This window comes from Roseococcus thiosulfatophilus, assembly GCF_017311575.1.
GTDB lineage: Bacteria > Pseudomonadota > Alphaproteobacteria > Acetobacterales > Acetobacteraceae > Roseococcus > Roseococcus thiosulfatophilus.
This window is the reverse complement of record NZ_JAFFQY010000005.1, coordinates 56,220-112,561: the sequence shown is the minus strand read 5'-3', so window position 1 is coordinate 112,561 and position 56,342 is coordinate 56,220. Positions and strand designations below refer to the sequence as shown.

Genomic DNA, 56,342 nt, shown 5'->3' with positions numbered 1-56,342 from the left:
GGCAGCACCAGCGTCAGCACCGCCAGCGGAATCAGCACCGCCAGGAAGGCGTTGCAGGCGGAGGTGCGGAAGCTCTGCTCGAACCAGCGGCGCCCGCCCAGCAGCAGGCTCAACCCCAGCACGCCGTTCAGCGCGATCATCAGCGCGGCGAAGATGGAATCCCGCGCGACCGTGGGTTCCGCGCCGCCCAGCATCATGGAGACGATCAGCCCCGCCTCGATCACGGTGATGGAGACGGCCAGCACCAGCGCGCCCAGCAGATTGCCCAGGCGCTGCGCCACCGTCTCGGCATGGCGGACGGCGGCGAAGATGACGCCGATCAGCGTCACGGCCACCAGCGGCATGGGCACCAGCCCCGTCACCAGCAGCTCCGCTAGGCCGATGGCCGGGAAGGCCAGGGACCACCACGGGAAGCGCCTCATCGCCGCCGCCCGATCAGGAAGCCCAGCACCACCAGGCCGATCGCGGCCACAACCAGTCCGGCCTCCAGGCCGACGGTCGCGCGGGCAAGGCCCATCAGCGGCGGCCCGGCCGCCTGGCCGATGAAGAAGTGGAAGGCGTGCAGCGCCGTGGCCGAGCCCCGCGCCTGGGGGGCGATCTCGGTCACGCGGGTCTGCAAGGAGTTGTGCAGCATGAAGAAGCCGGTGCCGAGCAGCAGCCCGCCGCCGATGAAGGCCCAGTCCACCCGCGCGCCCGCGAAACACAGCGTGCCCAGCGCGGCCAATGCGCCGCCCAGCATCATCATCCGCGAGGGGCCGAGGCGCCGCACCAGCCAGGGCGCCAGCGCCGTGTAGAGGAAGCCGCCGCAGCCGAAGGCGGCGAGCGTGAACCCGGCCTCCCGCGTGCCGCCCATGCCGTTTTCCAGCAGATGGTTGGCGAAATAGGGGAAGGCACCGAAGACCAGCATGCCCTCGATGCCCACGGCCCAGAACAAAGCGCGGGCGGCGGGGTTGGCCAGCAGCGAACGGTAGCGGGCCAGGGCCTCGTGCAGGCTGAGGCGCCCGCGCGGTTCCGGCACACGGTCGCGCCAGAGGGGGATGACGGCACCGGCCGCCAGCAACGCCGTCAGCAGCATCAGCCCGCGCCAGCCCAGGACGGGTTCCAGCAGCCCCGCCAGCACGCCGCCGGCCATCTGCCCCGCGATGGCGCAGGCGAGGAAGCGGCTGATCGCCACCTGGCGCTCCGCCATGGGCACGCGGTCGCCGAAGAGCGCCAGCGTCACGGGGAAGATGCCGCCGCCGGCGCCCCCGGTCAGCACCCGCATCACCATCAGGAAGAGCAGGGTGGGCGCGAGCGCCGAAGCCGCCAGGAACACCGCCTGGAAGGCGAGCGCGAAGATGATGACGCGTTGCTTGCCCAGCGCATCGGCCACCGGGCCCAGCACGGGCTGCACCAAAGCGAAGGGCAGGGCGAAGGCGGTGGCCAGCAGCGCGACGCGCGCCGGGTCCTCGGCGAAGTCGAAGGCCAGCACGGCCACCAGCGGGTCCGTGATGCGGGTGGCCACCGCCGAGGCGAAGCCCGCCAGCGCGAAGGTCAGGACGAGGCGGTTGTGCTGGGCGCGGGACATCAGGCGGGCGGCGGCTCGCCCTGGATGGGGGTGGCGCCCATGGATCCCAGCATCTCGGTGATGGCGGCGGCGGCGGCCTCGACCTCGGCGGGCGAGACGCCCTTGGCCACCAGCGCAACGCCGCCGCCCGTGAAGCCCTGCGGGCCATGGCTGCGATAGAAGGGATAGCTGCCCACATCCAGCGCGGGGAAGCGCGCCTGCACGGCGGCCAGGGCTTCCGCGATGTTGCCCTCATAGACGCCCAGCGCATGCACCGTGGCCGAGATCACCGGCACGCCCCCGCCCAGCGAGGGCGCCAGCGCCTCGAACATGGACTGCATGATGCGCGGCACGCCCGCCATCACATGCACATTGCCCATGGTGAAGCCGGGTGCGGTGGTCATGGCGCAGCGAATGGGGGTGGCGCCCTGCGGCAGGGTCGCCATGCGAAGGCGCGCGGCGTTGAACTCCACCGGCGGGTCGCGGTGCGCATAGTCCTCGGCCATCAGGGCCCGGGTTTCCTCATGGACCACCCAGGGCACGCCGAAGGCCGCCGCCACGCATTCGCTGGTGATGTCGTCATGGGTGGGGCCGATGCCGCCGGTGGTGAAGACATGGTCGAACTTGGCGCGGACCTCGTTCACCGTGGCCACGATGGTCTCGGGCACGTCGGGAATGACGCGGACCTCGCGCAGCAGGATGCCCATTTCGCCCAGGCGCGTCGCCAGGAATTGCAGGTTGGCGTCTCGGGTGCGGCCGGAGAGCACCTCATTGCCGATGATGAGCAGGCAGGCGGTGGGGTTGGGCATGGGTCTCTCCTACAGGAAGTCCCGCAGCAGGGCGACGAGGGGAATGTCGGCGGGCGGCATGGGGTAGTCCGCCAGCTTCTGCGGGCGCACCCAGGCCAGCGCCTGGCCCTCGTGCGGGGTCACGCGCCCCTCCCATTTGCGGCAGACATAGAGCGGCATCAGCAAATGGAATTTTTCGTAGGCGTGGCTGGCGAAGAAGAGCGGCGAGAGGCAGGCCTCGCGCGTCTCGATGCCCAGCTCCTCGCGCAATTCGCGGATCAGGGCGGCCTCGGGCGTCTCCCCCTCGACCAGCTTGCCGCCGGGGAACTCCCAGAGGCCGGCCATGGATTTCCCCTCGGGCCGCTGGGCCAGCAGCACGCGGCCCTCCACATCCACCAGCGCGCAGGCGACCACCAGCAGGATAGGCTTGGCCGCGGGCTGCGCGACATCCTTGGCCGCTGCCGCGGCGCGGCGGCGGAAGAAGACCACCGGCATGTTGCGGTTGCGCGAGAGGAAGGGTTCCGCCCCCTGCCCCGCCGGCTCGAAGCCGATGGCGCGCAGCACGGCGTGGGAGGCTTCGTTGTCCGTCAGCGCGCTGGCCTCGACTTCCGTGAGGCCCAGCACCCGCTCGCCCCACGCGCACAGCGCCGAGGCGGCCTCCCGCGCGATGCCCTGGCGCCAGAACTTGCGACCGACCCAATAGCCCAGCTCCGCCGGGCCATTTTGGCGCAAGGTCAGCCCCACGCAGCCCACCAGCGCGCCGCCTTGCGTGATGGCGAGGTGACACCCGCTGCCCGCCTCGATCTGCGTGCGGGTGGCGGCGATCCATTCCAGGGCGAGGCCATCGCGGTAGGGGAAGGGCACGCGGGAGAGGTTGCCTGCCACCGAATAGTCATTGACCAGCCGCGTCACATCGGGCGCGTCCGCAGGCTCCAGCGGGCGCAGCACCAGCCTGTCCGTCCGGATGGGAAGTTCAGCGGCGAAGGAGGCCATGGGGTCCGGGAAGTTGGTGGCGGGGCGGGAACCCTGGCGTCAGGTCCCGGCCCACAGGTCCGGACTCCGTCAGTTCAAGGCCTTGCGGAGGATAGACCACCCCGCGCCGGGGAGTAAGCCGCATGGCGCGCCGGCGCCGTGACGGGCAGCGGGCTGACGGCGCCCGCCAAGTACTTCACCCGCATGGCCAGGAAGGGCCGCTCGATCACGTAATAGGACAGGGCGCTGACGGCGATGATGGCCGGCAGCAGCACCAGCAGGAACTCCAGGTACCAGACGCCGCCCAGGAGGGGCATGGTCCAACCATTCTCCATCATGCGGTGATGGAGCATGGCGAAGGGGAAGTGCCAGACATAGATCGAGTAGCTGATGGTGCCGAGCCAGGCGAAGGCGGCGCTGGCCTGGGCGCCGAGGCGCTGCATGGCCTCGCTGGCCGGCAGGGGCCAGCGGAAATGCAGGTAGGCCAGCAGGACGAAGCCATAGGCCGCGCCTTCCAGCAGGGGGCTGAAGGCCCAGGCGATGCTGGGGCTGTGGGGGGTGCCCTCGCCGAAATAGCCGCCCGACCACCAGACGAAGGCCATCAGCCAGCCCTGCAAGGTCAGCAGCGCGACGGCCATCCAGGCGGGGTTGGCCAGCAGCCGGGGCCGCTGCCGGTGCAGCACCGCGAGCAGCATGCCCAGCACGAACTGGTCGAGCCGGCCGAGCAGCGTCCAGTAGGACGCGTCCTGAACCGTGCCGTCCAGGAAGAAGACCAGCAGGCGGACCGAGAGGAACAGCGCCAGGACCCCCGCCAGATACCCCAGCCCCGCCCGCCGCACGAAGATCATCAGCAGGGGGAAGAGCAGGTAGAACTGGAACTCGACCATGATGGTCCAGAGATGCGGGAAGTGCGGCAGCTTCACATCGCTCAGATTGCCGAGGAAGGTGGCGAGCGCCACGAAGGACAGCGCGTCCACCTGGCGCCCGAAGGCGAAGGCCGCGATGCAGACCGCCACGATATAGAGCGGATAGATCCGCAGCAGGCGGTTCATCAGGAAGGCGCGGTACTGCACCTCCCGCCCCAGGCAGATGCTGGTCAGGATGAAACCGGTGAGCACCATGAAGAGCGCGACGCCGCCATAGCCCTCGCGCACCACCAGCAGCAGCGGGTTGTCCTGCTGCGCCAGCATCGGGTGGAAGAAGTGGTAGAGCAGCACGATGAACGCCGCATAGAACCGCAGGTGGTCCAGCCGCGGCATGTAGGCGATGTTGGCGGACTGCATGCGCGATCCTCGCGGGCTTTCCGGGATGGGCCGGGTTGCGCGCGGACGCGACGCGCCACGCTCCCGCTCCCAACGCGCGGGGCCGCCGCGAGGCTGAATGAATTTTCAGAAAAGGTTGCGGCGGGAAAATGGCGGGGGGCCAGGCCGCCCCGCCGCAAGCCGGCTCAGCTTCGGTAGGAGCCGTTGATGTCGATGTAGCCGTGCGTCAAATCGCAGGTCCAGACCGTGGCCTGGCCGCGGCCGAGGCCGATATCCACCGTGATCTCGACCTCGCGGCCCTTCATGTGGGCGACGACCGGCGTCTCGTCATAGCCGGGGATCACGCCGCCCTCGCGCGCCATCCAGGTGCCGCCGACAGCCACGCTGAGCTTGTCACGATCGGCGGGTTCGCCGGCCTTGCCCACGGCCATGACGATGCGGCCCCAATTGGCGTCCTCGCCCGCGATGGCGGTCTTGACCAGGGGCGAATTGGCGATGGCCATGCCGATGCGGTGCGCGGACTTCGCGCTGACCGCGCCGGTCACGTTGATGGTGATGAGTTTCTGGGCGCCCTCGCCATCGCGGGCCACCATCAGCGCCAGCTCATGCAGCACCTCCTCCAGCGCGCGGCGGAAGTCGCGCAGCAGGGTGGGCGGGCTGTCCGCCGTTACGCGCGGGTGCTTGGCCTGACCCGTCGCGAAGAGCAGCACGGTGTCGGAGGTGGAGGTGTCGCTGTCCACCGTCACGCAGTTGAAGCTCTTGGCGTTGCCGCGCGTCAGCAGCTTTTGCAGCACGGGCGCGGGGATTTTCGCGTCGGTCGCGATGAAGGACAGCATCGTCGCCATGTCGGGCGCGATCATCCCGCTGCCCTTGGCGATGCCGTTGATGGTGACCGTGGCATCCCCGATGCGCGCCGTGCGGGTGGCGGCCTTGGGGAAGGTGTCGGTGGTCATGATGGCGCGGGCGGCGGCGGCCCAGCCCTCTTCCTTCAGCCCCTCCACCACGCGCGGCAGGGCGGCCAGCAGCACGTCCGTCGGCAGGCGTTCGCCGATGACGCCGGTGGAGGCGATGAAGACCTCGCGCGGCTTGCAGCCCACCAGGGCGGCGGTCTCGGCGGCCGTGCGCTCACAGGTCTCGCGGCCGGCGCGGCCGGTGAAGACGTTGCTGTTGCCGGCATTCACCACCAGCGCCCGCGCCTTGCCGCCCTTCAGCGCGGCACGGCACCAATCCACCGGGGCGCCCGGGCATTTGTTCATGGTGAAGACGCCCGCCACGGTGGTGCCCGGCGCGAAGCGGAACACCGTCATGTCCTCGCGCGCCTTGTAGCGGATGCCGGCCGCGACGGAGCCGCATTCGGCGCCGGCAAGGGCCGGCATCTCCGGCAGGGGGAGGGCCAGAGGGGAAACAGCGAGGGCCATGGGTCTTACCGGCGGGCGGGGGGTGGCGGGGGAACGGCCTGGATGGGGCCGGGCGCGGGGGTCGCGGCGGGGGGTTCCACGCGCTCGATCGTGGTGGCGGCGCGCACGCGTTCGATCACGGCGTTCACCTCCTCCTCGATCATGCGCTGGCGCAGCGTGTCGCGCGCCTCCTCGAAGGCGGGGCCGCGGGTGGTGCGGCGTTCCTCGACGCGGATCACATGCCAGCCGAACTGGGTGCGGACAGGTTGGGGGCTGAGCTGGCCCGGCTGCAGCGCGAAGGCGGCATTGGCGAATTCGGGCACCATGTCGCCGCGGCTGAAGAAGCCCAGGTCACCGCCATTGCGGCCGGCGGGGTCGGTGGAGCGGCTGCGCGCCACCTCCTCGAAATTCGCCCCGCCCTGGATCTGGGTGATGATGGCGCGGGCATCGGCCTCATTGGCCACCAGGATGTGGCGGGCGCGGACCTCTTCCTGCTCGGGCGCGGCCGCCTGGTCGCGGGCGTGGCGGGCGCGGAGCGCCTCGTCGGTCAGGCGGGGCAGGACCTCGCGGCGCAGCAGGGTGTCGCGCAGCGCGTTCTCCTCGAAGGCGCGCATGCGGGCCTGGAATTCGGGGTCGTCCTGGAGGTTCGCGCGGCGGGCGGCGATGACCATGGCGCGGTCGGAAATGGCGCGGTCCAGCAGTTGGTTGAACACCTCGGGCGGCAGCATGGTCCGCAGCACCTGGGGCGGCACGGTGCGGAGTTCGGGCGGCATGGCCTCGGCGGCGGCGGCGATCACCTCCTCCAGCCGGATTTCCTGCCCGTCCACGCGGGCGAGGACCGGGTTGGGGTCGGCGGCGGGGGCGGGCGCGGCGGCCGGAGGGGTGGCGGCGGGCGGCGCGGCGGCGGGCGGGCGGGCCGGCGCCTGGGCATGGACGCCCGGCGCCAGGAACGTGCCGGCCAGCAGCAGGGCGGCGAGGGGGAAACGGGCCATCGGCGAAGCCTTCACAACAAGGCTCCGACAATGGCCGATGGCCCGTGCGCCCACAACCCGCCCGGTGGGGCGTGTTACACCGGGATGGATGAGGCGCCGGCAGCGTTTGGGCGACTGACTCACCGCTCCGGCGTCCCGCCTCCGCGGATCAGGCGCCGGCCGTGTTTGGGCGACTGATTCACCGCTCCGGCGTCCCGCCTCCGCGGATCAGGCGCCGGCCGACCATTGACAGCCCCGCCCGCGCGCGAAACCGTGTCGGCATGAGCACGAAAACCACGCCCGCCGGCGGCTACCGCTTCATCCCCGCCGTCTTCCAGTATTCGGGCGGCGTGGCCGCCGAGCCCGGCTTCCGGCTGGAGCGCGCCCGCTTCTCCCGCCCCGTGCCCCTGGCCGAGGGCTTCGACCGCATCGCCGCCCATCTGGACGCTCTGGGCCGCCCCCGCACGGCCTTCGCGGCCTGCGAACTCCGCAGCCCCGCCCCCTTCACCGAGGAGGGCTTCACCGCCTTCAACCGCGTCTATTTCGGCGTGCTGGAATCCTGGGGCGTGGTGGTGGACGGGCAGAACCCCGTGGCCCGCAGCAATGTCTGCCCCGAGATCGCCCCCCCGCCCGAGCCGAGCTTCCACGCCTTCTCCTACACGGTGGTGGACCCGGGCGCGGCGCCCAGCTTCGTCGTGGCGGGGTCCGGCGAGGCGCGCGAGGGCCGCGCCACCTATGAGGAGAGCATCGTCGCCCCGGGCGACACCTCGCCCGCCGGCATGGCGGCCAAGGCCGGCTACGTGCTGGGCGAGATGGAGCGCCGCATGTCGGCCCTCGGCTTCGGCTGGGCCGACACCACCGATGTGCAGGTCTATACGGTGTTCGACTTCAGCGCCCTCTTCCTGCCGGAGATGGTGGCGCGCGGCGCCGCCCGGCACGGCGTCACCTGGCAACCCTGCCGCCCGCCCGTGCGGGGGCTCGATTTCGAGATGGATTGCCGGGGCCTCGCGCGGGAAATCGTGTTGCCGGCGTAATATGGCCGCGGTTGACCCTGGGGGGGCCGGGACCTATCTCTGACGCTCCCCAGGGGTGCAAGCATTCCGTGCCGCATTCCGCGCGGCCTGTGCCCGGGGACCCGCGTTCGGAGAATTGTCCCCACCCATGTTCGCCCGCCTCGTCCGCTCCATCTTCGGCTCCGCGAATGACCGCGCGCTGAAGCGCCACCAGTCGCGCATCGCCGCGATCCAAGCGTGGGAGCCCAAGCTCGCCGCCCTCTCGGACGAGGAGCTGCGGGGCAAGACGGCCGATTTCCGCGCCCGGCTGGCGCAGGGCGCGACGCTGGACGACCTCCTGGAAGAGGCCTTCGCCACCGTGCGCGAGGCCTCGAAGCGCTGCCTGGGCCTGCGCCATTTCGACGTGCAGATGATCGGCGGCATGGTCCTGCACGAGGGCAAGATCGCCGAGATGAAGACCGGCGAGGGCAAGACGCTGGTCGCCACCCTGCCCGTCTATCTGAACGCGCTGCCCGCCAAGGGCGTGCATGTCGTCACCGTGAACGACTACCTGGCCACGCGCGACAGCGACTGGATGGGCCAGCTCTATGGCTTCCTCGGCCTGACCACGGGCGTCATCGTCAACGGCCTCAGCGACGACCAGCGCCGCGCCGCCTATGCCTGCGACATCACCTACGGCACGAACAACGAGTTCGGCTTCGACTATCTCCGCGACAACATGAAGTATCGCCTGGACGAGATGGTCCAGCGGCCCTTCGCCTATGCCATCGTGGACGAGGTGGACAGCATCCTGGTGGATGAGGCGCGCACGCCCCTCATCATCTCCGGCCCCACCGACGACACCAGCGACCTCTATCGCCGCGTGGACAAGGTGATGGCGGAGTTCGTGAAGGACCCCGAGCGCTTCGAGAAGGACGAGAAGCAGCGCACCGTCAACATGACGGAAAAGGGCGGCGAGGACATCGAGCGCCTGCTGGCCGAGGCCGGTGAGCTGAACGAGGGCAACCTCTATGACGCGGTGAATGTCAGCCTGGTCCACCACGTCAACCAGTCGCTGCGCGCCCATGTGCTGTTCAAGCGTGACGTCGAGTATGTCGTCCGCAACGACAAGATCATCATCATTGACGAGTTCACCGGCCGCATGATGGACGGCCGCCGCTACAGCGACGGGCTGCACCAGGCGCTGGAAGCCAAGGAGAATGTGACGGTCCAGCCCGAGAACCAGACGCTGGCCTCCATCACCTTCCAGAACTACTTTCGTCTCTATCCCAAGCTGTCCGGCATGACCGGCACGGCCGCCACCGAGGCGGACGAATTCGCCGAGATCTACAAGCTCGAAGTCGTCGAGGTCCCGACCAATGTGCCCGTGGCGCGCAAGGACGAGGATGACGAGGTCTATCGCACCGCCATGGAGAAGTACGAGGCGGTGATCCGCCTCGTCGGCGAGTGCCGGGAGCGGAACCAGCCCTGCCTGGTCGGCACCACCAGCATCGAGAAGAGCGAGCTGATCTCGGAGCTGCTGAAGAAGGCCGGCATACCGCACAATGTGCTGAACGCGCGCTACCATGAGCAGGAGGCGGGCATCGTCGCCCAGGCCGGCCGCCCCGGCGCCGTGACCATCGCGACGAACATGGCCGGCCGCGGCACCGACATCAAGCTCGGCGGCAATGCGGACATGCTGGCCAAGGCGGAAGTCGGCAACAGCGACAGCCCCGAATACGAGGCGGCGCTGGCCCGCCACATGGCGGAGGTGGAGGCCGCGCAGCCGCTGGTGAAGGCGGCCGGCGGCCTCTTCGTCATCGGCACCGAGCGGCATGAATCGCGGCGCATCGACAACCAGCTGCGCGGCCGGTCCGGCCGCCAGGGCGACCCGGGCGGCAGCCGCTTCTTCCTCTCGCTGGAAGACGACCTGATGCGCATCTTCGGCAGCGACCGCATGGGCGGGATGCTGACGAAGCTCGGCCTCAAGGAAGGCGAGGCCATCGTCCACCCCTGGATCAACAAGGCGCTGGAGAAGGCGCAGAAGAAGGTCGAGGCGCGCAACTTCGACACGCGCAAGAACCTGCTCAAATACGACGACGTGATGAACGACCAGCGGCGCGAGGTCTATGCCCAGCGCCGCGCCTACATGGAGGCGACGGACCTCAGCGAGACCGTCGAGGACATGCGGCGCGAGACCATCCACGACATGGTCCACCGCGCCATCCCCGAGAACGCCTATGCCGAGCAGTGGGACCTGGAGGGGCTGGAAAAGCGCGTGAAGGACGTGCTCGGCCTCGACCTGCCCGTGCGGGAATGGGGCCAGGAGGAGGGCATTGACGAGGTCCAGGTGCGCGAGCGCATCGAGGCCGCCGCCGACCAGGCCGCCGCCGCCAAGGCCGCCAACCTCGGCCCCGACTTCATGCGGATGGTCGAGAAGTCGCTGCTGCTGCAGCTCTTCGACCAGGTGTGGAAGGAGCACCTGCTCAGCCTCGACCATTTGCGCCAGGGCATCGGCCTGCGCGCCTATGGCCAGCGCGACCCGCTGAACGAGTACAAGCGCGAGGCCTTCGCGCTGTTCAACAACATGCTGGAGGAACTGCGCGAGCGCGTGACCTCCCTGCTGCTGCGCCTGGAATTCGCCCCCGACGCGCCCCCGCCCGAGCCCCAGCCCGTGCGCGTGACGGACATGCGCCACCCCGCGCCGGGCAACGGCATGGGCGGCGACTACGAGATGGCCGAGGCCGCGCCCGCCGCCCCCTATGGCGCCGCGACCGCCCCCGCCCCGCGCGCCCAGGCGGTGGACGCGAACGACCCCACCACCTGGGGCGCCACGCCGCGCAACGCGCCCTGCCCTTGCGGTTCGGGGAAGAAGTACAAGCATTGTCACGGAAGGGCCTGACGCCCAGGCCCGTCAAGGAGCGCCGATGACCACCGCGGACCCCGAGATCATCCCCCGAGACCTCCGTTTCGGCGTGGGCGACCACCCGGACCCGCGCTGGCTCGGCGGTGACCAGGCGGGCAGCGCGCTGGTGGATGCCTTCGCGGTGATGCTGCCCGAGGGTGAGCGCTATTTCATCCGCGCCCTCAAGCCCTTCCTGCCCCAGGTGACGGACCCCGAGCTGCGCCAGGACATCCTGGATTTCTGCGCGCAGGAGGCGTTCCACACGCGCGAGCATCTGGGCTACAACGCCGCGCTGCGCAGCCTGGGCTACAATGTGGACCGGCAGGAAAATTCCGTGCGCTGGTTCTTCGCGCGCTTCGACAGCCCCCTGGCCCGCCTCTACCTCACCTGCGCCATCGAGCACGTCACCTACGCCCTCTCCCGCATCGTGATCGAGCGGCCGGAGATCATGGACAAGGCCCACCCCGCCTATCGCCGCCTCTGGCGCTGGCACGCGCTGGAGGAGGTGGAGCATTCCTCCGTCGGCCTGCGGGTGCTGCGCGCCGTCACCCCCGGCGTGCCGGGCTGGAAGCGCTATATCCTGCGCTGCGCGGCGCTGGGCCTGATGCTGCCGGGCATGGTGGGCCTCGCCATGATCTCGGCGCGGCGGAACCTGCGCGCCACGGGCGGGCCCTCGGGCTGGGCGCTGTGGCGCGCCGCCCTGTTCAGCCCGGGCTGGCTGCGGCGGATGGTGCCGACCATGCTGGCCTATCTCCGCCCCGGCTATCTCGGCCGCAACGACTGCGACGCGGCGCTGGTGGCCAAGGCGCGCCACGCCCTGGATGCCGAGATGGCGGCCGCCTGAAGCCATGCCCGCGCTCGACCGCATGCTGCGCGCGACCGAGCGCGGGGCCTTCCCGGGCCTCAGGCGCCGCACCTGGAAATGGGGCTACACCTTTCTCTCGCTGGTCTGGCGCCAGCCCTGGCGCTTCCTGAACTACGGCCATGTCCCCGAAGGCCCGCCCTTCCCCCTGGCCGCGGCGGATGAGGCGGACCGCCCCTTCATCGGCCTCTACCACCAGGCGCTGGACGGGCTGGCGGTGGAAGGCGCGCGGGTGCTGGAGGTGGGCTGCGGCCATGGTGGGGGGGCCGCCTGGGTGGCGCGGCACTTCGCCCCCGCCGCGATGGTGGCGGTGGACCGTTCGCCCGGCACGCTGTCCCGCGCGCGCAAGCTGAACGCGCCGGCGCCCAACCTCGACTACCGCATCGGCGATGCCGAGGCGCTGCCCTTCCCCGATGCCAGCTTCGACATCCTGCTGAACATCGAAAGCTCGCACTGCTACGGCAGCATGAACCGCTTCGTGGCCGAGGCCGCCCGCGTGCTGCGCCCGGGCGGGCATCTCTGCTGGGCGGACATGCGCAGCCCCGCCATGCTGCCCGCGCTGGATGCCAGCTTCGCCGCCCAGCCCCTCGAACTCCTGGCCGAGACGCGGCTGAACGCGGGGGTTCTCGCCGCGCTGGACGCGGTGGAGGAGGCCAAGGCGCGCGAGGTGTCGCGCTATGGCCTGCTGCGGCCGGTGCTGCGGGAATTCACGGGCATGCAGGGCTCGGTGCTGCGGAAGGCGCTGGGCGAGGGGGAGGTGCTGTATCTCGCGCGGCGCTACCGGAAGCTCGCCTCGGCCTGAGCCCCTTGCCGCGCGCGGGCCCGCGCCCCACCCTCCGCCCAACCGGAGGAACCCCATGCGCCGCGCCGCCCTTGCCCTCATCGTTGCCAGCGCTTCCCTGCCCGCCCTGGCCGCCAGCCCGGCCCCCTGCCCGACCGGCCTGCCCGAGGGCGTGACCTGCCACCGCGCCCAGGACGCGAACGGCGCCCATGTGCTGATCGCGCGGCCGGCGCAGGCGCATGGCGGGCTGGTGGTCCACACCTATGGCGGGCCGCGCCTCGCGCCGATCCGGCCCGAGACCACGGACGAGGACATCCGCCGCTTCAGCGAATTCCTGGCCGAGGGCTGGTCCTGGGTCTCCACCTCGCGCCGCCGGCCCGGCTTCGGCGTGGCCATGGGTGCCGAGGACACCGAAAGCGCCCGCCGCCTGTATGTGGCGGCCTTCGGGCAGCCCCGCGTCACCATCGCGCATGGTCAATCCTGGGGCGCCAACATCACCGTCGCGCTGATCGAGCGGCACAACGCCCCCGGCCCCGACGGACGCCGCCCCTATGACGCGGCGCTGCTGACCTCGGGCGTGCTGGCGGGTGGCACGCGGGCCTATGACATGCGCGTGGATCTGCGCGCCGCCTTCCAGGCGATCTGCGGCACCCACCCGCGGCCGGAGGAGGCGCAATACACCCTCACCCTCGGCCTGCCCCCGGGCGCCAGCATGACGCGCGCCGAGGTCCTGTCCCAGCTGACGGACTGCACCGGCATCGGCGCCCCCAATCGCACCGAGGCCCAGGCCCGCGCGGCCGCGGACCTCGTGGCCGCCACCGGCATTCCGGAAGCCGCCATGCCCGGCCATTTCGCCTGGGCCACCTTCACCTTCCGTGACATCGCGCAGAACCTGACGGGCGGGCGCAACGCCTTCGGCAATGCCGGCGTGCGCTATCGCGGCACCTCGGATGATGCGGGGCTGAACGCGCGCATCCCGCGCATCACGCCCGACCCCGAGGCGGCGGCGCTGCTGGCGGCGGATGCGGACCTGACGGGGCGCTTCGACATCCCGGTGCTGACGCTGCACGGCATCCGCGACGCGGTGGCCTATGTGGAACACCAGTCGGCCTTCGCCGCCACGGTGGAGGCGGCGGGGAATTCCGCGCGCCTCGTCCAGGTCTTCGTGAACGAGGCCGCGCATTCCAAGATGTCAAGCCCGCTCTACCCCGCCGCCCTCGCCGCGCTGGCGGAATGGGCCGGCGGCGGCGCGCGGCCCGACGCGGCGGCGGTGCAGGCGCGCTGCGAGGCGCTGAGCGCGCGCTTCACCGGCCCCTGCCGCATTGACCCGGAATTCCGCCCGGCGCCCTGGGACAGCCGCGTGAACCCCCGATAAACCCGCATGGACGAAGCCCGCGAAGCCTGCTTCCCTGTGGCGAATCGCCCGCCGGCCGGGCGGAGCGACAAAAGGGGCTCTGGGATGACGGGATCGAGGAAGGGCGCGTTCGCGCTCGCGGCATGTGTCACGGCCTTCGGCTGGGCGGCGGCGCCCGCGCTGGCACAAGGCCAGGGCGACTATGACGGGCGCTGGCGCTTCGAAATGACCTGCGGGCCCAATCTGCTGTCCGGCCAGCCGGGCTATGTCCAGCGCTTCGAGGCCAGCCTGGCCAATGGCGCCTTCACCCATGCGCGGCGCATCCGCGGTTCCTCCGGCACGCAGACGGATCGCTGGACCGGCCAGGTCTCCGGCAACCGCATGGAGGTGACGGTGGCCAGCGAGCTCGGCAATGCGCGCTGGAGCACCCGCCTGGCTGGCGATGCCACCTCCTACCGCCAGTTCGACCTGGCGGGCGGCCTCTTCCTGGCCGATGACCGCCGGGCGCGCGAATGCACCATGGCGGCGACGCAGATCCGTGCCGCGGCGGGCAGCCTGGCCGCCACCGCGCCGGCCCGCGCCCAGGCCGAGGCGCGCGCGGCGCTGGACGCCGCCCAGGCCCAGGCCGAAGCCGCCCGCGCCGAGGCCGATGCCCTTCGCACCGACCTGGACATGGCGCGCTTCGAGGGCGCGGCCGTCCGCGACGAGTTGACGCGCCAGGCGGCCGCCCTGGCCCAGGCCACCCAGGCCGCGACCCAGGCCACCGCCCGCGCCACCCAGGCCGAGCAGGCGCTGGCCGCCGCCCGCGCCGAGACGACGCAGGCCCGCCAGGCCGCCACCGAGGCCACCACCCGTGCCGAGGCTGCCCAGCGCGAACTGGCAACCCTCCGCACCCAGGCGACGGAGCGGCAGCAGGCCGCCACCCAGGCCACCCAGCGCGCCACCCAGGCGGAACAGGCCCTCGCCACCGCCCAGCGTGACCTCACCGCCGCCCGCGCCCAGGCGACGGAGCAGCAGCAGGCCGCCGCCCAGGCCACACAGCGCGCCACCCAGGCGGAACAGGCGCTGGCCGCCGCCCAGCGTGACCTCACCGCCGCCCGCGCCCAGGCGACGGAGCAGCAGCAGGCCGCCGCCCAGGCCACCCAGCGCGCCACCCAGGCGGAACAGGCCCTCGCCACCGCCCAGCGTGACCTCACCGCCGCCCGCGCCCAGGCGACGGAACAGCAGCAGGCCGCCGCCCAGGCCACCCAGCGCGCCACCCAGGCGGAACAGGCCGCGGCCTCAGCCCGCAGCGAACTGGAACAGGCCCGCCGCAGCGCGGCGCCCGCCCAACCGGCCCAGCCCACGCAGCCCCGCCAGTAAGGCGGGCAACGCGAAAAGGGGCGGGGTGCTTGCGCGCCCCGCCCCTTTTTCATGCCCGTGACGGCTTGGCCGGCTACGGCTTGCCCGGATTGGGGCTCAGCAATTCCTTCTTGCCGGGCTTGTCCTTCCACTCATCCGCATCCTCCGGCGCCTCGCCCTTGCGGGTGATGTTGGGCCAGGATTGGGCGAAGTTGCGGTTGATCTCGACCCAGGCCGTCGCCTTGTCGTCGCTGTCGGGCAGGATGGCCTCGGCCGGGCATTCCGGTTCGCAGACGCCGCAATCAATGCATTCGTCCGGATGGATCACCAGCATGTTCTCGCCGACATAGAAGCAGTCCACCGGACAGACTTCCACGCAGTCCATGTACTTGCACTTGATGCAATTCTCGGTGACGACATAGGTCACGAAGGCACTCCCGGCGGGTCGGATGACGCGCAGAATTGGACCCTGGCGCGCGGTCTGGCAAGGCGTCGCGCGTCATTGTTCCGTTTGCGGGACATCCTCGTAGAGGGTGCGGGCTTCCGCCGGCGGGCCGCGCCTTTCGCCCAGCGCCAGGACGCGCCAGACCCGCACCTCCTCCCGCCAGAGATAGGTCAGCACATCGCCCTGCCGGATGCGGGCATGGGCCTTGGTGACCGGCTGGCGGTTGAGGCGGAAGCCGCCCCCCTCGATCAGCCGGGCGCATTCCCCCTTGGTCTTCGCCAGCCGCGCATGCCAGAGCCAGGTGTCGAGCCGCAGGAAGGGCGCGCCACCTTCGGCCATGGACTACTTCAGCTTGAGCTTCAGCAGGGCGGCGAAGGGGCTGTCCTCGGCCTTGGCGGCGGGGCGGTCCTCGAAGAAGGTCCGCGTCTCGGGGCCGCCCGGGCCGCGGTCCCTGTCACGCGGCGGGCCGTCGCGGCGGCCGCGGTCGGGGCGCGGGCCGTCCTTGCGGAAGCCCTCCCCACGCGGCCCATCCTGGCGGGGCCGGTCGGGGCGGCGGTCGCCGCGCGGGCCGTCCTGCCTTTGCCCCTCTGGGCGCTGGCCCTCGGGGCGCTGCCCTTCCGGACGGGGCGAATCGGCGGCCGCGCCCGATTCGGGGCGCGGGCCGCGCGGACCCTTGGGGAATTCGCGGCGCTGACGGGCGGGGCGCGGGGCCTCGCCCTCGGCGACGGGGGCGCCTTCCTGGGCCGGGGCGCCCTCGCGGTGCGGGCCGCGGCCGCGCTGGTCCGGGCGGCCACGGTTGCCCTCGCGCCGGGGCGGGCGTTCGGGACGGGCCCAGGCGACCATGGTGGGCGCGGGCGGGCCTTCCACCCCTTCCTCCAGCGGCGTGCTCTCGATCAGGCGGAAACCCAGGCCCGCGAGCACGGGGCCCAGCATCTCGCCGCGGATGCCGAAGCGGCCCAGCGTCTCGGGCGGCAGGGGGGCGGGGGCGCGGCGCGTCAGGTAGCCGAGTTCGGCGGCCACGCGCTCGGCCACGTCCAGGCGCACCAGCACGGGGCCGGCCGGCACCCAGCCCATGATCTCGGCGAAGCCCGGCGGCCATTGCAGCGCCATCACCCCATCGGCCGGGATGGAAACGAGGCCCGGCGCGGGCAGCGGCGGCGTCGGGATGTCGTGGCTGAGCGCCCAGAGTTGGGCGCGCAGCCCCATGGGGCGCGGCTTCAGCGCCTCGGGCACATAGAGGGCGAAGCGCCCGGCGCGGATGCCGATGGCCTTGAGCTTGGTCCGCACCTCCTGGCCGATATTGTTGCGCGTGTCGCCGGGCTTGAGGCCCAGCGTCTCGCGCAGCTGGAAGGCGGGGCCGCGCAGGGTGTTGTCCTCGGCGGCCTTCGTCTCCACCGTCGTCAGCGCGGCAAGGTCCTTGGCCAGCACGCCCTCGATGAAGGCGGCGAGCTTGACCCGCACGCGCTCGCGCTGCGCGCCGTCCAGGTATTCGGAGGCGTTCACCTCGATCAGCGGTTTGCCCGGCTCGCTGCCCATCTTGAGGCGCGCGATCTCGGCGCCGTCCCAGGTGACGCGGTGCTCGGGCGTCAGGGCGAAGGCGTCGGGCTTGGCCACTTCCAGCGCGGCCAGGCGGCGCGGCATCTCCTGCGCCAGGGCGCGGCGGGCGGCGCGGAGAACGAGCTTCTTCTCCTCCTCCCCGCCCTCGCCGGGCTCGGGGATGAAGTCGAAGCCCTGGATGCGGCCGACCTTATGGCCTTCCACCACCACCTCGCCCTGGCGGTTGACGGCGCTGAGCACGTCCTCGGCCGTGTCGTCCAGGCGGCGGATGAGGTGCGCGGCGCGGCGGTCCACGAAGCGGGCGGTCAGGCGCTCGTGCAGGGCGTCGCTGACCAGGTCCTCGGCGGCGCGGGCGGCCTCCTGCTGGGCGGGGGCGTCGCGCACCCAATCGGCGCGTGCGGCGACATAGGCCCAGACGCGAATGTGCGAGAGCCGCGCCATCAGCGTGTCGAGATCGCCCTCGATGTTGCGGCAGGCGGCGATCTGGGAGGCGATCCAGTCCGACGGCAGCGCGCCATCCTCCACCAGATGGGTGAAGATGCGCGCGCAGAGCCGCGTGTGGCTGTCATCCGCCAGCTTGCGGAAATCCGGCACCTGGCAGGTCTCCCACAGCAGCGCGATGCGCGTGCGCGAGGAGGCGAGGCGACGGATCTCCGCCTCGCGCGCCAGGTGGTTCAGGGTGATGTGGTCGGTGGCGTCATGGCCCTTGGTCAGGCCGGGCTGCGGCGGGGGGGCGCCGAGGCTGTCCAGCAGCCCGTCCAGGCTGGTGAAGTCGAGGTTGCTGTTGCGCCAGGCCAGCGCCTGCAGCGGCTCGAAGCTGTGGTTCTCGATCTTCTCGATCATCTCCTCCGGCAAAGGCGGGCATTCGCCCGTCACGCCGAAGCTGCCGTCGCGCATGCCGCGGCCGGCGCGGCCGGCGATCTGCGCGGCCTCCTGCGCCGTCAGCATCCGGGGCGCGTGGCCGTCGAATTTCTGGAGGTTGGCGAAGGCCACATGGTCCACGTCCATGTTCAGCCCCATGCCGATGGCGTCCGTCGCCACCAGGAAGTCCACCTCGCGGTCCTGGTACATCTTGACCTGGGCGTTGCGGGTGCGCGGGGACAGGCGCCCCATCACCACCGCGCAGCCGCCGCGCCGGCGGCGGATGGCCTCCGCGATGGCATAGACCTCGGCCGCGCTGAAGGCGACGACGGCGCTGCGCGGCGGCAGCTTGGTGAGTTTCGCGGGGCCGGTGTGGGTCAGCTGCGACAGGCGCGGCCGCGTCTCGATCTCCACCTGGGGGACGAGGCGCTGGAGCAGGGGGCGGATGGTTTCCGCGCCCATGAACATCGTCTCGACCAGCCCGCGCGCGTGCAGCAGCCGGTCGGTGAAGATGTGCCCGCGGTCGGGGTCGGCGCAGAGCTGGATCTCGTCCACCGCCAGGAATTCCGCGCGGCGGTCGAGCGGCATGGCCTCCACCGTGCAGGCGAACCACTTGGCCTCGGGCGGGATGATCTTTTCCTCGCCGGTGATGAGGGCCACGTGCTTCTCGCCCTTGGCGGCCACCATGCGGTCATAGTTCTCGCGCGCCAGCAGCCGCAGCGGGAAGCCGATGATGCCGGAGGCATGCGCCAGCAGACGCTCCATGGCGAGATGCGTCTTGCCCGTGTTGGTGGGGCCGAGGATCGCTTTCACGCGGGGATCAAACATGTGGGCCATGGTTCCGGACGCTATCCCGGTCGTTATGGCGCATGCGGCGGTGATTGCAACGCCGCCCTTGCGCGGCGAGAGTGCGCCGCGTGAATCCTCCCCGGCGCTTCGCCCTCCTTTTCGGCGCCCAGTTCCTGGGCTTCGGCGCCATGCTGCCCTTCCTGCCGGCCATCCTGGCCGAGGGCGGGCTGACCCCGGAACAGGTCGGCACCGTGCTGGCGGCAGGGGCCATGGTGCGGCTGGTGGCCGGGCCGCTCTCGGGCCGGCTGGCGGACCAGGTGGCGGACATGCGGCGCCTGCTGGCCTTCACCTGCCTGCTGGCGGCCCTGGCGGCGGTGGGCTTCGGGCTGCTGGCGGGCTTCGCCCTGCTGCTGGCGGTGCAGTTGCTGCACAGCGCGGCGGCCGCGCCCATCATTCCCCTCTCGGACAGCCAGGCGGCCGGGGCGGTGCGGGCGGGGGGCTTCGACTATGCGCGGGTGCGGGCCTGGGGCTCCATCACCTTCATCATCGGCGCCGTCGCGGCGGGCCAGGCGACGGAATGGGCCGGGCCGCGCGCGGTGGCCTGGATCCTGGCCGGGGCGATGGTGCTGACGGCGCTCTCCGCCCTCGCCCTGCCGCCGCCGGGGCCGCGCCGCGCGGCGCCCCGCGGCGGGCTTTGGGCGCCGCTGCGCGAGCCCCTCTTCCGCCGCGTGCTGCTGGTCTCGGCGCTGATCCAGGCGAGCCACGCGGCCTACTACGCCTTCTCGACGCTGCATTGGCAGGCGGCGGGGCTCTCGGCCGGCTTCATCGGGGTGCTCTGGGGGGTCGGGGTGGTGGCGGAAGTGCTGCTCTTCCTGCGCGGCGGGCGGCTGGTGGACCGGCTGGGGCTGCGCGCCCTGGTGGCCATCGCCGCCGGGGCGGGGGTGCTGCGCTGGGGGCTGACGGCGGTGACGGCGGACCCCATCGCGCTGCTGCTGCTGCAAACCCTCCACGCCGCCACCTTCGGCGTGATGCACTTGGCCGCCATGCGCGCCATGGTCCGATTGCCGGCGGAATTGTCGGGTCGGGCCCAGACCCTGCTCTCGGCCGGGGTCAGCGCCACTATGGGCGTGGTCATGTGGCTGTCCGGTCAGGTTTTCGCGGCACTTGGCGGGCTGGTCTTCCTCTCCATGGCCGCGATGTGCGCGGCCGCGCTGCTGGCCTTGCTGGCGTGGCAGCGGGATTGATCCCCGTTATCCACAGCTGTCCACAGGTGCGGGACTCGGGCGGAAGGCGGTAGCCTTGCCCCGCATGAACAATATTCCTCCGCGCGGATCAGGCCCCCAAGAGGTGGGCGGCTTCGGCATGGGCGTCCGCCTGCCCCCGGCCAACCTGGAGGCCGAGCAGGCGCTGCTGGGCGCGCTGCTGGCCAACAACAAGGCCTATGAGCGTGTGGCGGAGTTCCTCGAACCCGCGCATTTCGCCGATGCCGTGCATGGCCGCATCTACGCCGCCATCGCGAGGCGCGTGGAGAACGGGCAGCTGGCCGACGCGGTGACGCTACGCCATGTCTTCGAGCACTCGGGCGAACTGGCCGAGGTGGGCGGCCCCGCCTACCTGGCGCAATTGCTCTCGGCCATGGTCGGCATCGTCAACGCCGGCGAATATGGCCGGCTGATCCATGATTGCTGGCTGCGGCGCGAATTGGTGGACCTCGGCGAGCAGGTGGTGAACCGCGCCTTCGGCACCGACCCCGACGAGGACCTCCCCGGCAAGGACCAGATCGAGGCCGCGGAACAGCGCCTGTTCGAACTCGCCACCGAAAAGGCGACCGAGGGCGGCGCCATCAGCTTCGAACGCGCGATGGCGCATGCGATCGAGACGGCCAACGCCGCCATGCAGCGCGGTGGCGGCGTCTCGGGCCTGCCGAGCGGGTTGCGCGATTTCGACGCCAAGACGGGCGGGCTGCACCCTTCCGATTTGCTGGTGCTGGCGGGGCGGCCGGGCATGGGCAAGACCGCGCTCGCCACCAAGATCGCCTTCGGCGCGGCCAAGGCGGTGCTGGCGGAGAATACGGGCGCCAAGGTGCCGGCGGTGGTCATCTTCTCGCTGGAAATGAGCGCGGACCAGCTGGCCAACCGTCTTCTCTCCGAAGCGAGCCGCATCCCCGGCGACCGCATCCGCCGCGGCGAGATCAGCCAGCGGGAGTTCGACAACTTCGTGGCCGTCAGCCGCGAGTTGGCCACGCTGCCCATCATGATCGACGACACGCCGGCCATCACGCTCTCGGCCTTGCGGACGCGCTGCCGGCGCATCCATCGCACGCGGGGGCTGAAGATGGTGGTGGTGGACTACCTCCAGCTCATGCGGCCCAGCGTGGGGACGCGGCCGGAATCGCGCGTGCTGGAAATCTCCATGATCACCCAGGGGCTGAAGGCCATCGCGAAGGAGCTGGCGGTGCCGGTGATGGCGCTCTCCCAGCTCTCGCGCGCCGTGGAGCAGCGCGAGGACAAGCGGCCCATGCTGTCGGATCTGCGTGAATCCGGCTCGATCGAGCAGGACGCGGACGCCGTGATGTTCGTCTATCGCGACGACTACTACCTGAAGCAGCGCGAACCCAAGATCGCGGCCTTCGCCGATGAGGGGAAGTTCCAGCAGGCCATGGAACGCTGGCAGGCGGACATGGAACGCGCCCACAACCGCGCCGACCTCATCCTGGCCAAGCAGCGCCACGGGCCCACCGGCACCATCCCGCTCTTCTTCGAACCGGAGTTCACCCGCTTCGGGGACCTCGACACGGTGCACGCGCCGCCTTACGGCGATTAGCGATGCGCCGGCATAGGCCGGCGACGATCGGACGGGTGATGGAACAAGGCCTTCTCACGGTGGATCTCGGCGCGGTGGTGCGGAACTGGCGCCGCCTCTGCGCGCGCCATGCGCCTGGCGCCGTCGCCGCCGTGGTGAAGGCCAATGGCTATGGGCTGGGCGCCGCGCCCATCGCCCGCGCCCTGCACGCGGCCGGCTGCGCGCATTTCTTCGTGGCCCACCCCGCCGAGGGCGAGGCGGTGCGCGATGCCATCGGCCCTGGCCCCATGGTGGCCGTGCTGAACGGCTTCGCGCCCGGCACCCATCCGCGCCTCACGCCCGTGCTGAACAGCCTCGAGGATCTGCGCGCCCATGCGGGCGGCGAAGGCCTGTTGCACTTGGATACAGGCATGTCCCGCCTCGGCCTCGATGCGTCGGAGCTGGACGCATTGGCCGCCGACCCCACGCCGCTGGGCGCTGTCCGCCTGCGCTATGTGATGACGCACCTGGCCTGCGCGGATGAAGCTTCCCATCCTCTCAATAGGTTGCAGGCCGAGCGCTTCGCCGTGGCCTGCGCCCGTCTGCCGCCGCTGCCGCGCAGCCTGGCCAACTCCTCGGGCCTCTTCCTGGGCTCGCCCTTCCTGAGTGATCTGGCGCGCCCGGGTTGCGCGCTCTATGGCATCAACCCTATCCCTGGGCAGCCGAATCCCATGGAAGCCGTTGTTCGGCTGGAGGTGCCCATCTTGCAGCTGCGCGACATCCCCGCGGGGGCCACGGTGGGCTATGGCGCCGGCTGGACGGCCGCGCGCCCCACCCGCATCGCCACCGTCGCACTCGGCTATGCCGATGGCTGGCTGCGCGCGCAGTCGGGCCAGGGCTTCGGGGTGCTGCACGGAAGCCGCGCGCCGCTGGTGGGCCGCGTCTCCATGGACCTCACCACCTATGACGTGACGGAGATCCCCGCCGCGCGCGTGGGCGAGATGATCGAGGTTCTGGGCCCCGCGCAGGATGCCGATGCGGTGGCGGCGCTGGCCGGCACGATCGGCTATGAGGTGCTCACCTCGCTTGGCGCGCGCTACACAAGGCGTTACCTGCCCGCATGACCGCACCCCTCGACATCGTGGCCGGGCTCGGCCGCGCGGTGCTGGGCGCCAGCGCGCAGGTCGGCGCGCTGGTGCTCTTCGCCGCCAACGCCCTGGTCCAGCTCTTCCGCCCGCCCTATGGGCCGCGGCAATTCCTGCGGCATTTCGTCGAGATCGCCTATTTCTCCCTGCCCGTGGTGGCGCTGACGGCGCTGTTCACCGGCATGGTCCTGGCCTTGCAGACTCACACCGGTTTCGCGCGCTTCAATGCGGAAAGCGCGATGGCCTCGGTGGTCGTGCTGTCCATCACGCGCGAATTGGGGCCGGTCCTCACCGGGCTGATCGTGGCCGGGCGTGTCGGCGCGGCCATGGCGGCCGAGATCGGCACCATGCGCGTCACCGACCAGATCGACGCGCTGCGGACTCTCTCCACCGAGCCGATGAAATACCTGGTCGCCCCCCGCCTGCTGGCCGGTACGCTGGCCTTGCCGCTGCTGGTGGTGGTGGCGAACACCCTGGGCGTGATGGGCGGCTTCCTGGTGGCGACCTTGAGCCTCGGCTTCGCGGGCCCCGCCTATCTCACCAGCAGCTGGGACGTGCTGGAGGCGATGGACGTGATCAGCGGCCTCATCAAGGCCGGGGTCTTCGGCTTCCTCATCACGCTGATGGGCTGCTGGTATGGCTATCAGAGCCAGGGCGGCGCGCAGGGCGTGGGCAAGGCGACGACCAAGGCGGTGGTGGCGGCCTCCATCCTCATCCTGGCCTTCGACTATGTGCTGACCCAGGCGTTCTTCTCCCGGTGAGCGCGACCCCCAAGATCCGGCTGCGGGGCCTGCGCAAATCCTTCGGCGAGAAGGTGGTGCTGGATGGCGTGGACCTCGACGTGGAGGCGCGGCATTCCATGGTGCTGCTGGGCGGCTCGGGCTCGGGCAAATCCGTCACCATCAAGTGCATCCTGGGGCTGATCCCGCCCGATGACGGCGTGGTGGAGATTGACGGGCGGGACGTGACGCGCCTCTCCCGCCGCGACCGCGCCGAACTGCTCGACCGCACGGGGATGCTGTTCCAGAACGGCGCGCTGTTCGACAGCCTGCCGGTCTGGGAGAACGTCTGCTTCAAGCTGCTGGCGCAGAACCGCATCACCCGCCGCGCCGCCCGCGACCGCGCGGCCGAGGTGCTGGCCCAGGTGGGGCTGGCGGCCAGCGTGGGCGAGCTTTCGCCCGCCGAACTCTCGGGCGGCATGCAGAAGCGCGTGGCCCTTGCCAGGGCGATCGCCTCCAAGCCCGAGATCATCTTCTTCGACGAGCCCACCACGGGCCTCGACCCGATCATGGGCGCCGTGATTGACGGGCTGATCGTGGATTGCGTGGAGAAGCTGGGCGCCACCGCCTTTTCCATCACGCATGACATGGCCAGCGCGCGCCGGATCGGCGACCATGCGGCCATGATCCACAAGGGCCGCATCATCTGGGCGGGCCATGCCGAGGCGCTGGGCCACACGGGCAACGCCATGGTGGACCAGTTCGCCAATGGCGAGCGCGAGGGGCCGATCCAGATGGAGCTGCGGCGGTAGCGGAGGGCGTGCGATGGGCCATGTGATCCTGGGCTGGGACGGCGAGGACGCCGAGGCCCCCGCCCGCCGCGCTGCCGCGCGCGACCGCCACCTGAACGTGATCTCCCGCTGGGCCGAGGCCGGGCGCCTCAGCCTGGCCGTGCCACTGTTCCGCGAGGATGGCTCCGTCGCCGGCTCCGTCATGATCCTGGGCGGCGAGGATGAGCTCGGCACCCGCGAATACCTGATGGAGGAGCCTTTCGCGCGGGATGGCGTGTGGCTTTCCTACCAGATGCGGCCCTTCCGCATCGCCCCCCTGCCCTACCTTCCCCTCCCCTCCGGCCCCACGCCCAGCGCCATGACGCATTGCGTGCTGGTGGCCGAGGACCAGCCGGGCGCCGCCCCCCGCCGCGCCGAGGCCCGCCCCGGCCATTTCGACCGTGTGCGCGCCTTCGCCGGGGACGGCACCCTGGCCTGCGGCGGCGCCCTGCTGGACGCGAAGGGCGAGATGGTGGGCAGCATCGCCATCACCCGCCACGCCACGGTGGCCGAGGCCCGCGCCTTCTGGGCCGAGGACCCCTATGTGGCCCAGGGCGTCTGGGGGCAGATGGATTTCTACCCCACCCGCTTCGCCCCCCTGCCCTACCACCCGTTGCCGGGCGCATCCGCCTGACGCCATGAACGCGACGCTGCTCGGCCTCGGCGCGCTGGCGCTCTGGGCCTTCCTGGGGCTGCTCTCGCGGCTGGCGGCCGGCATCCCGCCCCTCCAACTGACGGCGATGAGCTTCGCGGTGGCGGCAATGGCCGGCGTCGCGGTGGTGGCGGCGCGCGGGCAACTCTCGGCGCTGCGCCAGGGCCCCATCGCCTGGGCGCATGGGGTGGGGGGGCTGTTCGGCTACCACGCGCTGTATTTCGCGGCCCTGGCCCTGGCCCCGGCCATCGAGGCGAACCTGCTGAACTACCTCTGGCCGCTGCTGATCGTGCTGTTCTCGGCGCCCATCCTGGGGCTGCGGCTGGGCGCGCGGCGGCTGCTGGGGGTGGCGCTGGGCTTCGCGGGCTGCGCGCTGCTGCTGGGCGGGGGGGCGGGCTTCTCGGCCGCTGCGCCGGCCAGCGTGTGGCTGGGCTTCCTCTGCGCCATCGGCTGCGCGGTGGTCTGGGCGCTGTATTCGGTGACGGCCCAGCGCCTGGCCGCGGTGCCGACCGAGGCGGTGGCCGGCTTCTGTGGCGGCGCGGCGCTGCTGGCCGCCCTCACCCACCTGGGCTTCGAGGCGACGGTCTGGCCCGACGCCACCCAGGCCCTGGCCGCGCTGCTGCTGGGGCTGGGGCCGGTGGGCCTGGCCTTCTTCCTCTGGGATGCGGGGATGAAGCGCGGCGACCCGCGGCTTCTGGGCACGCTGGCCTATGCGGTGCCCGTGGCGTCCACCCTGCTGCTGGCCGCGGGGGGCGAGGGCAGCCTCACCCCCGCCGTCTGGGTGGCCCTGCTGCTGGTGGCGGGCGGCGGCTGGCTGGCCGCCACCGCCCGCTGACGCGGTTGCCCCCTAGCGGAACGCCCGCGCCGCCAGCGCCGTCTGGAACACGATCTGCGTCAGGTCCATGCCCAGCTGCAGGTAGCGCGGATCGAGGCGCGGCAGCGCGATGATCTCGTCACCCGGGCGCAGCGGCGTCCGCAGGTCCACCACCCGCTCGCCCGAGGGGCGACGGATCAGCAGGTTGCTCGCGCTGCCGCGTTCGCTGAAGCCGCCCGCCTGGGCGATGTAGTCCTCCGCCCGCAGGTTGGGCTGCCAGATGATGGCGCGCGGCGCCCCCACCTCACCCGAGACGAAGACGGTGTTGCTCCGCTCCGGGATGACGATGACGTCGCCCTCTTCCAGGCGCAGGGCGCCGCACCGGCCCTCGCTGTCCATCACCACCACGCGCCCGTCGGGCGTGGCCGTGCGGGCGCGCTGGAGATAGGTCGAGACCAGCTGCGCCTCCGTGTTGCGGATGGCGGCGACACCCGCGGTCTGGGAAATGGCGGTGAAGAGCTGGCGCTCCAGCCGGTCCGCCGCCTCGTTCAGGGCGCGCCGCTGCTGGTTGGCCACGCTGGTCCGCAGCAGGAAGACGCTGGAGGTGTCGGCCAGCGTCGGGTCCACGGCGATGTAGTCCAGCGCCTGGCACAGCGTCGCCTCGCGGTCCGCCACCAGCACGGAGGGGCCGATGCGGCTGCCCTCGACCGTCACGCGGATGGTCTGGGCGGGGCTGTCGGTGATGAAGGTGACGGTGTCCTGGTCCGTCAGCGTCACGCGCTGGAAGTCGTTGAGGCTGACATAGCGTGAGAAGGGCCGGCCATCGCGGCTGCCCTGGATCACGGCATTGGTGGCCGCGGGCAGCGGGCGGGAATATTCCGTCAGCTCGCGCCCCGACATCACGCGGCCGGGCACCTCGAAGAGGAAGTTGTTCCGCACCGCGCCGGTGGCGCCCACCAGGGCGCGCTGCCGGCCGACCAGCACCGTGTCGCCCTCCTGCATGCGAAGGGTGGGCAGGCGGCCATCAATGAGGAAGCGGTAGAGGTCCACCGTCGCCACGCGGCGCGCGCCGCGCATGACGGTGATGTCGCGGTAGCTGCCGCGCGTGGGGTCCACCCCGCCGGCCCGCACCAGGAATTCCAGCACGCTGTCGGCGGCGGAGCCGCTGAACCGGCCCGGCGTGCGCACGAAGCCCGTGACGAAGACGCCGATGCGCTGCGCCGAGGTCAGCACCGCATAGACCTGCACCTGCTGGGTGTAGATGCGGCGCAGCTCGGTCTCGATGGTGGATTGCAGGTCCCCGGCGCGGGTGCCGGCCACCCGCACGGGGCCGATATTGGGCAGGAAGAAATTGCCCTCCGGGTCCACGATGCCCGAGACCTCGGCCTCCACCGCGCCCCAGACGCGCACGTTCAGCCGGTCGCCGATGGAGAGGACGTAGTTCGGGTTGGGCGCGTCGGAGGAGGTGGCGGCCGTGCCGGTGAAAAGCGCCGCGCCGAAGACCGCCATGGGCCCGCCGGAGGGGCGCATGCCCTCTCCGAGCGGCAGGGTGATGCCGGCCCCGGCCTCGGCCTCGGTCTCGGTGCCGGCGCGGGCCGTGCCCGTGGCGCCCGGCTGCGCGCCCAGCATCAGCCCCTGCACCGCAGCGCCACCGCCCGGCCCCTGGCCCTGCCCCTGCCCCTGGGCGGCGCGCAGCTGCATCGCCTGCTGGGGTGTCAGCCCCGCCTGGGCGAAGGCGCCCGATGCCGCGAACAGGCAGGCGGCGAGCGCCCCCAGGAAGTTCCAATCAAGACGCATGTTCCCTCACCCCGGCAACCAACAGCCACAACAGCCCATAGACCAGCGAGAGCCCGGCGAAAACATAGCCGGTGAACAGCACTGGCTTCGGATAGAGCGACCGCTCGGCATAGTTCGGCTCCACGACGCGCTGGAGGAAGATCTGCTGGCGCTGCGCGTTGGCCGTCGCGGTCTCCAGCCCGGCCATGGCGGCGGCCAGGCCCCGATTGGCCAGGTCCTGCTCCAGCACCAGGCGCTCGAAGCCCGCCACCTGCTGCGTCACGCCCTGGTCGGCGTTGGACAGCCGCGCGCGTTCCTCGCGGATCTGCACCTCGATGGCGGCGATCCGGCTGCGCAGGTTCTGGATCAGCGGGGCGTTGGGCCGGGTGAAGGCCTGCGCCTGCTGCAGTTCGGAACGCAGGCGGGTGGCCTCGCTCTCCAGCCCACCGATGGTGCCCACGGCCAGTTCGGCCGAGCGCGTCGGGTTCAGCGCCAGTTCGCGCTGGCGGAACTCCGTCACCGCCGCCGCGACCTCGGTCACGCGGCGCTCGGCACGCTCGACCACCTCGCGCGAGGCGCGCAGCGTCTCGTCCAGCATGCGCTGGTTCACGCGGGTGACCCATTCCTCGCCGATCTCGAGCAGGCTGCGGGCCAGTTCCTGACTCTGCGCGGGCGAATAGGTCCGCGCCGTCAGGGTGACGATGCCGGTATAGGCGTCGGGCACCACCTGCACCTGGTGGCGGAAATGGTCGAGCAGGCGCTCGGCCGAGGGGTTGGACCACCAGAGGCGCGAGTAGATGTCGGCGTGCGGAGGCCGGAACACCGCGATCAGGTCCATCCGCTCCCGGACCGCGCGCAGCGCGTCGTGCGAGAGCAGGTGGTCGCGCACGGCGTTCTCGCTCTCGCTGGACCCGATGCCGGAGCGGCCGCCCATCAGCTCCATGCCCAGCGTCGCGGTCATGCTGGACTGCGTCTTGATCTGGAAGCGGCTCTCCGAGATGTATTGCGGCGTCGCGTAGAAGAACAGATACAGCGCGGTCAGCAGGGTCGGCAGGATGACGGCGAAGGTGTAGGGGTATTGCCGCAGTATCGCGCTCAGCCGGCGCCGGGGCGTGTCGGCGGCCATGGCGCCGGAAGGGAAGCCGAGCTCGATGCCCGGCGGCCGGCCACGGGACATGCGCCCCGCCGTGCCGCCCAGGGCTGGCTGCATGCGAAGCCCGCTGGGCGGCAGGCGCTGTGGCGCCGCACCTCCCATCCGCGCATCGGCCGAGCCCGTGCCGGAGCCACGGGAACGGGAGCCGCCCGAACGGGAGCCGCCCGCGCTAGAGTTGCTCATAGACGCGGAAAGCTTCGTCCATATTTTCATGAAAGTGCAGCCTACCTCCGTTCAAGACGGCCGCATAGCGGCAGAAAGTCCGCACCGTATCGGCGTTGTGCGACACCAGGATCAAGGCGCTGCGGCGCCGGCGTGACAGCAGGGCCTGCTGGCACTTCGCGTTGAACCGCGCATCGCCGGCCGAAGTGATCTCGTCCAGCAGATAGCAGTCGAAGTCCACCGCGAGCGACAGCGCGAAACTGAGCCGCGACTTCATGCCGGAGGAGTAGGTCCGCACCGGGGCATGGATCTCCTCGTCCAGCTCGGCGAAGTCGCGCACGAAATCCACTGTCCACTCCGAGGGCCGGCCGTAGATGCGGGCGATGAAGCGGGCATTGTCCGCGCCGGTCAGGGCGGGGTGCACGCCGCCGGAATAGCCCAGCGGCCAGGAGACCGACATGTGCCGCTCGATCAGGCCCGAGCTCGGCTTCTCCACCCCGGCCAGGATCCGCATCAGCGTGGACTTGCCCGCGCCGTTGCGCCCCAGGATGCCCACGGTGTCGCCCACCTGGAAGGTGGCGTTCACGCCGCGCAGCACCTCCCGCACGAGGCCGCCATCAACAAAGGTCTTGCGGACGGAGGTGAGCCTCAGCACGGCCGCCCCTCACACCTCGAGATGCGGCTTGGCGCGGCGGAGCGCGAAGCCGCCATAGACATTGAGCGCGATGATCCAGACCCAGACATAGCCCAGGTTGTAGTGGTAGGGCTGGCCGGGCCCGAACTGCCCCTCGCGCACGAATTCGAAGATATGGATGATGGGCAGGAGCAGCGTGATGGCCTGGAACTTATAGGGCATCCACCACACCATGTAGAAAACGCCCGTGAACACGATCGAGATGTAGAGCAGCGGGTGGGTGATGCGTTCCACCACGCCCTGGCCGAACTGGGTCAGCGCCAGCACGATCATCGCCACGCCATGCGCGAGCAGCCCCATCATGACGATGCCCACGCCCATCTGCACCCAGCTGGTCGGCCACTCGTCGAAATAGAGGCCGATGGCGACGAGGAACACGACGGTCGCGAGCATCACGGCCGCCGTCTCCAGCAGGGTGCGGGAGATCATGACATCCTCGAGGGTGACGCGGGCGTGCCAGAGCAGGGGCTCGTTCTGCTCGGCCGCCGAGGGCGCGCGCCCCACGATGCCTCGGAACACGTAGTAGATGATGTAGCCGATCACGGCGAAGGCGATGACGTTGATGCCGCCCGGAATCACGCGGTCACGCAGGACGCGCATCGTCCCCACCAGCAGGCCCAGGATCGCCGGCTCCACGAAGAGCCAGAGGAAGCCGAGGTTGCGCCGCCCATAGCGGGTGTGCAGGTCGCGCATCATCAGCGCGCCCAGCACGCCCAGCTGCACCCTGAGGGCGCGGGTGAAGCTCCGGTCCTCGAGGGTGGTGGGCGGCATCGCCACCTAGCGCGCGCTCCCTCGCAGCAGCGGGCGCGCGGCGACGAAGCTGCCCTCCGGCGTGCGGCAGGCCACCGCCGTGCGCTCCGTGGCGCCGGAGCCCAGCAGGACCTCGCGGCACTCGCGCCCGCTGGCCGCGTTGTAGACGCGCACGAGGCGCGCCGGCTGGCCCTGCACCGTGCCAGGCTGGCCCGGGCGGGCCGAAGCGGCGAAGAGCGCCAGAGGGTCCTCGGGCTGCGACACGGCGGCCGCGGCGGCGCCAGGCCCGACCGCGGGGTTGCCGGCCTGGGAGCCGCTGAAGTCCAGCGGCAGGAAGCGCGCCGCGCTGGTTCCACACCCTGAAAGAAGGCCCGCGACAAGCAGCAGGGGAAGAATGGGGGTCCGCAAAGGCACTTTCCTTATGAAAGGAACGCGGTCGGGCTGGCCGACCATCGGCACGAAGACATATATCGGCCCTGCGCCCTCCGCAAATGCTGAAAGGCAGGCCCCGCCGCATGTTGCAGTCCGCCGCCGACCTGACCGAAATGCCGGAGGCATGGCGGGCCGCGCTGCGGCCGCACGCCGGGGGCGGCTGGGCGGACCCCTTCTCGGGCCGGCCCCTTCCGCCGGGCGGCGCGGAGTTGCTGCGCGAACTCTGGCACGACCGCGCGGCCGAGAACGCGCAGGTGGCGGCGCTGCTCGGCATGGACCGCTGGAAGCAGGGCGCCATGCGCGCCGCCTTCACGGGGCCGGCGGGCGCGCCGCCCTTCGCCGCCTCGGCGGAAGCGGCGCTGGCGCTGGCGCTGCGCCATCCCGGCACGGGCGCCATCGCCGCCTGGGCCACCCGCCTGCCGCCCGGCTTCGCGGCCCGCTGCGCGGCGGCGGGCGTGCCGTTGCTGCATGTGGAGGATGGCTTCCTGCGCTCGGTCGGGCTGGGGGTGAACTTCGTCACCGCGGGTTCGCTCTGCGTAGACCCCTATGTGCCGCATTACGACCCGGGGGCGCAGAGCCTGCTGGAACGCATCCTCACCAGCGCCGACTTCCCGCCGGACCTGCTGGAGCGCGCACGCGCCTTCCGCGACCGCGTCGTGGCGCTGGGCCTGACGAAGTACAATCTGGGCGGCGGCAAGGGGCCGCTTCTGCCGGAAGCGACGGGCGGGCGAACCCGCATCCTGGTGCCGGGCCAGGTGGAGGACGATGCCTCCGTGCGGCTGGGGGGTGCGGGCATCCGCCGCAACCTCGACCTGCTGGAGGCGGTGCGGGCGGCCAATCCCGGCGCCTGGATCGCCTATCGCCCGCATCCGGACGTGCAGACGGGCTATCGCCGTGGCTACGTGACCCGGCGCGAGGCGCTGGCCTTCGCCGACATATTCCTGCCCGAGGGCGACATCGCCGCCCTCTTCGCCCAGGTGGACGAGGTGCACACCCTCACCAGCCTGGCCGGGTTCGAGGCGCTGCTGCGGGGCCTTCGAGTCACCACCTATGGCCAGCCCTTCTATGCCGGCTGGGGGCTGACCACGGACCGCAGGCCCCCGCCGCGCCGTGGCCGCCCGCTCTGCCTGGATGCATTGGTGGCCGGCGCCCTGCTGCTCTACCCGCGCTACACCGACCCCGTGACCGGCCTGCCCTGCCCGCCCGAGACCTTGCTGGACCGGCTGGCGCAGCGCGAGGCCTGGCAACCCCCCTCCACCGGGCGGCGCCTCTATGACCGGCTGTGGTGGCGGCCGCAGGGCTGGCTGCTGCGCCAGGTGCGGCATTTCGGGCTGTGGCAGCGCTGAACATCCTCATCACCGGCGCCTCGCGCGGGTTGGGGGCGGCACTGGCGCGGGAATTTTCCGCGCCCGGCGCGCATCTCTGCCTGCTGGCGCGGGATGGCGCGGCGCTGGCGCGCGTGGCGGAGGAATGCGCGGCGCGCGGCGCCACCGTCGCCACCGCCCTCTGCGACGTGCGCGACGCCCCGCGCCTCGCCGCGCTGCTGGCGGAATGGGAGGCGGCGCACCCCTTCACCCTCGTCATCGCCAATGCGGGCGTGACCGGCGGAACACGCCCCGATGGCGGGCTGGAGGGCTGGGCCAGCGCCGAGCGCGTGCTGGGCGTGAATTTGGTGGGCGTGATCAACACGGTGGAGCCGCTGCTGCCCGGATTGGTGGCGCGGCGGGCGGGGCGCGTGGTGCTGATCGGCTCGGTCGCGGGCTTCCAGGGGTTGCCGGACAGCCCGGCCTATTCGGCCTCCAAGGCCGGGCTCTGGGCCTATGGCGAGGCGCTGCGCGCGCGGCTTGCGCCGCTGGGCGTGGGCGTCACCTGCGTGGCCCCGGGCTTCTTCACGAGCGAGATGAGTGATCGCTTCCAGGGTGCCCATCCGGGCAAGCTGTCGCTGGAGGCCATGGCGGCGCGCATCGCCCGCGCCATCCGGCGGGGCCGGGGGCGCGCCATCATCCCCGCACCGCTGGGCTGGCTGCTGCGGCTGCTGGCGCTGCTGCCCGCGCCGCTGAATGATCGCGCAGCGCGGGTGCTGCGCTTCACGATCCGGGCGGAGTGACCTCGCAGCGCAGCCACCCGGCCGCTTGCAGGCCCAGGACAAGGGCGCCCACATGCATGGCCTGGCCCAGCGCGCCCCGCGGCAGGGCCGCGAGCAGGCTGGCAGGGTCGTGCAGTTCCACGCGGATGGCCTCGCCCGGCTCCGGCGTGGGCGGCGAGATGCGGTCCACCCCGGTGGCCAGCACCACATGCAGCCGGTTGGTCTGGATGGCGGGGTTGGGCGGGGCGGCATAGAGCGCGCGCCATGCGCCGCCGCCATAGCCCGTCTCCTCCAGCAATTCGCGGCGCGCGGCGGCCAGGGGGTCGGCGTCGGCCGCGTCCATCACGCCGCCGGGCAGTTCCAGGCTCCAGCACTGGGCCGCGTGGCGCCATTGCCGGATCATCACCACCCGGCCATCCGCCGTGAGCGGCACCACCGAGCACCAGTCGGGATAGTCCAGCACATACCAGGGCGAGATCTCGGCGCCGCTGGCGGTGCGGAGATGGTCCGCCCGCAGGCGGATCCATCGGTCATCGAGCAGCGTGCGGGAGCCAAGCGTGGTCCAGGGGCTGCCCTCGGGGAGGGGGGCGTCGTCAGGCACGGCGCCTCCCTGGCACGGCGCGGGGTTGTTCCGCAACCGTACATCGTTGAGAGCGGGATTCAGCGTTTTCGGTGATTCCACCTCAACGCATCCCGCTCATCGTTGAGAGCAGGATTCAGCGTTTTCGGTGATTCCACCTCAACGCATCCCGCTCATCGTTGAGAGCGGGATTCAGCATTTTCGGTGATTCCACTTCAACGCATCCCGCTCCAGCGTCAGACCAGGCGGGTACGCACCTCGCCCACGCCCTCGACATAGCCTTCCAGCAGGTCGCCGCGCTCCACCGCCGCCACGTTCTCGGGCGTGCCGGTCATGATGAGATCGCCCGGCGCCAGGGCCACGAGTTCGGAAAGGTTCGCGATGACCTCGGGCACGGACCAGATCAGCTTGGACAGGTCGCTCACCTGGCGCTGCTTGCCGTTCACCTTCAGCTCGATCTTGCCCTTGGAGGGGTCGAAGCTGCCGGCGGGCATCAGCGCGCCCATGGGGGCGGAGTGGTCGAAGCCCTTGCCCATGTCCCAGGGGCGGCCGGTCTTCTTGGCCTCGTTCTGGAGGTCACGCCGGGTCATGTCGAGGCCGGCGCAATAGCCCCAGACATGCTTCAGCGCATCGGCGACCGCGATGTTGGAACCGCCCGTGCCGATGGCGACCACCAGCTCCATCTCGTGGTGCAGGGACTTGGTCATGGAGGGGTAGGGCATGTCCGCGCCGTTGATCACCACGGCGTCGGCGGGCTTGGTGAAGTAGAAGGGCGGCTCGCGCGTCGGGTCGCTGCCCATCTCGATGGCGTGCTCGGCGTAGTTGCGGCCCACGCAGAAGATGCGGCGGACGGGGAACATGGCGTCGCTGCCCTGGACGGGAATGGCGGCGATGGCGGGCGGGGTGAGGACGTATTGCGGCAAGGCGGGGCTCCCGGACATGGCAGGTGGGACTTTGCCCCTTTGGTCTAGAGCGGTTTGTGGCGGGCAGAAACCGGGCCGGGCGCCGATTCGGTCCCGGCGGCAACACCTTGCCGGAAAATCATCATCAGGCTTGCAGGGGGCGGCTTTTCCGGCTTGACCCGACTTCGAGCGAAATGACAGGTTTTGCGTGCAAGTATGCGGTGCGGCGCCGAAAGCCTTGGCGACATGCCCAGAACGCAAAAGCGCCCGACCAGGGGGGTGGTCGGGCGCCCGTGCAGTACACTACCGATCGGAGTGGTCGGGCGAGCCGGTAGGGGAAACCGGCGCGTCCACCAGCAGATTGCCCTGCCAGTTACCGAAACTTAGCACCATGCTGCAGGGAAGCCAACAGGTTTCCACCTGTAGCCCCGTTCACGCCTATTCCGCCGCCTGCAAGGCGAAACGCGCGGCGGATCTTTCGGCGCAGGCGGCGCCGAACGCCGTGAAGATGGCGCGGCTGAATTCGTCCCGTTCCCAGTCGTATTCCGGGTGCCACTGCACCCCCCAGGCGAAATTCCGCGATTCCCGGACGCGCACCGCTTCGACCGTGCCGTCCGGTGCCCAGCCGACCGCCTCCAGCCGCGGCGCCAAGCGTTGAACCCCCTGGTTGTGCAGCGAGTTCACCGGCACCTCCTCCCGCCCCGCCAGTTCCGCCAGCAGCATGCCGGGCGCGAGGCGCACCGCATGGGCCTTGCCGGTGCGGACGAGGGGGATGGGCTGGTCGCTCGGCGTGGAGTGGTCCATGCGGCGCGGCAGGTCCTGGATGCGCTGGTCCAGGCTGCCGCCGAGCGCCACGTTCAGCTCCTGCATGCCACGGCAGATGGCCAGCAGCGGCACGCCGGCCTGGATGGCGCCACGGATGAGCGGGAGTGTGGTGGCATCACGCTCCTGGTCCTCGGGCGTGCCTTCGGCGTGGGGCGGGCCGTCATAATGGCCGGGCCAGACATTGGAGCGGCTGCCGGTCAGGATCAGGCCGTCGAGTCGCGGCAGGATATCGGCCACCAACCCCTCGCCGCCGGCCGGCACCAGCACGGGCACCCCGCCCACCGGGCCCAGCACCACCCGCACATAGCTGTCGGAGGCCGCGTGGTTCGGCGTGTTGAAGATGCCGAAGGCCTTCACGCAGCAGGAGATGCCGACCAATGCTCGCATCAGGTGAGAAAACCGCGCCCGCGCGGCGGTTTCAAGGCATGGGACCGCGCCGGACGCAATTTTTCAGCGCCTCTGCTCAAGTTCTTCGCGGAATCGGGGGTCGTTGAAGGCAAATTGGAATGGATCGAAGCGTTCGCCCAGCCGCACATCGGTCAGCGTCACGCGGGTGACGCGCCCCTGGGGGTCCTGCACCGCCCATTGCCGAAGGGCCATGGGCGCCTCGTCGAGGACGAGCTGGATGCGGCCCTCCGCCGCGCGGTCGGTGCGGTGCAGGGTGAGGCGCACCACGCCGGCGCCGCGTTCCACCGCCTCCACCGTGATATCGCCCGCCAGGCGCAGCGGGTTCCGCAGCAGCAGCCCCAGCGGCGTGGCCGAGAGCGGCACGATGGAGGCCTGCCGCAATTCCTTGTCCCAGTGGAAGAATTGCCCGTCGGCCGCGATCAGCAGGGTGGGCTCGGGCGGGTCGTATTCGAAGCGCATGCGGCCGGGCCGCCAGATCATGGCCGTGCCCTCGGCCGAGCCGCCCTGCTGGCTGATCTGCAGGAAGCGCGCCCGCAAGGTGGTCAGGCCGTTGAAATAGCGCTCCACCTCGGCGATGGCCGCGCGGTCGGGAGCCTGAGCCAAGGCGGGGGCGGCGAGGCCTGGCGCCAGGGCCAGGCCGGTCAGCAGGGTGCGGCGTTGCATGTCCCTGTTGTGGGCGCGCCGAGGCCCCGGGGAAAGGGGGGGGGCCGCGCTACGGCGTGTTACTGGCGGGGCGGCATCCCGGGCGGCGGCAGCGCCGTGCCGCGCGGCATCCGCTCGGCCATGCCCGGGGGAAGCTGGAAACTCTGGTAGCCCTGGGGTCGCTGGAAACGCGCCGGGTCCTGCGCGCCATAGGCGATGGCGGTGGCCACCATCTGCGAATCGGGGCGGTTCACCGCCTCGGCGCGCAGCGTCACGCCATCGGCGGTGAGGCAGACGCGGGCGCTGTCATTGCCCTCCGTCACGCGCCAGATGGTGCAGGCGGTGTTGGCGACGCGGTCCGTCCCCTCCCGCGTGAAGCGCGCATTGGGGCCGGGGGCAAAGCGCCGCGCCTCGGCCGCCTGGGAGGGGGGCAGGTCCATGATCATGCGCTGGGCCTGCATGACAACGAAGCCGCCGCCGGAATCCGGGCCTACCACCATCCAGCCCTGGTTGCCGGGCATGTCCATCCGCATCAGGCCGCGGGCCGCGAGCCAGGACATGCGGACCTCGCCCGCGCCCTGTGGGGCCTGGTAGGTCACGGTCACATCGCGGGTGGGGATGGCCTGCGGGCGGTCCTGCGCCAGGGCGGGGCCAGCGAGGAGAAGCGCCGCCAAGGCGGCTTGCGGCATCAGCTTGGGCATGGGTCGCTCCCTTCGGACTGGCCCCAAAGGTGCGGATGGGGCGCCGCCGGGTCAATGCCCGCCGGCGCCCTCTGGCTCAGAAGGCCATGGACAGGCTGCCATAGGCGCGCGCGCCGCAGACATCCTGCCCGCCCGTGGCCGTGGGGAAGCAGCGGCCCGTGGAGATCGAGGACTGGTAGTAGGCCACCGTGGCCGTCACCGTGCCCACATTGGGAATCACGAAGGGCCGGCTGAGGCCGATGGACCACCAGGCGTAGTCGGGCGCGGCGAAGACCGCGTTGCGCTCGATCCACTGGTGGCCGACACGGCCCGCCACCGTCACGTCCCAGATGCCGGTGGCGTAGTCCACGCCGCCCTGCAGGTGGAAAGCCTGGCCCGAGGTGCCGAAGAAATCCGGCGAGGCATGGAAGGCCGCCGAGAGGGTGACCGGCCCGATCTCCCGCTTGGCCATAATGTAGCCTTCCCAGAAATCCAGCCGGGGAATGCCGCCCACGGGCGCGGTGTAGCCCGGGTAGAGATAGCCGATGAAGCCGATGTCGAACTTCGTCTCGAAGGCGGTGAAGCGGTAGCCGCCATAGACGTCCACCTCCTGCCGCGCATCGGTGCCGAGGAAGCGGACATTGGAGATGAAGGTGCCGACATAGAGGCCGGAGGAATGCTCCACCTCCGCGCCCGCCTGGTAGGCCATACGCGAGCGCGTCTGGCTCAGGCCGCGGAAGAGGTAATCGCTGGCGAAGGTGCCGGTGACCGTGGCGGTCAAACCCGTCTCGCCGAGCTGGATCTGGGCCTGCGCGGGCGCGGCGGCGGAGACGGCGCCGGCCGCGAAGAGGGCCAGGAGAAGCTTTCGCATGGATATTGCCTTTCGCCGGGCATGTGTCGCTACAACGCAACAATCAGGCACGAGGAATGGCCACGAAACAAGCAAACGGAACCCCAAGTAGGGTGAAATTCCGCTCATGCATGAAAACTGCCCGCAAAACGGGCACAAGGACTGGGCAGGTTGCCGCGCTCAGACCTTGAGATCGAGCAGCGAACCGCGCGGCACCGGCTTGACGGGCTGGGGTGGCACGGCCTCGAGCCGGCGCTCGGCCACCGGCTCGGGGCGGGCGGCGCGCTCCGCGGCCGCGGTTTCGGGCGGTCGCGTCCCCTGCGGGGCCAGCGCCGGGCGGTTGCCCACGACCTCCTGGGTGAAGGCCGCAAGGGAATTGGTGGTGATCATGCGAGCCACTGTCCACCGAAGCCGTGAAGATCCGGTTAACGGGCGGGGCGTTTGATGGCCCCCAAGGCCGGCGATGAGGCGATTGATCCGCATGGGCGCAGCTTGCCGCGCCCATGCGTTAACCTTCTAGCAACTTATAGCTGTAGTGTTGATAAAATCTTAACGAGTCTCGAGCGCCGCGACGCCGGGCAGGGTCTTGCCCTCCAGCCATTCCAGGAAGGCGCCACCGGCGGCGGAGACATAGCTCATCCGCTCGGCCACCCCGGCATGGCGCAGGGCCGAGACGGTGTCGCCGCCGCCGCCCACGCTGCGCAGCGTGCCCGCCTCGGTCAGGCGCGCGGCTTCCTTGGCCACCGCCACCGTGGCGGCGTCGAAGGGCGCAAGCTCGAAGGCGCCGAAGGGGCCGTTCCAGACCAGGGTGCGCGCCTGGGCCAGCTTGGCCTTCACCGCCGCCACCGTGGCGGGGCCGACATCCAGCGCCATCATCCCCGCGGGCACATCATCGAGCCCGACCACGCGGTTGGGGGAATGGGCCGCGAAGCCCTCGGCCACCACCAGGTCAAGCGGCAGCATGATTTCGCAACCGCCGGCCTTGGCCTGTTCCAGGATGGCGCGGGCGGTGTCGTGCATCTCGGCTTCCTGCAGTGACTTGCCCACGCCATGCCCCTGCGCGGCCAGGAAGGTGTTGGCCATGGCGCCGCCGATGACCAGCACATCCACCTTCTTGGACAGGTTGCCCAGCAGGTCGAGCTTGGTGCTGACCTTGGCGCCGCCCACGATGGCCAGCACGGGGCGCTGCGGGTTGCCCAGCGCCGCATCCAGCGCCTCGAGTTCCGCCTGCATCAGCCGGCCGGCATAGGCGGGGATGAGCTTCGCCACGCCTTCGGTGCTGGCATGGGCGCGGTGGGCGGCGCTGAAGGCGTCGTTCACATAGACATCGGCGAGCTTCGCCATGCCCGCGGCCAGCGTCGGGTCGTTCTTCTCCTCGCCGGCATGGTAGCGGGTGTTTTCCAGCAGCAGCACGCCGCCATCGGTGAGGGCCTGGGCGGCGGCCTCGGCCTCGGCGCCGATGCAGTCGTCCGCGAAACCGACCTCGCGTCCCAGCGTGGTGGCCAGCGCAGCCTGCATGGGCTTCAGCGACATCTCCGGCACGCGCTTGCCCTTGGGCCGGTCGAAGTGGGAGCAGATGATGACGCGCCCGCCCTTCTCCGCCAGTTCGCGGATGGTGGGCGCCAGGCGCTCGATCCGCGTCATGTCGGTGATGCGGCCCTCCTTCACCGGCAGGTTCAGGTCGGCGCGCAGCAGGATGCGCTTGCCGCGCGGGTCGAAGGCATCAAGCGTGCGGAAGGACATGGAAAGCTCCACCGAAGAAGAAAAGCGCGCCTCAAGAGGATCCGGCCGCAACGCGGCCGGCGCCGCCCAACCAACCGCGCGGCTGGCGCACCAGCCGCGCGGCGTAAGCCAAGCGCGCGAAGCGCGCGCCGGCGCTTGAGGCTAAAGGGAACCGAAAAGCGCGGCCGTGTCGCTCATGCGGTTCGAGAAGCCCCACTCATTGTCGTACCAGCCCATGACGCGGACCATGCCGCCATTGTCCAGGCTCTGCGTCTGGGTGGCGTCGAAGGTGCAGGAGTGCGGGTTGGTGTTGAAGTCCACCGAGACCAGCTGCTCCGTCTCATAGGCCATGATGCCCTTGAGCGGGCCCATGGCCGCCTCGTGCATGGCCTGGTTCACCTGCTCCTTGGTCACGCCGGCCTTGGAGAGGTTCACGTCCAGCGACACCATGGAGACGTTCGGCGTCGGCACGCGGATGGCGGTGCCGTCCAGCTTGCCCTTCAGCTCCGGCAGCACCAGGCCCACGGCCTTGGCCGCGCCCGTGCTGGTCGGGATCATGGAGACGGCGGCGGCACGGGCGCGGCGCAGATCCTTGTGCAGCGTGTCCACCGTGTTCTGGTCGCCGGTATAGGCATGGATGGTCACCATGTAGCCGCGCAGCACGCCGAACTTCTCGTGCAGCACATGCACCATGGGCGCCAGGCAGTTGGTGGTGCAGGACGCGTTGGACACGATGGTCATGTCCTTGGTCAGCGTCTTGTGGTTCACGCCATAGACGATGGTGGCGTCCGCATCCTCGCCCGGCGCCGAGATCAGCACCTTGCGCGCACCGGCCTGGATCAGCGCGCCGGCCTTGGCCTTGCTGGTGAAGATGCCGGTGCATTCCATGGCCACGTCCACGCCCTGGAAGGGCACGGAGGCCGGGTCGCGCTGGGCGGAGACCTTGATGGGGCCATAGGTGCGGCCATTGCGCTTGATCAGGATGCTGTCGCCCGCGACATGCACCTCGCCGTCGAAGCGGCCATGCACGCTGTCATACTTGAACAGATGGGCGTTCGCCTCGACCGAGCCGAGGTCGTTGATGGCCACGCACTCCACATCCGTCCGGCCGCTCTCGACCATGGCGCGCAGGACCAGGCGACCGATGCGCCCGAACCCGTTGATGGCAACCTTCACCGGCATGCGATGCACTCCCTCTCTCGAACTATGACAGCAGCTTGCGGGCCGCCGCGACCACCGCGGCCGGCGTGATCCCGAAATGGGCGTAGAGCTGGTCGGCCGGGGCCGAGGCGCCGAAGCCCGTCATCCCCACGAAGGCCGAACGCGCGCCGAGCCAACGCTCCCACCCGAAGGCGAGCGCGGCCTCGATGCCCACGCGCGGCGCCGTGCCCAGCACGGAATCCTGATACCCAACGTCCTGAAGGGCAAAGAGTTCCCAGCAGGGCATCGAAACCACGGCGGCCTTGATGCCCGCCTCGGCCAGTTGCGCGCGGGCCTCGATCGCGAGACTCACCTCGCTGCCGGTGGCGATGAGCGTCACGTCGCGCGCACCCTCGGCCTCGGCCAGCACATAGGCGCCGCGGGCGCAGCGGTTCTCACCGGCATCGTCGCGCAGGGCGGGCAGGTTCTGGCGGGAGAGCGCCAGCACCGAGGGGCCATCCGCGCGGCGCACGGCCATGTCCCAGCACTCCGCCGTCTCCATGGCATCGGCCGGGCGGAAGACGAAGAGGTTGGGGATGGCGCGCAGCGAGGCCAGCGTCTCCACCGGCTGGTGGGTCGGGCCGTCCTCGCCGAGGCCGATGCTGTCATGCGTCAGCACATGGATCACGCGCTGGTGCATCAGCGCGGCCAGGCGCAGCGCGGGGCGCAGATAGTCGGCAAAGACCAGGAAGGTGCCGGAATAGGGGATGATGCCGCCATGCAGCGCCATCCCGTTCATGGCGGAGGCCATGCCGTGCTCGCGCACGCCCCAATGGATATAGCGGCCGGCGAAGTCGCCCGGGCGCACGGCCGGGACGCCCTTCACATCGGTGTTGTTGGAGCCCGTCAGGTCCGCGCTGCCGCCCACCATCTCCGGTATGGCCGGCACCAGGGCCGCCAATGCGCGCTGCGAGGCCACGCGCGTCGCGATCTTGGGCTTCTCCGCCGCGTGCTGGGCACGCAGCGCGCACAGCGCCTCGTTCCAGTTGTCGGGGAGCTTGCCGGCCATGGCGCGCTCGAAATCCGCGCGCATGGGGTGCTTGGCCAGGCGCTTCAGCCAGGAACGGCGGGTGCCGGCGGAGCGGCGCCCGGCCTCCTCCCACCGCGCCTTCAGGCCCTCGGGCACGGTGAAGGGCTCGGCATTCCAGCCCAGCGCGGACTTGGCGGCGGCGATCTCGTCCGCGCCCAGGGGCGCGCCATGGCTGCCCGCGGTGCCCGCCTTCTTGGGCGCGGCGAAGCCGATGATGGTGCGGCAGGCGATGATGGTGGGCTTGCTGCTGCGGGTCGCGGCGGCCATGGCGGCCGTCAGCTGCGCGTGGTCATGCCCGTCCACCCGCTTCACCGCCCAGCCATAGGCCTGGAAGCGCTTCAGCACGTCCTCGCTGAAGGACAGCGCCGTGTCGCCATCGATGGAGATGTGGTTGTCGTCCCACAGCAGGGTCAGCTTGGACAGGCCCAGATGCCCGGCCAGCGACAGGGCCTCGTGGCTGATGCCCTCCTGCAGATCGCCATCCGAGCAGATGGCCCAGGTGCGGTGGTCCACCAGCGACTTGCCGAAGCGCGCGGCCAGCATCCGCTCGGCCAGCGCCATGCCGACCGCGTTGCACACGCCCTGGCCAAGGGGGCCGGTGGTGGTCTCGATGGCCGGGTGTTCGCCGAATTCCGGGTGGCCGGCGGCGGGGGAGTGCAGTTGGCGGAAGCGCTGCAGCACCTCCATCTCCATGCCCGCATGGCCGGTCAGATGCAGCAGCGAATACAGCAGCATGGACCCGTGCCCGGCGGAGAGCACGAAGCGGTCCCGGTCGGCCCAGCGCGGGTCGGCCGCGTCATATTTCAGGAACTTGGTGAACAGCACCGTGGCGGCATCGGCCATGCCCATGGGCATGCCGGGGTGGCCGGACTTGGCCTTCTCCACCGCATCCATGGCGAGGACGCGGATGGCATCGGCCATCCGGCGCTCCTCCGTCACGGGCTGGGCCAGGATGGCCGCCTGGGCCGCGAGGGCGAGGTTGGGGGCGTTGGGGTCGACGATGCTGGCCAAGGTTCGGGCTGCTCTTCAGTTTGCGGGGTTCTAGAGGGGGTGGGCGGGGTGGGCAAGGTTATGCCCCTGATCACAGGAACCCCACCGGGTCCACATCCACCTGCACCCGCACATTCGCCGGCAGGTCCACCCGGCCCAGCCAGTCGCGCAGGATGGGCTGCACCCGCACCCCGCGCGGGGCCTTCAGCAGCAGGCGGTGGCGGTGGCGGCCGCGCAGCAAGGCCAGCGGCGCGGGGGCCGGGCCCAGCACCTGCACCCCCTCCCCTTCCGGCGCGGCCAGACCGAGATCCCGCGCCGTGCGTTCCGCCGCCCGCGCATCTTCCGAACTGACGATCAGTGCGGCCAAGCGGCCGAAGGGGGGCCAGTGGCCGGGGGCGCGCTGGGCGGCCTCGGCCTCCAGGAAGCCCGGCAGGTCATCGGCCATCAGCGCGGCCATCACGGGGTGGTCGGGCGCGAAGCTTTGCAGCAGCACCTGGCCTTGCGCCGCCTCGCGCCCCGCCCGGCCCGCCACCTGGTGCAGCAGCTGCATGGTGCGCTCCGCCGCGCGGAGATCCCCGCCGCCCAGGCCGAGATCGGCGTCCACCACCCCCACCAGCGTCAGATGCGGGAAATGCCAGCCCTTGGCCACGATCTGCGTGCCGATGATGAGGTCCACCTCCCGCGCCTCGATCTGGCGGGCGGCCTCGGCGGCGGCGGCGGGGCCGGGGATGGTGTCGCTGGCCATGACCAATCGGCGGGCGTCCGGGAACAGCTCCGCCACCTCCTCCTGGATGCGCTCGACGCCGGGGCCGATGGGCACCAGGGAATGCTCCGCCCCGCATTCCGGGCAGGCGGGCGGGGTGGGCGCCGTGTGGCCGCAATGGTGGCAGAGCAGCCGTCGCTGCGCCCGGTGCTCCACCAGCCAGGCGGTGCAATTGGGGCATTGCATGCGGTGGCCGCAGGTGCGGCAGAGCGTCAGCGGCGCATAGCCCCGGCGGTTGAGAAACAGCATGGCCTGCTCGCCGCGCGCCAGGGTCTCCGTGATGGCCGCGACCAAGGGCGGGGCCAGGAAGCGGCCGCGCTCGGGCGGGGTTACGCGCAGGTCGAGCGCGCGGATCTCGGGCAGGCTCGCCCCGCCATGGCGCTGCGGCAGGGACAGCCGGGCGTAGCGGCCATCCTTGGCGTTGGTGACGCTTTCCAGGCTGGGCGTGGCGCTGACCAGCACGCAGGCGGCCTGTTCCAGGCGCGCGCGCACCACCGCCATGTCGCGCGCGTGGTAGATCACGCCCTCCTCCTGCTTGAAGGCGGTCTCGTGCTCCTCATCCACCACGATGAGGCCGAGGTCGGGGAAGGGCAGGAACAGCGCCGAACGCGCGCCCACCAGCACCGGCGCCGTCCCTTCCGCCACCGCCCGCCAGGTCACGCGGCGCGTGCGCGAGGACAATTCCGAATGCCACAGCGCGGGCGGCGCGCCGAAGCGCCGCTCGAACCGCGCCAGCCATTGGGTGGACAGCGCGATTTCCGGCAGCAGCACCAGCGCCTGCCGTCCTTGCCGCAGGCATTCCGCGATGGCGTCCAGATACACCTCGGTCTTGCCGGAGCCCGTCACCCCCTCCAGCAGCGTCACCCCGAAGGCGCGGGCCGCCACGCCGCGCACCAGGGCCTCGGCCGCGCGGGACTGTGCCTCGCCCAGCACCGGCGGTGCAAAACCTGGGTCCGGGCGGGGGAAGGCCGACTGGCGGGGCATGGTGGCGGGCTGGATCAGCCCAACCGAGGCCAGTCCCCGCACCACCCCGGGCGAAACGCCCGCCCGCCGACTGATCTCCGCCCCCGGCAGGGTGGCCGTGCCCAGCGCCTCCAGCGCGCGGGCGCGGTCGGGGGTGATGCGGGCGCCCTCGGGGCGTGGCTGCACCGCGCGCCAGCCGGCCACCGCCGCCGGCTCATCCAGCGCCGAGGGCGAGGCCATGGCCATTCGCAGCACCGCCCCGGCCGGCGAGAGGGTATAGGCCGCCACCCAATCCACGAATTCCCGCAAGGGCTTGTGCATGGGCGGCGCGGGCTTGAGCGCGATGACATCGCGCAGCCTGCCCTCGGCCACGCCGCCCTCCGGCGCGTCCTCCCACACCACGCCCAGCGTGGTGCGGCCGCCCAGCGGCACCTCGACGAAGCTGCCGGGGCCCGCCGGCACGTCCTCGGGCAGCCAGTAGTCATAGGCCTCGGCGAGCGGCAGCGGGAGCAAGACGCGTATGCGCCGTCCGGCCTTTCGTGGGGGTGCTGCCATGGGGTATTCCCTGGGGACCGGCCCGCCCCGGGTCAAGCCCGCCGCCTCTTTGGGATACGCAACAGATGAAGTTCTTCGTGGACACCGCCGATGTCACGGACATCCGGGCCCTGGCCGGGTCCGGCCTGCTGGATGGCGTCACCACCAACCCCAGCCTCATCGCCAAGTCCGGCCGCAAGATGAGCGAGGTGATCGCCGAGATTTGCGAAATCGTGGAAGGCCCGGTCAGCGCCGAGGTGACGGCCACCGACCACGAGACCATGCTGGCCGAGGGCCGCTATTTGCGCGCCATCGCCTCCAATGTCTGCGTGAAGGTGCCGCTGACCGAGGCGGGGCTGCGCACCTGCAAGGTGCTGTCGGACGAGGGCACGCCGGTCAACGTCACCCTCTGCTTCTCGGCCAACCAGGCGCTGCTGGCGGCGAAGGCGGGCGCCAGCTTCATCTCGCCCTTCGTGGGCCGGCTGGACGACATCGGCCAGGACGGCATGGGGCTGATCGCGGATGTGGTGCAGATCTACCGCAACTACGCCTTCAAGACCGAGGTGCTGGTGGCCTCCATCCGGCACCCGGTGCATGTGCTGCAATCCGCCAAGCTCGGCGCCCATGTGGGCACCATGCCACCCAACGTGATCCGCGCCCTGTTCAAGCACCCGCTGACGGACAAGGGGCTGGAGGCGTTTTTGGCGGATTGGGCGAAGACGGGCCAGAAGATTATTTAGTGCCCTCAGACGCCGGGCGCCGGCTCCGCCGGCTTGGCTTCCGCGCCGCGCGCTGGTGTGCCGGAGCCGGCGGTTGGTCTTGGCGCGCCGGCCGCTTTGCGGCCGGTGGGTGGGGAAGTGGGCGCTTTTCCTGCACTCGGGCGCTGGGCTGCCGCGCCCTTGATCGCGGGGTTTCCCTGACTCCGCCGCCCCATGCCATGCTCCGCCCATGACCGCCGCCCGCAAGACCGAGGCCGAGGAGGCCGCCTTCGTCGAGGCCTATCTGCGCGCCAACCCTGGCTTCCTCGCCGCGCGGCCGGGCCTCTACGCCGTCCTCACACCCCCCCGCCGCGTGCATGGCGAGGTGCTGGCCGACCACATGGCGGCCATGATCCAGGCCGGGCGGGCCGAGTGGCGCCAGGTGCTCGCCGCCGGCCGCACAGGCCGCAGCTTCGCCGCCAAGGTGGCCGAGGCCGTGCTCGCCCTCATCGCGGCCGCCGACCCGCGCGACTGCGTGCGCCATGAATGGCCATCCCTGCTGGGCGTGGAGCACGCCACCCTCCACCCCCGCCCCGCCCCCGCGGCGCTGACCCTGCGCGACCTGGCCCGCGCCGACCCGCTCTGGCATGGCGAGGCGGCACCCCTCATCCGCCGCGAGGCCCTGCTGCGCGTGGGCGAGGCCACGCTCGCCCTCGGCGCCCGCGCCGCCGAGGACCTGCCGAACGAGCCCGAATCCCTCGACGTGCTGGCCCGCGCCCTGCACGCCGCCCTGCGCCGCGCATGACGGGCGAAGCCGCCTGCCAGGCCTGGCTCGACTGGCTGGCCCAGGAACGCCGCGCCAGCCCCCACACGGTCGAGGCCTATGGGCGCGACATCCGCGACCTGCTGCAATTCCTGACACGCCATCTGGGTGCGGCGCCCGACCTCGTGGCGCTGTCCACACTGCGTTTGGCCGACCTGCGCGGCTTCCTCGCCGCCCGCGCGGCCGAGGGTGCGTCCAACGCCACCCGCGCCCGGCAGTTGGCCGCCATCCGCGGCTTCCTGCGCTTCCTCTCGCGCCAGCAGGGCGTGGCGCCGGTGGCCGTGGCCGGGCTGCGCGGGCCGCGCCGCAAGCCGCCCCTGCCGCGCGCCCTCTCGCCGGCCGATGCGCGCGAATTCGGCACCGGCATCGCCGCCATCCGCATGACCGAGGCCACGCCCCGCCCGCAATGGCAGGCGGCGCGGGATGCGGCGCTGTTCACCCTGCTCTATGGCAGCGGCCTTCGTATTTCCGAGGCGCTGGCCCTCGACGTGCGCGACGCCCCCCTGCCGGGCAGCGAGACGGCGCTGCGCATCATGGGCAAGGGCGGCAAGGCGCGCATCGTGCCCGTGCTGCCCGTGGTGCGGCAGGCCATCGCCGCCTGGCTGGCCCAGCGGCCGGGCGCGGAGCCCGACGAGCCGCTCTTCCTCGGCGTGCGCGGCGAAAGGCTGGACGCCGCCGTGGCGCAGAAGGCCATGCGCGACTATCGGCGCCTCGCCGGCATTCCGGAGCACGCCACGCCGCACGCACTGCGCCATTCCTTCGCCACCCATCTGCTGGCGGGTGGGGCGGACCTCCGCTCCATCCAGGAATTGCTGGGCCATGCCAGCCTTTCCACCACCCAGCGCTACACCGCCGTGGACACGGAGGGGCTTCTCGCCACCTGGCGCATGGCCCATCCGCGCGCCGACCGCTGAGAGGATTTCGCCTTGCGTATCGCCACCTGGAACATCAACAGCGTGCGGCTGCGCTGGCCGCTGCTGAAGGCGCTGGACGCGGCGCTGGCGCCGGACGTGCTCTGCCTGCAGGAGACCAAGTGCCCGGATGAGCTGTTTCCCCGCGCGGAGATCGAGGCGCTGGGTTTCCCCCACATCGCGGCCAAGGGGATGAAGGGCTACAATGGCGTGGCGATCCTCTCGCGCGTGCCCTTCACCCTGGTGGAGGACGCGCCCGACTGGTGCGCGCGCGGCGATTGCCGGCACCTGGTGGCGCTGCTCGACGCGCCGGGCGGGCCCATCGAGCTGCACGATTTCTACGTCCCCGCCGGCGGCGACATCCCCGACCGCGAGGCCAACCCGAAATTCGCGCACAAGCTCGACTTCGTGGCCGAGGCCACCGCCTGGACCGCGACGCGCGCCCCCACCCGCCGCCGCGTGCTGGTGGGCGACCTCAACATCGCGCCACTGGAGCATGATGTCTGGTCGCACAAGCAATTGCTGGACGTGGTGAGCCACACGCCCATCGAGGTGGACGCCATGGGGCGCTGGATGGAACAGGGCCAGTGGCACGACGCCGTGCGCCACTTCGTGCCGGCATCCGAAAAACTTTATTCCTGGTGGAGCTACCGCGCGCGCGACTGGGCGGCCGCCGATCGCGGCCGGCGGCTCGATCACATCTGGGTCAGCGACGATCTGCGCGGCAAGCTCACGCGCCACCACATCCTGCGCGAGGCGCGTGGGTGGGAGAAGGCCAGCGACCATGTGCCCGTGATGGTGGAGCTGGCGAAGTGACGCGCCGCTACCCTTTCGTCACGCTCGATGTCTTCACCACCACGCGCTTCGGCGGCAACCCGCTGGCGGTGTTTCCCGACGCGCGCGGCCTGTCGGACGCAGAGATGCTGGCGCTGGCGCGTGAGTTCAACCTCAGCGAGACCACCTTCGTCCTCCCGCCCGAAGACCCCGTCAACACCGCCCGCGTGCGCATCTTCAGCCGCGCGGGTGAGATGCCCTTCGCCGGCCACCCCAATGTCGGCACGGGCGTGGCGCTGGCCCCGCGCGCCGTGGACGGGCTGCTGCGCTTCGAGGAGATCGCCGGCCTGGTCGAGGTGCGCGTGGAGGGCGACAGCGCCGAGATCACGGCGCCTCAGCCGCTGGCGCTGGGCCAGGAGATGGATGCCGCGCTGCTGGCCGGCTGCGTGGGCCTGGCACCCGCCGATGTCATCACCGAAGGCCACGCCCCCGTCATCGCCGCCTGCGGCAACTTCTTCATCATTGCGCAGGTGACGGAGGCGGCGCTGACGCAGGCCCGCCCCGACCCCGCCGCCTTCGCCGCCGCCGCGCGGGAGTTCCCGCATCTCGGCGCGCGCGGATTGCCGCTCTACCTCTACGCGGTGACGGGCACGGAGACACTTCGCGCCCGCATGTTCGCCCCCCTGACCGGCACCATGGAGGATGCCGCGACCGGCAGCGCCGCCGCGCCGCTGGCCGCGCTGCGCCTGTCGCTGACCGCCGACGCCGCGGCGCGCTTCGACATCACCCAGGGTGTCGAGATGGGGCGGCCCTCGCTGATGCGGACCACGGCGCGGCGCGAAGGTGAGGCCATCCACGCCACGGTCGGCGGCGCCTGCGTGCCCGTGCTGCGCGGGGAAGCCCTTCTGTAGCGTTGCAATATTGTGGACATGCCGGCCCCGCGCTCGTCATGCTCCGCACCCAGACCCGTAACGGGCATGGGAGACTGAGAGATGCAACGACGTTCCTTCCTGGCGGGGGCCGCGGCCGCCGCCGCTGCGCCCTCCATCGTGCAGGCGCAGGCCAACCGCGTGCTCAAGGTGGTGCCCCACGCGAACCTGACCGTGATGGACCCGGTCTGGACCACCGCCTACATCACCCGCAACCATGGCTTCGCGGTGTGGGACACGCTGTATGGCCTGGACGATGAATACAAGCCGCAGCCGCAGATGGTGGAAGGCCACACCGTCGAGAATGACGGCAAGCTCTGGACCTTCACGCTGCGCGAAGGCCTGCGCTTCCACAACAACGAACCCGTCCGCGCGCAGGACTGCATCGCCTCGCTCGAACGCTGGGGCAAGCGCGACGCCATGGGCACGCGCCTCGCGGCACTCACGGAGGAGATGCGCGCGCTGGACGACCGGCGCTTCACCATCCGCCTGAGCCGGCCCTTCGGGCTGATGCTGGACGCGCTGGCCAAGCCCACCTCCAACGCGCCCTTCATCATGCCGGCCAGCATCTCGGCGACCGACGCCTTCACGCAGATCCGCCCCGACCAGGTCATCGGCTCCGGCCCCTTCACCTTCAACGCGCGCGAACTGATCTCCGGCAGCCGCGTGGTCTATGAGAGATTCGCGGGCTACCGGCCGCGCGCGAACGGCACGCCCAGCGGCACGGCCGGCCCCAAGGTGGTGCATTTCGACCGCGTGGAGTGGCACATCATCCCCGACTTCGCGACCGCCGCGAACGCCATGGTCTCGGGCGAGATGGATTGGTGGGAGGTGGCCACACCCGACCTCGCCCCCATGCTGCGGCGGAACCGCAACGTGAACGTGACGGTGCCGGACCCGCTGGGCTCCATCGCCGTCATGCGGCCCAACCACCTGCACGCGCCCATGAACAACCCGAAATTCCGCCAGGCGCTGCTGCGCGCCGTGAGCCAGGCGGATTTCATGACGGCCTTCATGGGCAGCGACCCGCAGGGCTTCAAGTCGGGCGTGGGCGCCTTCACCCCCGGCACGCCACTGGCCAGCGATGCGGGGCTGGAGGTCTTCGAGAACAACATCGAGACCGCCCGCCGCATGATCCGCGAGAGCGGCTACAATGGCGAGCGCATCGTGCTGCTCGGCACCACCGACATCGCGAGCCTGGCCGCCTGGTCGCAGGTGGCGGCCGACATGTTCCGCCGCCTCCAGGTCAACATTGATTTCCAGTCCATGGACTGGGGCACGGTGGTGCAGCGCCGCGCGCAGCAGACGCCACCCGATGCCGGCGGCTGGAGCGCCTTCTGCACGAACTGGGGCGGGCTCGATCACCTCAACCCCGCCGGCCACCTCATGCTGCGCGGCCAGGGGCGGCAGGGCTTCATCGGCTGGCCGGAAAGCGAGCGCCTGGAGAGCCTGCGCGAGGCCTGGTTCGAAGCACCGGACCTTCCGGCGCAGCAGCGCATCGCCGCCGATCTGCAGCGGCAGATGTTCGAGGACGTGCCCTATATCCCGCTCGGCCAGTTCTTCCAGCCGCTGGCGCATCGCCGCAACCTGACGGGCGTGATGCAGCCCGGCGGCATCCCGGTCTTCTGGAACGTGCGCCGGACCTGACGGGACAGGTCGTTTCGTCTACAACCTTCGCGCGCACAGTCAGCGGAGGGTGTGATGGAAATGGTGTATATCCTGGGCGGCGTCCTGGTGCCGGTCGCCGCCTATGTCATCGTCACCTACAACCGGCTCGTCGGGCTTCGCATCCGTGTGCGCGAGGCGTGGTCGGACATCCAGGTGCAAATGAAGCGCCGCTACGACCTGATTCCCAACCTGGTCGAGACGGTGCGCGGCTATGCGGGGCATGAGAGCGAGACGCTGGAGAAGGTGGTGCGCGCCCGTGGCGAGGCCATGTCCAACCAGGGCAGCCCCGAGGCCCAGGCGAAGAGCGAGAACGCGCTGCAATCCACGCTGAAATCCCTCTTCGCGCTGAGCGAGGCCTATCCCGAGCTGAAGGCCGACGCGAATTTCCGCCAACTCCAGCAGGAGCTGACCGACACCGAGAACCGCATCAAGATGTCGCGCCGCTTCTACAACGGCTCGGCGCGCGAGCTGAACGTGGCGGTGGAGCAGTTCCCCTCCAACATCGTGGCGAAGTCCTTCGGCTTCACGCCCGCGGAATTCTTCACCCTCGACGAGGCCGAGGCCGAGGCCGCCTCCCGACCCGTGCCCGTCTCCTTCCGTTGACAGGGGGGCCGTTGATGGGTGGGAAGCTGACGCGCTGGCTCCTGGCGCTGCTGCTCTGGCTCGCCGCCGGGCCCGCGATAGCGCAGCAGGTGGAGGTCACGCGCGACTTTGCCGCGCGCATCGAGATCCAGGCCGATGGCGCCCTCATCGTCACCGAGGAGATCGAGGTGCTGGCGCTGGGCCAGGCCATCCGCCGCGGCATCTACCGCGACTATGATTTGCGCCCGATAGACCCCGCCGGCATCTTCCGCGCGGGGTTCCAGGTGCTGGAGGCCACCCGCAACGGTGAGGCGGAGACCTACCGCACCGAACGCATCGGCGGCGGCGTGCGCGTCTATCTCGGCCGTTCGGACGCGGTGCTGCCGCATGGCGTGCACCGCTACCGCCTGCGCTTCCGCATGGAGAACGAGGTCCGCGCCTTCGAGGGTTTCGACGAGGTCTACTGGAACGTGAACGGCACGGGCTGGGCCTTCCCCGTGCTGCGCCTCTCGGCCGAGGTGGTGCTGCCGCCGGGTGCGACCGCCACGCGCCGATCCGCCTATACCGGCCGCGCGGGCGAGCGCGGCGGCGACGCGCGCATCACCGAGCCGGGCGATGGGCGCGTCGAGTTCCGCGCCACGCGGCCGCTCGCGGCGGGGGAGAACCTCACCATCGCCGTGGGCTTCCCGCAGGGCTTCGTCAGCCATGACGCGCGGCACGGGGCGCTGCATTGGCTGCTGAACCGTTCCCCGCTGCAGGTGGGCGGCGTCGTGCTGGCGCTGCTGCTCGCCTATTACGGCTTCGTCTGGCACCGGGTGGGGCGCGACCCGCGCGGCGGGCCCATCATTCCCGTCTACCAGCCCAGCCTGCCGCCGGCCGCCATGCGCTTCATCGAGCGCATGGGCTTCGACCCGCAATGCTTGTCGGCCGCGGTGATCAGCCTCGCGGTGAAGGGGCATGTCACCATTGGCGAGGATGCCTCGCGCAAGATCATCCTGACGCGCGCCGTGCCGCCGCCCGGCGCGCCCGAGCCCTCGGCCGGCGAGGCGGTGCTGTTGCAGCAACTGCTGGGCGGACGCGGCAGCATCACGCTGGAGCAGGGCAACCATGCGGCGCTCTCCACCGCGCGCTCGGCGCTGCGGCGGCACCTGGACGCCACCTTCAACCGCGTCTTCTTCCGGCGGAACACGGGCTGGAAGGTGCTGGGCGTGCTCATCACCCTGCTGGGCTGGGCCGCCATGGCGCTGACCCACCCGCATGTGCTGGCGGTGGCGCCCTTCGTCCTGATGGTGGGCGCCTTCTCGGGGGCGGCGCTGCATGTTCCGCTTCGGCTGGCCCGGGATGTCCGGCAATGGCGCGCGGGGGTCGGCTTCCGCGAGGCCTTGGGCCTGGTGATGGCCGCGGTGTCCTCGCTGGTCATCATCGGGTTCACCCTGTTCGGCATCTTCTTCGCGGTCGAGGTCATGGGCTGGGAGATGGTGGCGGGCACCGTCGCGCTCGTCGCGGTGAACGTCGTCTTCCATCATCTGCTGAAGGCGCCCACCCCCACCGGCCGGCAGGCGCTGGACGAGATCGAGGGCACGCGCCTCTACCTCACCGTGGCCGAGGCCGAGCGCCTGCGCTTCCACAACCCGCCGGACCGCACGCCCGAACATTTCGAGGCGCTGCTGCCCTATGCGGTGGCGCTGGACGTGGAGACGGCCTGGACACGGCAGTTCAGCGATGTGCTGGCCCGCGCCGCGACCTCGCCCGAGGGCTACCAGCCGCGCTGGTACCGGGGCGGGCGCTACCGGGGGTCGGGGCTGTCCGGCCTGGGCCGCGCGCTGGCCAGCTCCTATGGCTCGGCCGCACGGTCCCCCTCCTCCTCGCGCAGCGGCTCGGGGGGTGGGGGGTTCTCGGGCGGGGGCGGGGGCAGCCGGGGCGGCGGCGGGTGGTGACGCGCCGCGCCAGGACACGGCGTGCTTGACCGGGCGGGCATGGCCTCGCCATGTTGCGCCCATGCTCCTGCTCATCGACAACTACGACAGCTTCACCTTCAACCTCTACCACTTCCTGGGCGACCTCGGGGTGGAGGCGGTGGTGCGGCGCAATGACGCGCTGACGGTGCAGGATGTCTTCGCCATGCGGCCCGACGCCGTGGTGCTCTCGCCCGGCCCCTGCACGCCCAATGAGGCCGGCATCTGCCTGCCGCTCATCGCCGCCGCCGCCGAGGCGAAGCTGCCCCTGATGGGCGTCTGTCTCGGCCACCAGGCCATCGGGCAGGCCTTCGGCGGCGAGGTGATCCGCGCGCCCGAACCCGTGCATGGCAAGGTGTGGGAGGTGGAGCACCAGGGCCAGGACCTCTTCGCCGGCCTGCCCTCGCCGCTGCGCGCCACGCGCTATCATTCGCTGGTGGTGAAGCGGGAGACGCTGCCCGCCAGCCTCGCCATCACGGCCGAGACGGCGGATGGGCTCATCATGGGCCTCGCCCACCGGCAGCTGCCCATCCACGGCGTGCAGTTCCACCCGGAGAGCATCGCCTCCGAGCATGGCCACGGCATCCTGAAGAATTTTCTCGACCGGGCGCGCGTGCCGGCCTGATCACGGCTCCGGGGGGGCGCCTTCCGCGAAGAGGGCGCGGATGCGGGCCACCTGCGCCTCGTCCCAGCCCAGCTCCCGCATGGGGTCGAAGATCGTGCGATCGGGCGTGTGCAGGATGTAGGCCATGGCCTCGTTGGCCATCATCTCCTCCTGCGCGGTGTCATAGCCCTCGCAGCCCAGGAAGGCGCGGATGGCGGCGCGTTCCTCCTCCGTCATGCCGCGGTGCCAGACGGCCATCACATGGGCGGCGAACATGGGCAGGGTGAAGAACTGCCCATGCGCGAGTTCGTGCCGCAGGATGGCGGCGCGCAGCGCGGGCGAGACCTCGGGCCCCAGGCCCGGAATGGTCAGGATGGCGGCATCCCGCCCGGGGGCGAGGGATTGCACCAGGGCCACCTGTTCGCGCAGCCATTCCTCCCGCGGGTTCAGCGCGATGCCGTCACGCTCCGCCAGCGCGAACATCCGCATCAGGTCCGAGGCGCGGTAGTTGTGCCCGACATAGTAGTCGTCGGGCGTGTTGCGGTCGGCGGCGATGGCGGCGGCCAGGGCGGTGTCGTCCAGCACGCGGTCGCGTGGGGTGCGGGCCTTCTCGATCAGGGCGGCGGCGCGGTTCATCGCCGCGCCCTGGCTGGCCAGGTCCGGGAAATCCAGCACGAAGACCAGCGGGTTGGCGTCCCAGCGGAACAGGGTGGGCCGCGTGGCGGCGTGGGCGAGGATCTCGGCCTGGTTGCGACTGGGCGGCGGGGCTGGAGCGGAGGCGGGTGGAGCGGAGGGCTGCGGCACGGGCGCCGGGGCGGCGGGCGGGGCCTCCAGCGCCGGGGGCTGCACGCTGGGCGCGACGGCCAAGGGGGGCTCCGGCGGCGGCGCCTCGCGCGGCCACCACCACAGCGCCGCCCCGCCCGCGACCAGCACCACGAGCCCAAGCGCCGCCAGCACCGCGCCGCGCCGCGCGGGCCTGGCCTTCAGCGCCGGAACCACGCCCGGGCGCGGCAACCGCACGGTGGCGTCGTCATCCATCGCGCCCTGCCCTCCCTTCCTGCGGGGCCAGCCGCCCCCGGGCCGCAGCCTACTCGCCCAGGTTGACGATCTGCACGCGCCGGTTGCGGGGCTCGGGGAAATTGTCGGGCGTCGGGATCAGCAGGCGGCTTTCGCCCATGCCCTGCGCCAGAAGGCGGTGCGGGGCGATGCCGAACTTCTCGATCAGGTGCTCGCGCACCGCCAGCGCGCGGCGTTCGCTGAGCATCTGGTTCATGCCGGCATCGCCCTCGGTGTCGGTGTGGCCTTCCACGCGGAAGCGGAAGGGCCGCAACTCCTCGCGGTTCAGGGCGCGGCCCAGCGCCGCCAGGGCGTCGGCGGCCTGGGGCGTGATGCGCGCGGACCCCGTGGGGAAGAAGACGGTCAGGTTGACGGAGGGCGGTTCGTCCGCCGTGGGCGGCTTGCCGGCCTCGCCCTGGGGCGCGGCCGGGGCGGCCCCACTGGCGCCCTCGCCGCCCGGACGGTTCGGCACGCGGATGCCCCGTGTCAGCCCTTCGATGATCTGGCGCTCCTCCGCATCGGGCGCCGCGGCGGCCGGCGGGGCAGGGATCGCGGGCGGCTGGGCCAGCGCGGCGAAGGGCAGCCATGCGCCACAGACCAGCAGCGCGGCGCGGAGGAAGGTGGGCATCATGGCCTCCTATTTTGGCCGGGCGGCTGATTCACGGCTTCGGCGATTCCACCGAAGCCGATCAGACGCCAGCGTTTCCGGGCCGAAGCGTAGAGCGCCAAGGCGGGCAGGTGGAAGCGAAAGCGCAACGGCGGGTCAGCCGGGGAGGATGCCGAAGCGCCGCCACAGCGGCAGCGCCTCGGCCAGCCTTTCGCGGATACGTGAAACCGCCGCCAGCCGCGCCCCGCCGCCCAGCCCGGGCTGGAACTGCGCCAGCAGCGCCTCCGGGTTCGCCGCATCGCCCCCCGCCAGCAGCGCGCCCACCAAGGCGAGGTCGAGCGCCCCGGCCGGCACCCCGCCTGCGGCCACGGGCGAGGCCAGGGCGAAATGTCCCCTGCCCTCGCCGCCCGGCGCGTGGAAGGCGGCGGCGGCGCGGTTGAGGCGCGTGGCCGCGGGCGCGGGCGCCGGCGGGCGAAAGACAGGCAGGCAAAGGCCCGTATCCACTAGCAGCGCCAGCAATTCCGCCGGTTGCGGGCGCAGCGCCTCCGGCACCGCCGCGCGCAGCGCGCCGAGCCGCGCCGGCCCCTCGGCCAGCAGCGCCGCGATGGGCGCCCAGGCGGCCTCGGGCAGCGCGGCCCGCCCCTCGGCGGTGCGAAGCGCGGGCGAGGTCACGGGCGGCGCCTGCCAGGCGGCCAGCGGCAGCGCGTCCATGGCGGCATCCGGGTTCACCCGGCGCCGGCCGCGCACGAAGAGGTCGGCACGGAAGGGGCGCGGCAGCAGCAGGTCCTTGGCGAATTCCATCCCCTCTAGCGGCGCCAGGGCGGCGCGC

At 71.4% G+C, this 56,342-nt stretch carries 53 protein-coding genes (2 of these 53 cut by a window edge); 24 read left to right on the top strand and 29 right to left on the bottom strand.

What is annotated here, in order from left to right; translation table 11 throughout:
* The 7 genes from JTN19_RS03590 to JTN19_RS03560 all read right to left on the bottom strand — a co-directional run.
* Window positions 1–422: the 5' portion of a calcium:proton antiporter gene (locus JTN19_RS03590; RefSeq protein WP_206930541.1), read on the bottom strand. Its footprint begins 625 nt before the window's first position; the window shows 422 of its 1,047 coding nt (coding positions 1–422); its start codon is at window positions 420–422; its stop codon lies off the left edge, out of view.
* Window positions 419–1,567 (bottom strand): MFS transporter, encoded by a 1,149-nt coding sequence (locus tag JTN19_RS03585; protein WP_206930540.1) that lies wholly within the window; start codon window positions 1,565–1,567, stop codon window positions 419–421. The genes JTN19_RS03590 and JTN19_RS03585 overlap by 4 nt, the downstream gene beginning before the upstream one ends.
* Window positions 1,567–2,355: a competence/damage-inducible protein A gene (locus tag JTN19_RS03580; protein ID WP_206930539.1), complete on the bottom strand. Its 789-nt coding sequence runs from the start codon at window positions 2,353–2,355 to the stop codon at window positions 1,567–1,569. The genes JTN19_RS03585 and JTN19_RS03580 overlap by 1 nt, the downstream gene beginning before the upstream one ends.
* 9 nt (window positions 2,356–2,364) lie before the next feature.
* Window positions 2,365–3,327 (bottom strand): bifunctional GNAT family N-acetyltransferase/(deoxy)nucleoside triphosphate pyrophosphohydrolase, encoded by a 963-nt coding sequence (locus JTN19_RS20320; RefSeq protein WP_206930538.1) that lies wholly within the window; start codon window positions 3,325–3,327, stop codon window positions 2,365–2,367.
* Between the two features lie 74 nt (window positions 3,328–3,401).
* Entirely contained in the window at window positions 3,402–4,589 is a 1,188-nt protein-coding gene (locus JTN19_RS03570; RefSeq protein WP_206930537.1) for an acyltransferase family protein, read from the bottom strand.
* A gap of 164 nt (window positions 4,590–4,753) precedes the next feature.
* On the bottom strand, window positions 4,754–5,986 hold the full coding sequence (gene argJ, locus JTN19_RS03565) for a bifunctional glutamate N-acetyltransferase/amino-acid acetyltransferase ArgJ (RefSeq protein ID WP_206930536.1): 1,233 nt from the start codon (window positions 5,984–5,986) through the stop codon (window positions 4,754–4,756).
* 5 nt (window positions 5,987–5,991) lie between these two features.
* Complete coding sequence (locus tag JTN19_RS03560; RefSeq protein WP_206930535.1) at window positions 5,992–6,957, bottom strand: peptidylprolyl isomerase; 966 nt, start codon at window positions 6,955–6,957, stop codon at window positions 5,992–5,994.
* Between the two features lie 260 nt (window positions 6,958–7,217).
* Here JTN19_RS03560 and cnbZ point away from each other — a divergent pair, with 260 nt between their 5' ends.
* From cnbZ to JTN19_RS03530, 6 genes are all read left to right on the top strand, one after another.
* Complete coding sequence (gene cnbZ, locus JTN19_RS03555) at window positions 7,218–7,970, top strand: 2-amino-5-chloromuconate deaminase CnbZ (RefSeq protein WP_206930534.1); 753 nt, start codon at window positions 7,218–7,220, stop codon at window positions 7,968–7,970.
* 127 nt (window positions 7,971–8,097) lie between these two features.
* Window positions 8,098–10,830: a preprotein translocase subunit SecA gene (secA, locus tag JTN19_RS03550; protein WP_206930533.1), complete on the top strand. Its 2,733-nt coding sequence runs from the start codon at window positions 8,098–8,100 to the stop codon at window positions 10,828–10,830.
* Between the two features lie 25 nt (window positions 10,831–10,855).
* A complete protein-coding gene (locus JTN19_RS03545) occupies window positions 10,856–11,677 on the top strand; it encodes a metal-dependent hydrolase (protein ID WP_206930532.1) in 822 nt (273 codons plus the stop codon).
* 4 nt (window positions 11,678–11,681) lie between these two features.
* Window positions 11,682–12,497, top strand: coding sequence for a class I SAM-dependent methyltransferase (locus tag JTN19_RS03540; protein WP_206930531.1), 816 nt, complete (start codon window positions 11,682–11,684; stop codon window positions 12,495–12,497).
* Window positions 12,498–12,552: 55 nt separating this feature from the next.
* Window positions 12,553–13,851 carry a hypothetical protein gene (locus JTN19_RS03535; RefSeq protein ID WP_206930530.1) on the top strand — a complete coding sequence of 433 codons (1,299 nt, stop codon included), beginning with the start codon at window positions 12,553–12,555 and terminating at the stop codon, window positions 13,849–13,851.
* 84 nt (window positions 13,852–13,935) lie between these two features.
* Entirely contained in the window at window positions 13,936–15,192 is a 1,257-nt protein-coding gene (locus JTN19_RS03530; RefSeq protein ID WP_206930529.1) for a coiled-coil domain-containing protein, read from the top strand.
* Window positions 15,193–15,265: 73 nt separating this feature from the next.
* On the opposite strand, the gene fdxA is transcribed toward JTN19_RS03530, so the two are convergent.
* From fdxA to JTN19_RS03515, 3 genes are all read right to left on the bottom strand, one after another.
* Window positions 15,266–15,598, bottom strand: a complete 333-nt coding sequence (gene fdxA / locus JTN19_RS03525; RefSeq protein ID WP_191082914.1) for a ferredoxin FdxA — start codon at window positions 15,596–15,598, stop codon at window positions 15,266–15,268.
* Window positions 15,599–15,670: 72 nt separating this feature from the next.
* Window positions 15,671–15,955 carry an RNA-binding S4 domain-containing protein gene (locus JTN19_RS03520; RefSeq protein WP_206930528.1) on the bottom strand — a complete coding sequence of 95 codons (285 nt, stop codon included), beginning with the start codon at window positions 15,953–15,955 and terminating at the stop codon, window positions 15,671–15,673.
* Window positions 15,956–15,958: 3 nt separating this feature from the next.
* Complete coding sequence (locus tag JTN19_RS03515; RefSeq protein ID WP_206930527.1) at window positions 15,959–18,862, bottom strand: helicase-related protein; 2,904 nt, start codon at window positions 18,860–18,862, stop codon at window positions 15,959–15,961.
* 89 nt (window positions 18,863–18,951) lie between these two features.
* On the opposite strand from JTN19_RS03515, the gene JTN19_RS03510 reads away from it, so the two are divergent.
* The 7 genes from JTN19_RS03510 to yddG all read left to right on the top strand — a co-directional run bounded on the left by JTN19_RS03510 (window position 18,952) and on the right by yddG (window position 25,785).
* Window positions 18,952–20,067 carry an MFS transporter gene (locus tag JTN19_RS03510; protein ID WP_206930526.1) on the top strand — a complete coding sequence of 372 codons (1,116 nt, stop codon included), beginning with the start codon at window positions 18,952–18,954 and terminating at the stop codon, window positions 20,065–20,067.
* 64 nt (window positions 20,068–20,131) lie between these two features.
* Window positions 20,132–21,646: a replicative DNA helicase gene (locus JTN19_RS03505; protein WP_408901846.1), complete on the top strand. Its 1,515-nt coding sequence runs from the start codon at window positions 20,132–20,134 to the stop codon at window positions 21,644–21,646.
* Window positions 21,647–21,684: 38 nt separating this feature from the next.
* Window positions 21,685–22,728, top strand: a complete 1,044-nt coding sequence (gene alr / locus JTN19_RS03500) for an alanine racemase (RefSeq protein ID WP_206930525.1) — start codon at window positions 21,685–21,687, stop codon at window positions 22,726–22,728.
* A complete protein-coding gene (locus tag JTN19_RS03495) occupies window positions 22,725–23,510 on the top strand; it encodes an MlaE family ABC transporter permease (protein ID WP_206930524.1) in 786 nt (261 codons plus the stop codon). The genes alr and JTN19_RS03495 overlap by 4 nt, the downstream gene beginning before the upstream one ends.
* On the top strand, window positions 23,507–24,280 hold the full coding sequence (locus JTN19_RS03490; protein ID WP_206930523.1) for an ATP-binding cassette domain-containing protein: 774 nt from the start codon (window positions 23,507–23,509) through the stop codon (window positions 24,278–24,280). The genes JTN19_RS03495 and JTN19_RS03490 overlap by 4 nt, the downstream gene beginning before the upstream one ends.
* 13 nt (window positions 24,281–24,293) lie before the next feature.
* Window positions 24,294–24,932 carry a YciI family protein gene (locus tag JTN19_RS03485; RefSeq protein WP_206930522.1) on the top strand — a complete coding sequence of 213 codons (639 nt, stop codon included), beginning with the start codon at window positions 24,294–24,296 and terminating at the stop codon, window positions 24,930–24,932.
* Between the two features lie 4 nt (window positions 24,933–24,936).
* On the top strand, window positions 24,937–25,785 hold the full coding sequence (yddG, locus tag JTN19_RS03480) for an aromatic amino acid exporter YddG (protein ID WP_206930521.1): 849 nt from the start codon (window positions 24,937–24,939) through the stop codon (window positions 25,783–25,785).
* 12 nt (window positions 25,786–25,797) lie between these two features.
* On the opposite strand, the gene JTN19_RS03475 is transcribed toward yddG, so the two are convergent.
* From JTN19_RS03475 to JTN19_RS03455, 5 genes are read right to left on the bottom strand one after another with little or no spacing between them, the layout of a single operon-like run.
* A complete protein-coding gene (locus JTN19_RS03475; RefSeq protein WP_206930520.1) occupies window positions 25,798–27,561 on the bottom strand; it encodes a polysaccharide biosynthesis/export family protein in 1,764 nt (587 codons plus the stop codon).
* A complete protein-coding gene (locus JTN19_RS03470; RefSeq protein ID WP_206930519.1) occupies window positions 27,551–28,876 on the bottom strand; it encodes a capsule biosynthesis protein in 1,326 nt (441 codons plus the stop codon). The genes JTN19_RS03475 and JTN19_RS03470 overlap by 11 nt, the downstream gene beginning before the upstream one ends.
* Window positions 28,863–29,510, bottom strand: a complete 648-nt coding sequence (locus JTN19_RS03465) for an ATP-binding cassette domain-containing protein (RefSeq protein ID WP_206930518.1) — start codon at window positions 29,508–29,510, stop codon at window positions 28,863–28,865. The genes JTN19_RS03470 and JTN19_RS03465 overlap by 14 nt, the downstream gene beginning before the upstream one ends.
* A 9-nt stretch (window positions 29,511–29,519) precedes the next feature.
* Entirely contained in the window at window positions 29,520–30,320 is an 801-nt protein-coding gene (locus tag JTN19_RS03460; protein ID WP_242530830.1) for an ABC transporter permease, read from the bottom strand.
* A gap of 6 nt (window positions 30,321–30,326) precedes the next feature.
* Window positions 30,327–30,707, bottom strand: a complete 381-nt coding sequence (locus JTN19_RS03455; protein ID WP_206930516.1) for a DVU3141 family protein — start codon at window positions 30,705–30,707, stop codon at window positions 30,327–30,329.
* A gap of 107 nt (window positions 30,708–30,814) precedes the next feature.
* Between JTN19_RS03455 and JTN19_RS03450 the strand changes: the two genes are divergently transcribed.
* Both JTN19_RS03450 and JTN19_RS03445 read left to right on the top strand, forming a co-directional pair.
* Window positions 30,815–32,077, top strand: a complete 1,263-nt coding sequence (locus JTN19_RS03450; protein ID WP_206930515.1) for a capsular polysaccharide export protein, LipB/KpsS family — start codon at window positions 30,815–30,817, stop codon at window positions 32,075–32,077.
* Window positions 32,065–32,838 (top strand): SDR family NAD(P)-dependent oxidoreductase, encoded by a 774-nt coding sequence (locus JTN19_RS03445; RefSeq protein ID WP_206930514.1) that lies wholly within the window; start codon window positions 32,065–32,067, stop codon window positions 32,836–32,838. The genes JTN19_RS03450 and JTN19_RS03445 overlap by 13 nt, the downstream gene beginning before the upstream one ends.
* On the opposite strand, the gene JTN19_RS03440 is transcribed toward JTN19_RS03445, so the two are convergent.
* From JTN19_RS03440 to JTN19_RS03390, 11 genes are all read right to left on the bottom strand, one after another.
* A complete protein-coding gene (locus JTN19_RS03440; protein WP_206930513.1) occupies window positions 32,819–33,418 on the bottom strand; it encodes an NUDIX domain-containing protein in 600 nt (199 codons plus the stop codon). The two genes, JTN19_RS03445 and JTN19_RS03440, sit on opposite strands and share 20 nt — an antisense overlap.
* 215 nt (window positions 33,419–33,633) lie before the next feature.
* Window positions 33,634–34,338 (bottom strand): fumarylacetoacetate hydrolase family protein, encoded by a 705-nt coding sequence (locus JTN19_RS03435; RefSeq protein WP_206930512.1) that lies wholly within the window; start codon window positions 34,336–34,338, stop codon window positions 33,634–33,636.
* A gap of 399 nt (window positions 34,339–34,737) precedes the next feature.
* On the bottom strand, window positions 34,738–35,511 hold the full coding sequence (locus JTN19_RS03430; protein ID WP_206930511.1) for a gamma-glutamyl-gamma-aminobutyrate hydrolase family protein: 774 nt from the start codon (window positions 35,509–35,511) through the stop codon (window positions 34,738–34,740).
* Window positions 35,512–35,574: 63 nt separating this feature from the next.
* Window positions 35,575–36,195: a LolA family protein gene (locus JTN19_RS03425; RefSeq protein WP_206930510.1), complete on the bottom strand. Its 621-nt coding sequence runs from the start codon at window positions 36,193–36,195 to the stop codon at window positions 35,575–35,577.
* Between the two features lie 59 nt (window positions 36,196–36,254).
* Window positions 36,255–36,875, bottom strand: coding sequence for a hypothetical protein (locus tag JTN19_RS03420; protein WP_206930509.1), 621 nt, complete (start codon window positions 36,873–36,875; stop codon window positions 36,255–36,257).
* Window positions 36,876–36,951: 76 nt separating this feature from the next.
* Complete coding sequence (locus tag JTN19_RS03415; RefSeq protein ID WP_206930508.1) at window positions 36,952–37,725, bottom strand: TorF family putative porin; 774 nt, start codon at window positions 37,723–37,725, stop codon at window positions 36,952–36,954.
* A gap of 159 nt (window positions 37,726–37,884) precedes the next feature.
* On the bottom strand, window positions 37,885–38,094 hold the full coding sequence (locus JTN19_RS03410) for a hypothetical protein (protein WP_206930507.1): 210 nt from the start codon (window positions 38,092–38,094) through the stop codon (window positions 37,885–37,887).
* A 159-nt stretch (window positions 38,095–38,253) separates the two neighbouring features.
* Window positions 38,254–39,447, bottom strand: coding sequence for a phosphoglycerate kinase (locus JTN19_RS03405; RefSeq protein ID WP_206930506.1), 1,194 nt, complete (start codon window positions 39,445–39,447; stop codon window positions 38,254–38,256).
* 141 nt (window positions 39,448–39,588) lie between these two features.
* Window positions 39,589–40,608 (bottom strand): type I glyceraldehyde-3-phosphate dehydrogenase, encoded by a 1,020-nt coding sequence (gene gap / locus JTN19_RS03400; RefSeq protein WP_206930505.1) that lies wholly within the window; start codon window positions 40,606–40,608, stop codon window positions 39,589–39,591.
* A gap of 22 nt (window positions 40,609–40,630) precedes the next feature.
* Window positions 40,631–42,577, bottom strand: coding sequence for a transketolase (gene tkt / locus JTN19_RS03395; RefSeq protein WP_242530827.1), 1,947 nt, complete (start codon window positions 42,575–42,577; stop codon window positions 40,631–40,633).
* A 160-nt stretch (window positions 42,578–42,737) separates the two neighbouring features.
* Window positions 42,738–44,927, bottom strand: coding sequence for a primosomal protein N' (locus JTN19_RS03390; protein ID WP_206930503.1), 2,190 nt, complete (start codon window positions 44,925–44,927; stop codon window positions 42,738–42,740).
* Window positions 44,928–44,992: 65 nt separating this feature from the next.
* Here JTN19_RS03390 and fsa point away from each other — a divergent pair, with 65 nt between their 5' ends.
* From fsa to JTN19_RS03345, 9 genes are all read left to right on the top strand, one after another.
* Window positions 44,993–45,646 carry a fructose-6-phosphate aldolase gene (gene fsa / locus JTN19_RS03385; protein ID WP_206930502.1) on the top strand — a complete coding sequence of 218 codons (654 nt, stop codon included), beginning with the start codon at window positions 44,993–44,995 and terminating at the stop codon, window positions 45,644–45,646.
* A gap of 208 nt (window positions 45,647–45,854) precedes the next feature.
* Window positions 45,855–46,409 (top strand): hypothetical protein, encoded by a 555-nt coding sequence (locus tag JTN19_RS03380; RefSeq protein ID WP_206930501.1) that lies wholly within the window; start codon window positions 45,855–45,857, stop codon window positions 46,407–46,409.
* On the top strand, window positions 46,406–47,341 hold the full coding sequence (locus tag JTN19_RS03375; RefSeq protein WP_206930500.1) for a tyrosine recombinase XerC: 936 nt from the start codon (window positions 46,406–46,408) through the stop codon (window positions 47,339–47,341). Before JTN19_RS03380 ends, JTN19_RS03375 begins: the two co-directional genes overlap by 4 nt.
* Before the next feature lie 12 nt (window positions 47,342–47,353).
* Window positions 47,354–48,154 (top strand): exodeoxyribonuclease III, encoded by an 801-nt coding sequence (locus JTN19_RS03370; protein ID WP_206930499.1) that lies wholly within the window; start codon window positions 47,354–47,356, stop codon window positions 48,152–48,154.
* Complete coding sequence (locus JTN19_RS03365; protein WP_206930498.1) at window positions 48,151–49,023, top strand: PhzF family phenazine biosynthesis isomerase; 873 nt, start codon at window positions 48,151–48,153, stop codon at window positions 49,021–49,023. Before JTN19_RS03370 ends, JTN19_RS03365 begins: the two co-directional genes overlap by 4 nt.
* Window positions 49,024–49,104: 81 nt before the next feature.
* Complete coding sequence (locus tag JTN19_RS03360) at window positions 49,105–50,688, top strand: ABC transporter substrate-binding protein (protein ID WP_206930497.1); 1,584 nt, start codon at window positions 49,105–49,107, stop codon at window positions 50,686–50,688.
* Between the two features lie 54 nt (window positions 50,689–50,742).
* Entirely contained in the window at window positions 50,743–51,312 is a 570-nt protein-coding gene (locus JTN19_RS03355; protein ID WP_206930496.1) for a LemA family protein, read from the top strand.
* Between the two features lie 14 nt (window positions 51,313–51,326).
* Window positions 51,327–53,228, top strand: a complete 1,902-nt coding sequence (locus JTN19_RS03350; protein ID WP_206930495.1) for a DUF2207 domain-containing protein — start codon at window positions 51,327–51,329, stop codon at window positions 53,226–53,228.
* Between the two features lie 61 nt (window positions 53,229–53,289).
* Window positions 53,290–53,871 (top strand): anthranilate synthase component II, encoded by a 582-nt coding sequence (locus JTN19_RS03345; RefSeq protein ID WP_206930494.1) that lies wholly within the window; start codon window positions 53,290–53,292, stop codon window positions 53,869–53,871.
* On the opposite strand, the gene JTN19_RS03340 is transcribed toward JTN19_RS03345, so the two are convergent.
* The 3 genes from JTN19_RS03340 to JTN19_RS03330 form a co-directional block, all read right to left on the bottom strand.
* The gene (locus JTN19_RS03340; RefSeq protein WP_206930493.1) at window positions 53,872–54,888 is read right to left on the bottom strand and encodes a hypothetical protein; all 1,017 of its coding nucleotides are present in this window, start codon (window positions 54,886–54,888) and stop codon (window positions 53,872–53,874) included.
* Between the two features lie 49 nt (window positions 54,889–54,937).
* A complete protein-coding gene (locus tag JTN19_RS03335) occupies window positions 54,938–55,534 on the bottom strand; it encodes an OmpA family protein (protein WP_206930492.1) in 597 nt (198 codons plus the stop codon).
* Between the two features lie 135 nt (window positions 55,535–55,669).
* Window positions 55,670–56,342, bottom strand: partial view of a class I SAM-dependent methyltransferase gene (locus JTN19_RS03330; RefSeq protein ID WP_206930491.1) — the final stretch only. 776 nt of this gene lie beyond the right edge of the window; 673 of the gene's 1,449 nt are visible here — the last part of the coding sequence; the start codon falls outside the window, past its right edge — the gene reads right to left on this strand; it ends in the stop codon at window positions 55,670–55,672.

Bases quoted from the DNA above. Each gene is read 5' to 3' on its own strand.
- yddG (WP_206930521.1), top strand. From the start codon at position 24,937: ATGAACGCGACGCTGCTCGGCCTCGGCGCGCTGGCGCTCTGGGCCTTC.
- JTN19_RS03520 (WP_206930528.1), bottom strand. From the start codon at position 15,955: ATGGCCGAAGGTGGCGCGCCCTTCCTGCGGCTCGACACCTGGCTCTGG.
- JTN19_RS03350 (WP_206930495.1), top strand. From the start codon at position 51,327: ATGGGTGGGAAGCTGACGCGCTGGCTCCTGGCGCTGCTGCTCTGGCTC.
- JTN19_RS20320 (WP_206930538.1), bottom strand. From the start codon at position 3,327: ATGGCCTCCTTCGCCGCTGAACTTCCCATCCGGACGGACAGGCTGGTG.
- JTN19_RS03375 (WP_206930500.1), top strand. From the start codon at position 46,406: ATGACGGGCGAAGCCGCCTGCCAGGCCTGGCTCGACTGGCTGGCCCAG.
- JTN19_RS03540 (WP_206930531.1), top strand. From the start codon at position 11,682: ATGCCCGCGCTCGACCGCATGCTGCGCGCGACCGAGCGCGGGGCCTTC.
- JTN19_RS03345 (WP_206930494.1), top strand. From the start codon at position 53,290: ATGCTCCTGCTCATCGACAACTACGACAGCTTCACCTTCAACCTCTAC.
- JTN19_RS03380 (WP_206930501.1), top strand. From the start codon at position 45,855: ATGACCGCCGCCCGCAAGACCGAGGCCGAGGAGGCCGCCTTCGTCGAG.
- JTN19_RS03530 (WP_206930529.1), top strand. From the start codon at position 13,936: ATGACGGGATCGAGGAAGGGCGCGTTCGCGCTCGCGGCATGTGTCACG.
- JTN19_RS03360 (WP_206930497.1), top strand. From the start codon at position 49,105: ATGCAACGACGTTCCTTCCTGGCGGGGGCCGCGGCCGCCGCCGCTGCG.
- JTN19_RS03405 (WP_206930506.1), bottom strand. From the start codon at position 39,447: ATGTCCTTCCGCACGCTTGATGCCTTCGACCCGCGCGGCAAGCGCATC.
- JTN19_RS03335 (WP_206930492.1), bottom strand. From the start codon at position 55,534: ATGCCCACCTTCCTCCGCGCCGCGCTGCTGGTCTGTGGCGCATGGCTG.
- JTN19_RS03570 (WP_206930537.1), bottom strand. From the start codon at position 4,589: ATGCAGTCCGCCAACATCGCCTACATGCCGCGGCTGGACCACCTGCGG.
- JTN19_RS03535 (WP_206930530.1), top strand. From the start codon at position 12,553: ATGCGCCGCGCCGCCCTTGCCCTCATCGTTGCCAGCGCTTCCCTGCCC.
- JTN19_RS03430 (WP_206930511.1), bottom strand. From the start codon at position 35,511: ATGCGAGCATTGGTCGGCATCTCCTGCTGCGTGAAGGCCTTCGGCATC.
- JTN19_RS03545 (WP_206930532.1), top strand. From the start codon at position 10,856: ATGACCACCGCGGACCCCGAGATCATCCCCCGAGACCTCCGTTTCGGC.
- JTN19_RS03495 (WP_206930524.1), top strand. From the start codon at position 22,725: ATGACCGCACCCCTCGACATCGTGGCCGGGCTCGGCCGCGCGGTGCTG.
- JTN19_RS03450 (WP_206930515.1), top strand. From the start codon at position 30,815: ATGTTGCAGTCCGCCGCCGACCTGACCGAAATGCCGGAGGCATGGCGG.
- JTN19_RS03560 (WP_206930535.1), bottom strand. From the start codon at position 6,957: ATGGCCCGTTTCCCCCTCGCCGCCCTGCTGCTGGCCGGCACGTTCCTG.
- gap (WP_206930505.1), bottom strand. From the start codon at position 40,608: ATGCCGGTGAAGGTTGCCATCAACGGGTTCGGGCGCATCGGTCGCCTG.
- JTN19_RS03340 (WP_206930493.1), bottom strand. From the start codon at position 54,888: ATGGATGACGACGCCACCGTGCGGTTGCCGCGCCCGGGCGTGGTTCCG.
- JTN19_RS03580 (WP_206930539.1), bottom strand. From the start codon at position 2,355: ATGCCCAACCCCACCGCCTGCCTGCTCATCATCGGCAATGAGGTGCTC.
- fsa (WP_206930502.1), top strand. From the start codon at position 44,993: ATGAAGTTCTTCGTGGACACCGCCGATGTCACGGACATCCGGGCCCTG.
- JTN19_RS03585 (WP_206930540.1), bottom strand. From the start codon at position 1,567: ATGTCCCGCGCCCAGCACAACCGCCTCGTCCTGACCTTCGCGCTGGCG.
- alr (WP_206930525.1), top strand. From the start codon at position 21,685: ATGGAACAAGGCCTTCTCACGGTGGATCTCGGCGCGGTGGTGCGGAAC.
- argJ (WP_206930536.1), bottom strand. From the start codon at position 5,986: ATGGCCCTCGCTGTTTCCCCTCTGGCCCTCCCCCTGCCGGAGATGCCG.
- JTN19_RS03390 (WP_206930503.1), bottom strand. From the start codon at position 44,927: ATGGCAGCACCCCCACGAAAGGCCGGACGGCGCATACGCGTCTTGCTC.
- secA (WP_206930533.1), top strand. From the start codon at position 8,098: ATGTTCGCCCGCCTCGTCCGCTCCATCTTCGGCTCCGCGAATGACCGC.
- JTN19_RS03410 (WP_206930507.1), bottom strand. From the start codon at position 38,094: ATGATCACCACCAATTCCCTTGCGGCCTTCACCCAGGAGGTCGTGGGC.
- JTN19_RS03420 (WP_206930509.1), bottom strand. From the start codon at position 36,875: ATGCCCAAGCTGATGCCGCAAGCCGCCTTGGCGGCGCTTCTCCTCGCT.
- JTN19_RS03460 (WP_242530830.1), bottom strand. From the start codon at position 30,320: ATGCCGCCCACCACCCTCGAGGACCGGAGCTTCACCCGCGCCCTCAGG.
- tkt (WP_242530827.1), bottom strand. From the start codon at position 42,577: ATGGCCGATGCCATCCGCGTCCTCGCCATGGATGCGGTGGAGAAGGCC.
- JTN19_RS03435 (WP_206930512.1), bottom strand. From the start codon at position 34,338: ATGTCCGGGAGCCCCGCCTTGCCGCAATACGTCCTCACCCCGCCCGCC.
- JTN19_RS03485 (WP_206930522.1), top strand. From the start codon at position 24,294: ATGGGCCATGTGATCCTGGGCTGGGACGGCGAGGACGCCGAGGCCCCC.
- JTN19_RS03515 (WP_206930527.1), bottom strand. From the start codon at position 18,862: ATGTTTGATCCCCGCGTGAAAGCGATCCTCGGCCCCACCAACACGGGC.
- JTN19_RS03470 (WP_206930519.1), bottom strand. From the start codon at position 28,876: ATGAGCAACTCTAGCGCGGGCGGCTCCCGTTCGGGCGGCTCCCGTTCC.
- JTN19_RS03415 (WP_206930508.1), bottom strand. From the start codon at position 37,725: ATGCGAAAGCTTCTCCTGGCCCTCTTCGCGGCCGGCGCCGTCTCCGCC.
- JTN19_RS03425 (WP_206930510.1), bottom strand. From the start codon at position 36,195: ATGCAACGCCGCACCCTGCTGACCGGCCTGGCCCTGGCGCCAGGCCTC.
- JTN19_RS03505 (WP_408901846.1), top strand. From the start codon at position 20,132: ATGAACAATATTCCTCCGCGCGGATCAGGCCCCCAAGAGGTGGGCGGC.
- JTN19_RS03355 (WP_206930496.1), top strand. From the start codon at position 50,743: ATGGAAATGGTGTATATCCTGGGCGGCGTCCTGGTGCCGGTCGCCGCC.
- cnbZ (WP_206930534.1), top strand. From the start codon at position 7,218: ATGAGCACGAAAACCACGCCCGCCGGCGGCTACCGCTTCATCCCCGCC.
- JTN19_RS03475 (WP_206930520.1), bottom strand. From the start codon at position 27,561: ATGCGTCTTGATTGGAACTTCCTGGGGGCGCTCGCCGCCTGCCTGTTC.